Here is a 55732-nt window from a genome sequence, read left to right as displayed (position 1 = left end):
GTTTCGCCTATTCTTTCTAACAAATAACGGGCAACCCAGATCTGATCACCTGCTTCTTTAGCACCTTTGGCAAATATCTGAAACTCCCATTGGCCTGCAGCAACTTCGCCGTTGATACCTTCAACATTTAAGCCGGCTTCTAAACATGCGTCAAGGTGCTCTTCAACGATATCGCGACCGAAAGCGTTTTTTGCGCCAACTGAGCAATAGTACGGGCCTTGCGGCGCAGGGTAACCACCTTTAGGGAAACCAAGTGGTTTGTCAGTCTCAGGATCCCAAAGAAAATATTCCTGTTCAAAACCAAACCAAAAATCGTTGTCATCGTCTTGTATCAACGACCGGCCATTCGATTCGTGGGGCTTACCGGTAGAATCCAATACTTCGCACATTACAAGGTATGCGCTTTTTCTTTGCGGGTCGGGGCAAATGAAAACAGGTTTCAAAATACAATCCGAAGAACCGCCTGGTGCTTGTTCGGTTGAAGAACCGTCGAAACTCCAATCAGGGCATTCAGATAATTTACCACCGAAATCATCTACAATTTTTGTTTTGCTGCGAAGGCTTTGTGTTGGTTTATAGCCGTCAAGCCAAATGTACTCGAGTTTTGTTGCCATTGTTGTTTAATTGTTTTGTAAAGCTTGATTCAAATATGTGATTTTTATTAGAGATATTGCAAATATAAAAGCGAATTTATAAAAATTTCTCTTTTTTTTACAAAAATCTATGAAATTAATCTATTAAGTAGGGTGAAATAAAGAAATCACTTTGTTTTTTGCAAGAAACACATCGAAAATTTCGCAAAAAACGAAAAAAAGTACTGTATCCCAATATTTTCCTTGGGTTTAATTTTGAAAATCACCGCATTTATAAAATCCTCATCAAAATATAAAAAAACGCTGTGAGGAGCATTTTTCCGGAAGCTGATAATCAATAATATATAAAGCCGGGGCCTAACTTTTGCCGATGAAGAGTCTTAACCGTGTCCGCTTTTTTTCCGGAACGCAGCTTTTTGCTTTAATTTTGTTTGGATAAACCACATAATTTTATTCTCTTAGCGATAGATTATTTGTTTAAAACACCAACCTACACCCCCTTGCTTGTAATGAAGAGATTTGCTGCCAATTTTTTATCCATTGTATTGATACCGCTATTGGCACCAACATATCTGTTCGCTATCATTTTGTTTTATTTCCCCCATGTAACGGACATTGTAGGGATAGGCAGCAAACTGTTGGCCATACTATATATTGCTTTGGGCACTGTATTGGCCCCTTTTATCGTTGTTTTTATACTCTATAAAAAGAAAATCATCTCCTCCCTGTCGTTACACGAAAAAAAGGACCGCACCATTCCGCAAATATTCTCTTGCATTATTTATGGCGGGATATGTTTGTTTTTGGTGAATAAAGAAGGTTTCCATAACGCACTGGCCCTATCCATGATAGCGGTTACAGCTTCGGTTTTGGCATTGACTATTATTACGCCGTTCTGGAAAATCAGCACACATGCCTGTGGTGCATGGGGATTGTTTGCTATATTGTATGTGTTGCAATACAAGTTTTACGAATACAATTTTGTGATATTGTACTACGTTATCCTGGCATCAACCATCGGTGTTTGTTTGGCCCGGCTTTATTTAAAGGTGCACACGCCCATGCAGGTTTTGGCCGGCAGCGTTTTAGGCACTGTCATTGGCTTTTCTTTGTTCCACCTGTTCCTTTCGTAATTACCAGGTGGTGTATGGCTGCACCGACAAATAAGAATTGAAGTATTTTTTGATAGAGGTGACTTCCTCGCCTATCCAATCGGGCATATCGAAGGCTTCTGCTTCGTTTTTGAGTTCGATTTCTGCCACATAAAGCCCCTTGTTATCACCCAAAAACTCATCAACCTGCCATAATTTATCAGCAAAAACAATATTGTACCTGTTTTTTGTGATGATATGGCCGCAAAAGGTGGCCAGCATTTCGCGGGCATCGGTTAAAGGTACCTCATACTCGTACTCAAACCTTGATATACCTGTAGTTTTACTTTTTATGGTGATATAACCTTTCGTATCGGCTACCCTTACCCGCACTGTTTTTGACGGCTCTTTGTGGATATATCCTTGTACCAAATGCATCGGAATTGGCTTATCTACCTTTTCCCATTTTTTAAGGTCTACCAGATATTTCCTTTCAATCTCGACACCCATTGGAAACCAGGTTAAATGATAAATGTGCGGCCTTCAATGGCCAGTTCGGTATTCGGGAAAACGGAAGCTGCTTCTTCAAGCAATTCGTTAAGCGTTTTGTAACGTGCTGAAAAGTGGCCGATAATCAATTTTTTAACACCACAAATTTTTGCTACTTCGCCTGCCTGCAAGGCGGTGGTATGATAGGTTTCGTTGGCGCGGTCCAACATATCATTGGCAAAGGTTGCCTCGTGGTAAAGCAAATCCACGCCTGCTATTTGTTTGAAATAGCTTTCATTATAAATCGTGTCTGAACAATAGGCATAAGCTTTGGGCTCTTCGGAATTGGTGGTCAATTCGACGTTGGGATAGGTAGTGCCATCGGGCGCAAAATAGTCCACCCCCCTTTTTAATATGGGGTAATAACTTAACGGAACATCCAATGCTTCCGTTTTTTCTTTAATAATTTTGCGCAGGCGGCGTTTTTGCCTGAATAAAAAGCCGGTGCAAGGTATCCTATGGTCTAAAATAATGGTCTCGACGGTGATATCCTGGTTGTCCAGTATCACTTCGGGAGCCACGGTATTGGTTGGATGAAAATGAAGAGGAAAATGCAGCTCGGTTTGCGAATATTTGAGCTGAAGGTCGATAATCTCTTTTAAGTGCGGCGGGGCAAAGAGTGTTATCGGTTTTTTACGCCCGTTCAAGTGAAGCGAGGATAACAAGCCCAAAAGCCCGAGGTAATGGTCGCCGTGCAGGTGGCTAATAAAGATATAGTCGATACGGCTCGACTTGACATCGAAGCGTAGCATTTGCTGTTGCGTGCCTTCACCGCAATCAATCAGATATAAGCGCTCGTTGATATTGAGCGCCTGTGCTGTTGGATTTCTGTTATAAATTGGAGTTGCCGAACTACTGCCCAGGATCGTTACATCAAACCTCATGTTCGGTTAAATAGAAAGAATGTTATCTCACTTCCCTGTTGAGACCTTTTTCGATCTCTTCCATAAAGATCAGGTCGATTGCTTCTTCGGTTTTGTTTACTATCGACAATACATTGTCTAACTGCGATATGGTAATCAACCTCGCCACAGAATCGGTAAGGCCCGACAATATAAATGTACCCTCCGCGTTTTTACACAAACGGTGGCCCACCAATAAACTGCTCAGACCCGATGAGTCGGCAAATTTTATAGACGACAGGTCTAAAATGATATTACGCTGACCTTCGGTGTTCATTAAAATCAGCTCCGATTTCAATTGAGGCGTAATGGATGAGTTGAGCTTTGTCTCGTTCAACTTAACCAATACATATTTTTCGTGTTTATCTACACTAAATTTCATCGCTTCAGATTAAGATGATAAAGATATATATTTTTACCTGCAATAAAAATAGGGTTAAAATTTACTTAATGCAATAGTAATATTTTCTTCCACCCTTTTCAGCACATCCTTGCTTTCGGGTTTCACAAATTTTTCGCCGATGATTTGTTGATAAAGCTCGATATAGCGTTCGGAAATGGAGTTTACCTTTTCGTCGGTCATTTCGGGCACTTGCTGGCCGTCTTTACCCTGAAAACCGTTTTCTATCAGCCATTGGCGCACAAACTCTTTTGATAATTGCTTTTGTGCTTCGCCTTTTTGTTGACGCTCTTCGTAACCTTCTTTATAAAAGTACCGCGATGAGTCAGGTGTATGTATTTCGTCTATCAGGTATATCTCGCCATCAACCTTACCAAACTCATATTTGGTATCCACCAAAATCAAACCGCGTTTGGCAGCTATTTCAGTACCGCGTTTGTACAGGGCGCGGGTATAGGCTTCCAGCTTCACATAATCGGCTTCGGCCACAATGCCTTTGGCGAGTATATCTTCGCGTGAGATGTCTTCATCATGCCCTACAGCTGCTTTGGTTGTAGGTGTGATGATGGGTTCGGGTAGTTTGTCGTTTTCTTTTAAACCACTCGGCAACGTTACACCACAAACGGAGCGTTTGCCCAAAGCATACTCGCGGGCGGCGTGGCCGGCCAGATAGCCGCGTATCACCATCTCCACCTTAAAAGGTTCGCAAATGCGGCCTATGGTTACGTTAGGGTCGGGCACGGATAATACCCAGTTGGGTACAATATCAGCGGTAGCTTTTAAAAAGTTAGCGGCAATTTGGTTAAGCACCTGACCTTTATAAGGTATAGGTTTTGGCAAAACCACATCGAATGCCGAAATGCGGTCGGTAACTACCATGGCCAGGTATTTATTGGCAATGGTGTATACGTCCCTTACCTTGCCTTTATAAAAGGCGGTTTGGTTTGGGAAGTTGAAGTGTGTTTCTTTAATAGCGGTCATTGTATTGAGATGTGCGTATTGCGTATTGAGACAATAGCAAACGCATTATTTTAATGATAAAAAATCGCAATACGCAATACTAATTACGCAATACGTTACTATTGTATATCCCCGTAAGCGGCCAAAATTTTGCGTACCAGTTTGTGGCGTACCACATCTTCGCCGGTAAGGTAAATAATGTCGATGCCTTTGATGTCGGTCAGTATCCTTAAAGCGGTATGCAAACCAGATTGCTGCTTTTTGGGCAAATCTATCTGGGTAACGTCGCCGGTAACAATAAACTTTGCAGATGGGCCCATACGCGTTAAGAACATTTTGAGCTGCATATCGGTGGCGTTTTGGGCTTCGTCCAATATTACAAAGCAATTATCCAATGTACGGCCACGCATAAAAGCCAACGGTGCTATCTCAATGGTACGGTTCTCTAAATAAGTTTTTAGCTTATCGGCTGGGATCATATCGTCGAGCGCATCATAAAGCGGGCGCAGGTACGGATCTATTTTTTCCTTCAGGTCGCCGGGTAAAAAACCGAGGTTCTCCCCTGCTTCAACTGCGGGTCGGGTCAGGATGATACGCTTCACCTCCTTATTCTTCAGCGAACGTACGGCCAAAGCTACCGCGGTATAGGTTTTACCAGTACCCGCGGGCCCGATGGCAAACACAATATCGTTAGTGGCAATGGTATCTACCATGCGGCGTTGGTTGGCCGTGCGGGCTTTTACCATAATGCCGTTAGGGCCAAAAACGATGACCTCGCCTGTGGTCGATTTATCACCGTTCAATTCGGTTGAAGGTTCCTGGATGCTTGAACCGAGTATACGCGATACATCGTTACTGTTCAGGCTGTCGAACTTTTCGACATGCTGTATCAGTTTGTTCATTTTATCCTGAAAAAGGTTCAGCTCCGCATCATCGCCCAAAATCTTAATTTCGTTGCCACGCGCAACTATTTTAAGTTTGGGATATTGTTTTTTAATGACCTCGAAATGATCATTGTTAGCCCCCCAAAGTACCGCGGGGTTGATATGTTCAATCGTTAATTTTAGTTCGTTCAAGCTATGGATTTATTTAAGATGCGGATTTTGTGGATTAAATTTGAATATTTGCAGCTGGTTTTTCTTGATTACAAGATTAGTAAATATATTTTTAAAATTTAATGGCAATTATAACTTTAACTACTGATTTGGGCGATAAAGATATTTATCAGGCCGCCCTTAAAGGTAGTATTTTAAAGTTGGAACCAACGGTTACCATTGTTGATATTACCCATTCCGTTGCCGCGTTTAATGTACAACAAGCCGCATTCATTTTAAAAAATAGTTTTCATTATTTTCCTGACGATACAGTTCACCTTATTGGCATAGATACGGTGTACAGCGAACATACCCGATACCTGGCTGTAAGATATAAAAACCATTTTTTTGTGGGTGCCGATAACGGCATATTTTCGCTGATGTTTGACGCCGAAGCACAGGAAATTGTGGAAATCAACATTATGCAGGACCTTAAGTTTCTGCACTTCCCCATTGCCGATGTTTTTGTAAAAGCAGCCTGCCATTTGGCCAAAGGCGGCGCGCTTACCGGTATAGGTATCCCGGTAACGGCATTTGAAAAGAAAATGAACCTTGCCCCTGTTGTGGAGAAAAACACCATTAAAGGCAGTGTTATCTATATAGACTCGTTCCAAAACGTGATTACCAATATTACCAAGGAGTTTTTTAGCAGGGTGCAAAGTAACAGACGCTTTGTTTTGTACTTTAAACGCAATGAAACCATTACTCACCTGAGCTGGCATTATAACGAGGTGCCCGAAGGAGAAAAGCTGTGTTTGTTTGGCATTAGCGACCATTTGGAAATTGCCATAAACAAAGGGAACGCCAGCGGGTTATTAGGGTTGAACCTGGGCGATAGCGTAATCATCGATTTCCAGTAAAGCTTTATTGTAATGAAAAAATTATTGTTCTGCCTTTTTTTACTGGCACCTTTTGCGTGCCTGTTTGCGCAAAACCCAGATTCGGTGGCTTATCAGCTACAGCGGCAACGGATAAACAACATGCTGGCACAGCGCAGCGAAAAATTTAGTCAATACACCAAAAGTTTGGACGAACATACCGGCATATTTGGCTGGCAAACCAAAAAAGACATCAAGCACTCCGGCGAAATTTTGATGGATATTGTACGTACCGACGATTCTATCTTTAAAGAACTGAAAGTGCTGTTCGATTATAAAACCTTTCAGCAAAACCAGGTGCAGCAACATTCGCAGGAATCGGAAAACCTGATACCGGGTTATATGCTCACTATCAATAAACTGCGGGCACAAAACGAGTTGCTGCTCAAACAGCAAAAAGAAGAGGAAAACGCCTTTGAAAAACGTCAGGGATATTATCTTATCCTGATTATTACCTTGGCCCTGATCTCGATATTTCTGTTTTCTCGCAGAAAGAGACGAAAAAGATATTAGAAAATTTAAAGTAATTTGGCGTACGACACGTCTACTCGCCTGATAGCAAACTATCCCGGTACTCATTATTATGTCAATTTTTGTTTTTTATCAGCAAAGCAGAAAATGGAGATACCGTTAGGGTTATTTTTGCTATCTTTCATCAGCACATTAAACATACATGGCAAGAGGTAATTTAAACAGCGGAACGTTATCAAAAAAAGACCTTCCTAAAGCAAAACTCAGTAAAGAAAGTTTGCAGAAATTTGGTAAGTTATTAAGTTATGTAAAACCTTACAGGGCTAAATTTATAGCAGGTTTTTTCTTTTTGGTTATAGCAAGCCTAACACAACTGGCCTTTCCGGCTTTTTTAAAGGCCTTGCTTGATGCTACCCAGGGGCGTTATAACCAGGTCATACCCAAACAATTCAGAAGTTTGATGTACGTGGGCCTGGGCGCCATGTGTATTCAACTGATCGGCGCGATCGTATCTTTTTTCCGGGTAACTTTTTTTGTTCAGGTATCCGAAAAAACCGTTGCGGATATTCGCCGCGACACTTTTTTTAAACTCATTACCCTCGATATGAACTTTTTTTCCAACCGCAGGGTTGGCGAACTGAACAGCCGTATCAGTGCCGACCTTTCGCAGATACAGGATGCCATTACGAGCATCTTCGCCGAAATGATCAGGCAAACCATCATCATTATCGGTGGCCTTACCTTTTTGGTCATCATATCGCCCAGGCTGACCGCCGTGATGATATTGAGCATCCCTATTTTAATTATATCTGCAAAATATTTTGGGCGTTTCATCCGCAAACTGGCCCGCGAAACGCAGGATAAACTGGCAGAATCGAACACAGTAGTTGAAGAAACACTGCAAGGCATTGCCAATGTAAAAGCATTTGTAAACGAAGCCTTTGAGGCTAAACGGTATACCGATATTATTAAGGACGTGGTACGCTTATCCATTAAAGGTTCCATATTCCGGGGTTTGTTCTCCTCATTCATTACGTTTGTGATGTTTGGTGGTATTTTTTGTATGATATGGTATGGCGCTACCTTAATTGGCGACCCGACCAGCGGCTTTACCTTCCCGGCATTGTTTGGCTTTATATTGTACTCGGCGTTTGTATCGGCTGCCATGGGCAACCTGCCCGAACTTTATGCCAGCATGCAAAGGGCCATAGGCGCCAGCGAACGCGTATTGGAGATACTGGATGAAAAAGGCGAGAATATCTCCATCAACGAAACTGACAATGCCATTAAAGAAAAGATTGAAGGCAACCTGGAATTCAGGGATGTGCAATTTCATTATCCTTCACGACCGGAAATAGAAGTATTAAAGGGCGTATCGTTCGAGGCCAAAGCCGGACAAAAGGTGGCCATTGTTGGGCCAAGTGGTTCGGGGAAATCGACAACGGCGGCATTGATACTCCAGTTTTATCATCCGCAAAGCGGTGAGCTCTTGTTTGATGGTAAACCGGCCGCGGAATACCTTTTAACCGACATACGCAACCAGGTGGCCGTTGTGCCCCAAGATGTGATGCTGTTTGGCGGCAGCATACGCGACAATATAGCCTATGGCAAACTGAGCGCAAGCGAAGAAGAAATTATACAAGCAGCCAAACAAGCCAACGCTCACGATTTTGTAACGGGGTTCCCGGAAGCTTATGATACCATTGTTGGCGAACGCGGTGTAAAACTATCGGGCGGGCAAAGACAGCGTATCGCCATTGCCAGAGCATTGTTAAAAAACCCGGCTATATTGATATTGGACGAAGCCACCTCGTCGCTCGATTCGGAATCGGAACGTTTGGTGCAGGAGGCTTTGGAGGTGCTGATGAAAAACCGGACCTCCATTATCATAGCACACCGGCTATCCACCATCCGCGAGGCCGACCAGATCATTGTACTGGAAAAAGGCGAAATTATTGAACGGGGCAGTCATGATGAGTTGGTAAAAAACGAAGGCGGATTGTATAAGTATTTGAGCGGATTGCAGTATGTAACTGAAGGCCCGCTAACCTAATTTGAATTTGCATATCTGCAAATGAGAAAATGTGCAGATGATAAAACAGATTTGGTAAACCGGTCGAAATTTTGTATATTGTATGGATTGGGCGTTAAAGTTGAAATGCGTAAAAAGTATTTTAAAAACACCCATATTTACCCATAACTAAATTCGTCCCGATAGCTATCGGGATTCCACATTCGACATTCGAAATAAAACTACAAAACACCCATATTTACCCATAAGTAGACGACCATGAAACACTACTTTAAACAACTTTTCGAGTACGACCGATGGGCCAACCAGGTTTTACTTGATAAGTTTGAACACCAGTTTCCGCAAAACGAGCGTATTTACGAGGTATTTTCGCACATGATATCGGCGCAGCGTATTTGGCTCGACCGGGTGATGGGCTTACCGCAAAGTACGGCTGTTTGGGCAGAGTTGCTGCCGCACGAAATGCAAACTGATATGGTAAGCTGCAACCGCGACTGGCTTGGTTTTATTGATGACCTGCAGGAAACAGATTTTAATAACACCGTGCATTATACCAATTCGGCAGGCGATACCTTTGATACCAAACTGGTGGACATTATGACGCATGTCATCAATCATGGTACGCACCATCGTGGTGGCTTGATGGTGCAGATGAAGGAAGAGGGATTTGTCTTGTCACCATTAGATTTTATTGTATATGTGCGCAGATGATTTTTCAATGTGCTCCCGATAGCTATCGGGATGAGAAAATGTGCGGATATGCAAATGGCTTCATCGTATTCATATATTTGTACTCGTATGCTAATAAACAGACATTCGAACATATTTAAAATCTACTCGTTATGAAAAAAATTCTAACCATAGCTGTAATCGCTTTAACGTTGAGCGCCTGCAACGATAACAAAAAACAGGAAAAGGCATTACAGCAACAAATACTTGATTTTCACGACAAGGTGATGGGCGATGATGAAAAAGCTATGGTGAACAAGATGAAACTGGATACCCTGATACACAAAGCCGACAGCCTTAAAACAGACAAACAGCAACTAAGCCAACTGAGTACCCAACTGATAAAAGCCGACGACGCCATGAGCGACTGGATGAAGGGATTTTCGTTGGACTACACGGGCAAAAGCCACGACGAGATAATGACGTATCTGCAACAGCAACAGGTTAAAGTAAAACAGGTGGACTCGATGCTGGTTGATGCCACGACTGCATCGGCCGCTTATCTTGATAAAATAAAGAAAAAATGAAAAACGCCCTATATGCTATTTTCGCCATTGTTTTTTTGGCAAGTTGCAGTCATCCCGATAAAAAAATACTGCCTATTTACGGCGAACGCCAAACGGTAAGTAAAACCGTTGACGGTAAAACCGAGGTGGACACGATATACAAAACCATACCGCCTTTTACGTTTGTAAACCAATATGGCAAAACCATTACCGAAAAAGACCTTGACGGAAAAATTTACGTGGCCGATTTCTTTTTTACCAGCTGCCCCAATATATGCCCGATTATGCAGCGCAATATGCTGGCAGTTTATAACGAGTTTAAGGCCGATAGCGGGGTTAAAATATTATCGCACACTATCGACCCGCGGCACGATACCATACCCGTGCTGAAAGAGTACGCAGATAAGCTGGGCATTAGTGGTAACTCGTGGTGGTTGCTGTTAGGCCCAAAAGAAGCTACCTACACATTGGCCGAAAAACATTATTTAGTAGCCGTGAATGATAAAGGCGAAGGCGGCTACGTGCACCAGGGCTGGTTTGTGCTTATCGACAAACAAAAACGCATTCGCGGAGCGTATGATGGCACCGACGTGAACGCCGTAAAACAGCTGATAGCGGATATGCATACTTTGGAACAAGAGTAATCATTTTATGAAGGCGAAGTTCTTGTTTATTATTGCGCTGTTTATCACCATTGCAGCCATTGTTTCATCGTGCCAAAGCGAGAGCGACATGACATTTAACCGGTACTATACTTCGGGTTCATTGCTATACCAGACCAAGTGCCAAAACTGCCATGGTATGAATGGCGAAGGCCTTGGGCAATTGATACCCCCTTTCAGCGATTCGGTTTACCTGAAAAAAAACATCACGAAACTGCCCTGCTTTGTAAAAAACGGAGCCAGCGGGCCTGTTATCCTGGCGGGTAAAACATTTAACAGCAAAATGCCCGCTCAGGACAACCTGAGTGCTATTGAGGTAGCTGAGATATTGACCTATGTAACCAATTCGTTTGGTAATAAATTGGGATTGATAGATGCACCGAAAGTGAATGCGGATTGGTCTAATTGCAATTGAAGCGGAAACTACATCTTCCGTTTTACATCTTCCATCTTACATAAAAACTGTACCTTTGTGCTAAAGCAGACCGTCCTATCGCTGCCCGTCGATTGGCGGGTGGAGGAAAGTCCGGGCAACACAGAGCATCCTGCTTCCTAACGGGAAGGCGCCACCAGTTGGCGACGGCAAGTGCCACAGAAAATAAACCGCTCCCAATCCCGATAGCTATCGGGACGGGAGTAAGGGTGAAAACGCGAGGTAAGAGCTCACGGCCTTGTATGGCAACATGCATTGCGGTAAACCCCAGGAGTTGAAAAACCAAATAGGTCCCGAAAGCGGAGCTGCTCGCTCCCGTTTAGTGTCCTTTGGGATATTAGCGTTGGGATGGGTAGGTTGTTACATCCCGGTAGCGATGCCGGGGGCAGATTAATGATAGGAACCCTGCAAAGGGGAACAGAACCCGGCTTACAGGCCTGCTTACTGGAATTTAAATCCCTTCGCCAAAGCGAAGGGATTTTATTTTTTTAAAAACCAAAAACACTATTGGCCTTTTTGTGTTTAGTTTTCTATACATCATAGAATGTTTATATTGGCTGATGCGAAAGCATCGTTTTTATAACGACAACCTTATTACTTTATGGCAAAAATCCTGATTATTGATGATGAACGTGCGATACGCAATACCCTGCGCGAAATATTAGAGTACGAAGATTACACCGTTGAAGATATTGACAACGGAGTCGACGGTCTCGAACTCATCCAAAAGAACGATTACGACCTGGTTCTGTGCGATATCAAGATGAATAAGATGGACGGTATGGAAGTACTGTCGGAAGGCTTGAGCATTAAGCCCGATCTGCCATTCATTATGATATCGGGCCATGGGACGATTGAAACGGCGGTTGAAGCCAGCAAGAAAGGCGCTTTCGATTTTATATCCAAACCACCCGACCTGAACCGTTTGCTTATTACTGTGCGCAACGCTTTGGACCGCGGCTCATTGGTTACCGAAACCAAGGTTTTAAAGCGTAAAGTATCCAAAACACGCGAAATACTGGGCGAATCGCAAGCTATCGGGAAGATCAAAGAAACCATTGACCGTGTTGCCCCGACCGATGCCCGCGTATTGATTACCGGCGCCAATGGCAGTGGTAAAGAACTTGTGGCACGCTGGCTGCACGAAAAATCGCACCGCAACAATGCACCGCTCATCGAGGTAAACTGCGCTGCCATCCCTTCCGAATTGATAGAAAGCGAACTGTTCGGGCACGAAAAAGGTTCGTTCACATCGGCTATCAAACAACGCATCGGCAAGTTTGAGTCGGCAAGCGGCGGCACTTTGTTTTTGGACGAGATTGGTGATATGAGCCAATCGGCGCAAGCCAAAGTATTGCGGGCGCTGCAGGAAAACAAAATCAGTCGTGTGGGCGGCGAAAAGGAAATTGAGGTTGATGTACGCGTGATTGCAGCAACCAACAAAGACCTGCTGAAAGAAATAGAAGCAGGTAACTTCAGGATGGACCTTTACCACCGCTTGAGCGTGATATTGATACATGTACCGCCATTAACCGAACGCAAGGACGATATTAGTTTGCTTGCGCAAAGCTTTTTGGAAGAGATATGTAACGACTACGGCATGCCGGTAAAGCGGATTTCGGAACCAGCTTTAGAAGCCTTACGTGCTTTGCCATGGACAGGCAATATCCGCGAGCTGCGCAATATGATAGAACGCCTTATTATCCTGAGCGATAAAACCATTACCGATAATGATGTGCGAGCTTTCGCCAATCCATCATCGCCGGTGGCGGCAGTTGCTGCAGGTTCATCACAAACGGATTTCGACCAGTTTAAAAACTTCCAGGAATATAAGGATTATGCTGAGCGCGAGTATATCAAGTTCAAACTCGAAAAGAACAACTGGAACGTATCGAAAACGGCTGACGATATCGACATACAACGCAGCCACCTGTACAGTAAGATAGAGAAGTACGGTTTGAAACGGGGGGAATAAATCAATTCAGAAGTTAAAATTCAAAAGTCAAAAAGAGGGAGCCTGAGAGCTCCTTTTTGATGTAACAAAAACCCGATATTAGTATCTTAGTTTTAAACTAAAACTAAAAGCAAGTTTTCACATTTCACAAAAAAAACCAATCATGAAAAAGCTATTCTTAATGTTTACCATGCTGACGGTTGCCAGCACATCGGTTTTCGCACAAATGACCAAAGACCAGGTAGTGGGCGAATGGATCCGGGCCAAAGCTTACACCAAAGCGTATTTGGATGCTATGCCCGCCGATGGCTACGCTTTTAAAGCTACGCCCGAAGTGCGCACTTTCGCTGCTCAAATGCTGCACCTGGCCGATGCCAACTATTTCTTTTTGTCAACCGCAAGCGGCACGCCAAGCAGTTTCGGACAAAAATCGATTGAAAAGACTGTTGCGCAAACCAAAGAGGAAACCACCAAGGCCGTTATGGACAGCTATGATTATGCAATCAACGCTATAAAAGGCATGACTGCCGAGCAGATGCAGGATATGGTAACAGCCGAAGGGCAGAAAGTTACCAAGGGGCAGTTATTGGCAAAAGCATTTGAACACCAAACACACCATCGTGGACAAACAACAGTTTACCTGCGTTTAAAGGGGGTTACCCCACCGGGAGAGATGTTGTTTTAAGAGGCACATTATATCACTACAAACAAAGCGGTTTCTGCTGATATATTTTTCGAATAAATATCGTCGATAATTCAGGGCAGGAACCGCTTTTTTTCTTTTCAGACTTTTATTTCAACAAGGCATCCTTCTCCTTAGCAAATACATTATACACCAACCGGTCCAGCTTGGCGGGAATAAATTTGCTAAGTAAAACAGTGAGCTTGCCCTGCCCTGTCATGATGAGGGTACGTTTACGGGCGGCTACACCATCAACTATCCGTTTCGCAACTTCTTCGCTTGACATCAGCTTGCCCTCGTCCATATGCGTTTCGCCCTGCTGAGTACCATCTTTGGCCAAAGCCGTATTGCGGATGTTGGAGTTGGTAAAACCCGGACATGCGGTTAGCACATTTATTCCTGTTTTAAGGTTTTCAACCCGAAGGGAGTCCAAAAAACCGTTCATGGCAAATTTGGATGCGGAGTAACCTGTACGGCCCGGAAGGCCTTTGTAACCGGCAATAGATGATACCCCGACTACGGTGCCTTTGGTTTTCAGTAGTTCGGGCATTGCATATTTGGTACTATATACTGTTCCCCAAAAATTGACATCCATTATACGTTTCAGAACATCGACATCAACATCCTTAAACAAAGCCCGCATGGATATACCGGCATTGTTCACCAAAATGTCTATCCGTTTAAAGGTTTGTATGGCCTGCATGATCAATAATTTGCAGTCTTCTTGAATGGAAACATCGCATGCTACGGCTACTGCGCGGATGTTATATTTCTTTTCGAGTTCCTGGGCTATTTCGCATAGCGTTACGTATTGCCTTGCTCCTAATATCAGGTTTGCGCCGCGCGACGCAAATTCTTCGGCCATGGCTTTGCCTATTCCCGATGATGCCCCTGTGATGATAACTACCTTATCTTTAAAACTCATATTGCCGGTGTGTCTAATTGATGTACCCCGCTTAACCCTTGTTTTGAGGATTTAACGAAATACTTGGCGGCAAATATAAACATGGCGCCATAAAAATTAGATATATACTTCCAACTGAATTTATCAAGACTGAGCCCCTTTAAATGGACGACATATGTTGCGGGGAAATAGTAGTTTTTGTATCCCGCTAAACGCAGGCGGTACGACAGGTCGATGTCCTGACCGTATATAAAAAAACGTTCGTCGAACAAGCCAATGGTTTGGAAAGCGCTTTTCCGCAGCAGCATAAAAGCGGCGCTCAGCAAATCCACCTCGCAAACTTCAAAATCCTCGGTCCAGTCGGCATGGTAACGGTTCAATAGCCTTGATTTGGGGAAGTGCTTGTAAAAGCCTGTCAATTTAAAAAAACATGCCCAGTGAGCGGGAAGTCCGCGTTTTGATTCAGGCAAAAATTGACCGTCGGCGTTTGTCATTCGTACGCCCATACCGCCTGCTTGCGGGTGGCTATCCATAAAGGCCAGGGTTTTGTGCAGGGTATCCTCGCTGGTTAAAGTATCAGGGTTAATCAACAGGATATATTCGCCTTGAGCCACATCGATACCTTGATTGGCTGCTTTTGAAAAACCTTCGTTCCTTTGGTTCTCTATCAGATTAACATCCGGGAAACGGCTTTTGATGATGGGGGCCGAAAAATCGACAGAGGCGTTGTCTACAACAATAACTTCGTGCAATATTTCCTTCGTTGCAATTTGCAAGGTAGCCAATGCCCGTTTAATGCGGTCGCGACTGTTGTAATTAACAATGATGATGGAGAGCTTCATGTAGACTATTTTGCCATAGCGTTATTGTAAGGAACCCTGGTAGTAATGGACCGACCTAATGTGATCTCGTCCACGTACTCCAGTTCTCCTCCAAAAGCTATGCCACGAGCAATAGTCGATAGGATAATGTTAAAATCTTTTAAACGTTTGTGCAGGTAAAAAATAGTGGTATCGCCCTCCATAGTGGTGCTCAGGGCAAATATAACCTCCTTAACCTCATCATTTTTAAGGCGTTCTAACAATGAGTCCACCTCAAGGTCGGTAGGGCCTATACCGTCCATTGGAGAGATCAGTGCGCCCAGTACATGATACAGTCCGTTGTATTGGTTGGTATTTTCGATGGCCATTACATCACGGGTGTCCTCAACAACACATACCAAAGAGCGGTCGCGTTTGGGTGCCGAGCATATTTCGCATACGGGCAAATCAGATATATTATGGCAAATACCACAGAACTGGATTTCGTTGCGCAACTTGCTCACCGATGCACTAAAGCGCTCTACTTCATCCTTGTCTTGCTTTAGCAAGTGGAGCACCAGGCGCAAAGCAGTTTTTTGACCCACCCCAGGTAATTTAGAAAACTCGGCCACAGCAGCCTCCAGCAACTTTGATGAAAAGTTCATTTTGCGAAAATAATGATAGTTCATGGTTCATAGTTCATGGTTCATGGTTTTTTTTGTTCATAGTTGATAGTTCATGGTTCATAGCAATAAGAATTATAGTAAAATCACCCGTGGTCTTACTATGAACTATGAACTTAGAAACTTATTTCATATCATTGAACTAATCAATAATCAACATGGCATTCAGGTTTGAAGACTTACAGGTTTGGCAAAAAGCACTGGATTTAGGTGAACTTATCAATCAACTAACAAAAGGATTTCCTAAAGACGAGCTTTTCATACTTACCTCTCAGATAAAAAGAGCAGCTGACTCGGTTGTATTAAATATTGCAGAAGGGTCCACAGGTCAAACAAAAGCAGTATTTAAACAATTTCTCAGATACGCACTCGGGTCCGGTATAGAGGTGGTTAGCTGTTTGTTTATTGCTAAGAAAAGAGGCTATATTAAAGAAGATAAGTTTAAGGATTTGTATAACGAATACGAAGTTTTAGTTAAAATGATTACCAATTTGAGAAACTCATTAGATTAAACCCTTTTCGGCTATGATCTATGAACCATGAACTATGAACAAATTGTCGCCACTAATCCTACTCTCGTTCATCATCGGCTACTTTTTAGTGTTGATCGTCATTTCGTTCATAACCAGCCGAAAATCATCCGATAACGATACCTTTTTTGTAGCCAACCGCAACTCCAAATGGTATTTGGTGGCTTTCGGGATGATCGGGACGGCTTTAAGTGGGGTTACATTTATTTCTGTCCCCGGTAAAGTTGGCGCGGCAACCGGCGATCAGTTTGCTTACTTTCAATTTGTACTGGGCAACGCTGCAGGTTTTATCATTATCGCTTTGGTGCTATTGCCATTGTATTATCGCTTAAAGCTGACTTCCATTTACGGTTACATTGAACAAGCCTTAGGCAAGTGGAGTTACAAGACAGCCGCCGGTATATTTCTGATCAGCCGTGTGATTGGTTCGGCGTTCAGGTTGTATTTGGTGGTGATCGTATTGCAAAAGTTTATTTTTGACAGCTACCATGTGCCTTTTGGCGTAACGGTGCTCATCTGCCTGTCGCTAATATGGCTATACACCTACAAAGGCGGCCTTAAAACCATTATTATTACCGACAGCCTGCAAACCCTGTTTCTGGTATCATCGGTGTTTCTATCTATTTATTTCATTTGCCGCAGCTTAAACTACAATGTATTTGAGGCTGCCGACGCGATAAAGAACAGCAGTTACTCCAAAATTTTTTTCTGGACGGATTTCATCGGTAACAAGTTCCATTTTGGTAAACAGTTTTTGGGTGGCTTGTTTATCACCATCGCCGTGGTGGGTTTGGATCAGGACCTGATGCAAAAAAACCTGAGCTGCAAAAACATCGGCGAAGCGCAGAAGAACATGTTCAGCTTTACCACTGTTTTCGTCATCATCAACATCTTTTTTTTAAGTGTGGGCGCATTGCTGTACATCTATGCGCAGCATAATGGCATAACCGTAGCCAAAACAGATTACCTCTATCCTACCATTGCTTTGAATTATTTAGGGTTGCTACCGGCCATCGTATTTATGCTCGGATTGACTGCAGCGACCTTTGCCACAACCGATTCCGCATTGACGGCACTAACTACTTCTTTTTGTGTAGATTTTCTAAACTTCGGCAAAAGCCAAAACATCAATAGCAAAAAAATGGTAAGCGCAAGGCATATGGTACATATCGCCTTTTCGGGATTGATGTTTTTAACCATTATCATCTTTAACCAAATCAATAACGACGCAATCGTGACTGCCATATTCAAGGTAGCATCATACACTTATGGCCCATTACTAGGTTTATACTCATTTGGTTTGTTTGTAAGCAAAAGGCAGGTTGCCGACAAGCTGGTGCCTTTTATCTGTTTGATATCCCCCGCAGTATGTTATTACCTGAGCGCGAACTCAAAAACGCTGTTGGGTGGCTATGTGTTTGATAACGAACTCATTATTGTAAACGGCTTGATTACCTTTGTTGGTTTGTGTGTAACGAGTAAAAAGAAGTTCATGGCTCATAGTTAATAGCAAGAAATTGCCCAATGAATTTTTTTACTATGAACCATGATCTATGAACTATGAACAAAAAATACCATGAACAAAACACTATCTTTACACCCTTTGATAAAAAATTATGACTGGTGAAGAAAAAATAAGACATGCCTTTGAAAACAAAAACTGGCAGGAAATTAAGGTAACCGATAGCTGGCAGATCTTCAAGATCATGGCTGAGTTTGTTGATGGCTTTGAAAAAATGGCCAAAATAGGCCCCTGCGTTTCAATATTCGGCTCTGCACGTACCAAACGCGACAACAAATACTATAAAATGTCGGAAGAGACCGCACGCTTGTTAACCGAGCGTGGTTACGGTGTGATATCGGGCGGTGGTCCGGGCATTATGGAGGCAGCCAACAAAGGCGCATACGAAGCCGGAGGTAAATCGGTTGGTTTGAATATCGAACTGCCTTTTGAGCAGTTCCACAACCCTTACATCGACCGCGACAAAATGATGGAGTTTGATTACTTTTTTGTACGGAAGGTAATGTTCATGAAATACTCGCAGGGTTTTATCGTCCTCCCCGGAGGTTTCGGTACCATGGATGAATCATTTGAAGCAATAACCTTGATTCAAACCGGCAAGATAGCCCGTTTCCCCATCGTTTTTGTAGGTGTTGAATATTGGGGAGGCTTGTTTAAATGGGTAGAAGAAACCATGTTAAATACCGAACACAACATTAATCCGGATGATTTGAACTTGTACCGTCTGGTTGATACGCCTGAAGAGGCCGTTGAACATATCTTCAGGTTCTACAATAAGTATGTGTTGAAACCAAATTTTTAAGGCACACGTTCGCTTAAAAACCTCAAAAAAGCTACAACCGGTTAGCTGCGTTGTTTTTTAAAAGATAATATTAAATCAAGAGCAACTTTGCCATAAAAGTTTTATTTTGCGGATATGGAAACATTGGCCAAACAAAAGCCGCAAGCGGCAATATGGTTCATATTTATCACCCTGCTTATTGATGTAATAGGCTTTGGTATCATCATACCCGTATTCCCCGACCTGATCATGCATTTACTGCATAGTGATATCAGGGATGCTGCCAGTTATGGCAAATACCTTACCGTAGCTTATGCTTTAATGCAGTTTGTATTTGCCCCCGTTATTGGTAACCTGAGCGACAAATATGGACGCCGCCCGGTGTTGTTGGCTTCATTATTCGGTTTTGGTATCGACTATCTGTTTCTGGCCTTCGCGCCTACCATCGGTTGGCTTTTTATTGGACGCATCATTGCAGGTATTACCGGAGCGAGTTTTACCACGGCTACCGCTTATATTGCCGACATCAGCACCAACGAAACACGTGCAAAAAACTTCGGTATGGTAGGTGCGGCGTTTGGCCTGGGCTTTTTTATCGGACCATTTTTAGGGGGCGTGTTGGGCGAAATCGGGTTGCGTGTGCCATTTTATGCTGCAGCAGGTTTAGCGCTGCTTAATGCTGCCTATGGCTATTTTATCCTGCCCGAATCATTGTCGCTTGATAAACGCCGCCCGTTCGAACTGAAACGCGCCAACCCTGTAGGTTCGTTATTGCAATTGGCAAAATTCCCCTCTGTTTTAGGTTTGGTGGCATCTTTCTTTTTCATTTACATGGCCGCGCAATCGGTACAGGGCGTATGGAACTATGTTAACATCTATCGCTTTAACTGGAGCAAGCAAATGATAGGTTACTCCTTAGCCTGTATCGGCCTATTGGTCGGCCTGATACAAGGCTTACTAAGCAGGGTGGTGATACCTAAATTAGGCAACGAACGCAGCGTGGTTACCGGCTTGCTGCTGTACATGGTCGGGCTTGTATTATTTTCAATCGCTGGGCAAAGCTGGATGATGTTTGTTTTTTCGATACCTTATTGCCTTGGCGGGATAGCCGGGCCTGCCTTGCAAAGCATCATTACCTCATCTGTACCCGCCAACCAACAGGGCGAACTGCAGGGTGGCCTGACCAGTTTGATCAGTGTTACCACAATTCTGGGGCCTATGACAATGATCCCTTTGTTTGTTTTCTTTACTTCGAAAGCCGCACCCATACAATTTGCCGGGGCACCTTTTATGGCCGGCGCGGTTTGTATGCTGATCAGCGCTTTATTAGCGGTAAGGAACTTTAAGAAAGAGGCTAAACAGGCCGAAGTAGTATAAGCATCCCCGCCTGTGCTGTAAGGTGTGCAGAACTTTCCCGACAAATCATTCATGGAAGATTACTTTATCGGTAATTTCGCAGCGCAATTTTTGATGAATGAAACACCTCTACACTAAATACAAACCCCATTACCGCGATAACCTGAGTTTAGCCGTCCCGGTGATGATATCGCAACTGGGGCATATGCTGGTGCAGGTATCGGACAGTGCTATTGTTGGCCACTGGGCCGGTACGGTGCCCCTCGCGGCGGTAGCTTTGGCCAACGGCGTTTTCTTTATCATTTTGGTGACAGGCCTGGGCATATCGTATGGTATTACCCCCCTCATCGCTCAGGAGAACAGCCGCGAAAACTTTGGCGAGTGCGGCCGCCTGCTCATCAACAGCCTGCTCATTAATGTGGTTACCGGGGTGCTGCTGTTCCTGTTGGTTTATTTGGGTTCGGCCTATATGCTGGGGCACTTGGGGCAGTCGCCATTGGTGGTAGCGCAGGCCAAATTGTTTTTGCCGCTGCTGGCCATATCCATTGTACCGCTCATGGTGTTCAACACCTTTAAGCAATTTGCCGAAGGGCTTGGTTTTACCAAACAGGCCATGAGTATTTCCATCTGGGGGAACATCCTCAACATTTGCTTAGGCATCACCTTTGTGAAGGGCTTGTTTGGCATTTTGCCGATGGGCATCCGCGGGGTGGGTTACAGTACGCTGATTGACCGCTGCGTAATGGCTGTCGTAATGACACTTTATGTTTTACGCTCGGAACGCTTCAGGAAATACCTGCACAACTTCGCCATAAAAAACATAGACCGCCTGCGCAGTTGGAATCTGTTAAAGATAGGCGCGCCGGTTGCCATGCAATATACTTTTGAAGTGAGCGCCTTTGCGGGGGCAAACTTTATCATCGGTACGATTGGGCCAGAGCCACAGGCAGCGCACCAAATCGCGCTCACGCTGGCATCGTGTACCTACATGATGTCGTCGGGCGTATCGGCAGCGGCGGCCATCAAATCGGGCAACCATTTTGGGATCAAAAACTTTAAACTGCTGCGCACCTCGGCCATATCAAGTTACCATATTGTGCTGGTGCTGATGTGTATTACGGCGCTCATGTTCACCTTTTGCAACCACCTGCTGCCCTATATATTCACCACCGATAAAGCCGTATTGGCCATTGCCGCTCAACTGCTTATCCTGGCAGCGTTCTTCCAGTTGTTTGATGGAACACAGGTTGTAGGCCTCGGCGTACTACGGGGCATGGGCGATGTGCAGGTGCCTACCTTTATTACCTTTTTGGCCTATTGGGTGGTTGGCATCCCGGTAGGTTACTGGTTTGGGATACACGAGCAATTAGGCGCAGTTGGGGTATGGTACGGCTTGGTTTTGGGATTGGTGGTGGCGTCGGTGTTGTTGTTTTTTAGGTTTCATGTGCTGAGTTTGAGAAATAGTCCGGAAGACAGGAAGTCCGAAAGTCCGGAAGTGATAGTTTAGTCCGAAAACCAGTAAACTTCTTTTATCTTTCTTTCGGACTTCCCGACTTTTCGGACTTTCGGACTAAAAATACAGATCTATCGCTACCCTAAACGTATTCACATGCGCTTCCACAATGTCTTTAACCTGCGGCGAGTAGCCGCCGCCCATACTCACTTGTACGGGGATGTTGTGGGCAAGGCATTGCTCGAACACAAAACGGTCGCGGGCTTTGCAGGCTTCTTTGCTCAACTTTAATTTGCCCAATTTATCGGTGGCTAAAACATCAACCCCGGCCTGGTAAAATATAAAATCCGGGTTTAATTTTTCAATGAGTTTGGTTAGTGTGGCTGTTAAAATATCGAGGTATCCCTCATCGCCCAAACCATCAGGCAGGGGAATATCTAGGCTTGATTGTTCCTTGCGTGCGGGAAAATTATTGGCCCCATGCATCGAGAAAGTGAACACCCTGTCCTCATGCTCAAATATTTGCGCGGTGCCATTGCCCTGGTGCACATCTAAATCAACAATTAAAATAAGGGAGGCTAATTGTTTTGATAACAAATAGTTAGCTGCTATGGCCTGGTCGTTGAGCAGGCAAAAACCCTCGCCCCAATTGGTACCCGCATGGTGCGTACCGCCCGCGGCGTTAAAGGCTATTTTGTTTTCGAAAGCGTAAAGGGCACCATCAATAGTGCCTTTTGCGATGCGTCTTGAACGCTCCACCAGGCGGGCCGATAAGGGGAAGCCGATACGGCGAATTTCTTTGGGCGGCAGGGTCAAGTCGCGGAGCTGGTGCCAGTAGGCTTCATCATGGGTGAGCAGGATAATATCTTCATCTACCGCTTCAGGATGGAACAGGTTTTGGCTGGTAATCAGGCCTTCATGCAGCAACTGCTCAGGTATCAGTTCGTACTTGAGCATGGGGAAACGATGGCCTTCGGGCAGCGGATGGGCAAAGATGGGGTCGTAGGCTATTTTGAGCATCTTTTACTTCTTTTTGGCAAAGGGGCTGCCTTTCACAAAAAACCGGTATGGCAACAGGGCATCATCCCCGGCATAGTCCACCCCGATGCGGGGCGCGGCCATGATTTCCTCATCCGTAAACGAAAGCCCCCTGTCTTCAATCCATACGACACCCCCTGTGAGGCTATTAGCGTTCATCTGGCGCGTTATCCCCAGCGCTTTGGCATAAGACCCCGGCCCGCATGTTATCGACGGTTTAAAAGCCTTTAAATTGCGTCGCGCCATCATCACGTCGATACCTTCGGTCGGTACGATGGCACGGATGAGTATGGCATGAGGCTCGCCTTCGACAGAAGTAACCACATTGAACATCTCGTGGATGCCGTAGCACAGGTATACATAGGCAATACCGCCCTGCCCGAACATGGTTTGCGTACGGGGCGTTTGCTTGCCCCCAAAGGCATGCGAGGCTTTATCTACAACACCATTATATGCCTCTGATTCAAGAATATATCCTCCGCTAATTACACCATCAATACAGGTAAACAAATACTTGCCAAGCAAGTTGCGGGCAATGCCGAGCACATCGTTGTGGGTATAAAAATCCTCAGTTAGTTTCATTTGCTCAATATTTCTTTCAGCATCGCACTGATCTCTTTGGCTCGGTTAAATACCATCATATGGTCGCCGCCATCAACTATAATTGGATTCTTTATCTTTTTGTAATCGAATACTTTATCGGCTGTGCCGATGATATGCGATACGCTTTGAGGCACGATAGTATTATGCCATTTTAAACTGGCTCCTATCGACCATTTTAAAAACGTAGGCGAGGTGTTCTTGAGCATCAGGTAAAACAAATGCCCTTCCGGACCACCGGCCAGTTTGCCCATTATCGGTTTGAACAAAAAGCCCATATTGAGAATGGTTTGCCCGCTCAGCCATTTGTAGATGCCGATGCCCCGGAAGAAGGAATAGTATCCAGGTGCCTCATCCACGGTTTTGATACTGGATATAAGGATGGCGTGTTTCAAATCCACTTGCTTTGCTATTTCCACCGTGATCATCCCGCCAAGGGAAACACCAATAACGTTATCATTTGCCTGTATGCCAAATTGTTGTATTACTTTACCTGCATAGTCGCTTAAAGTATCGTCTGGTCCGGGTTCGAACCAGTGGACGGGTATCACTTCATAATCCGACAGGTCGAGATGTATAAAAAGACGCTCATCGGCACCCATGCCCGATATGAGGAAAACCCTGAGCTTTACCATTTGATGAGCTTTACGATCTCTTCAAGGTATTGTGCGTCGGTAGCATCAAACTGATCCAGGGCTTCGCTATCCACATCCAACACGCCAGCCACCAGGCCGTTATGCAAGAGCGGAACCACGATCTCGGAGCGCGACAGCGAACTGCAGGCGATATGACCGGGAAAGGTATCCACATCCGGAACGACCAGTGTTTTGGCTTCGGCCCAGGCCGTACCACAAACTCCCCTGCCCTTTGCGATGCGGGTGCAGGCCACCGGTCCCTGGAAAGAGCCAAGCACCAGTTCATCGCCCTTTACCAAATAAAAGCCCACCCAAAACCAACCGAACTGCTCTTTGAGCGCGGCGGCGATATTGGCGAGGTTGGCTACCAGGTCGGGCTCACCCTCGAGCAATGCCTGTATTTGCGGAATGAGGGATGTGTATTGCTCCGCTTTGCTCGCGGAGCGGATAATGGTTAAGTCTTCGGCCATAGGTACAAAGATAGTTGCGGGCTTGTTATTAGAAAGTAAAAATTGGTGAGCAAACAGGTGAGATGCCGAAATAAATTCGGCATGACGGTACGAATATCACATTTAATCTTTTATTTCGCTTTGATATGATCGTCAGCCTCACCATCGTCCGTTACCGCAAGGCCATGATACCTTTTGCTCTGGTTGCCATGGCCATACACCGCTGGCCTATGCTGTGGCGGCAGGGCTGCTCGTTTTGGAAGTTGTTGGGCTGCGGGCATAACGGCACGTTCGACCTGCAGCCCGACTGGCAGCAATGGGGACTATTGGCCGTTTGGGACGAACGCGAGGACTTCGACGCGTTTTACCGTGGCTCGTTTGTGAGCAAATGGTGGACGCTGTACGCCCGCGAAAGCTGGACGGTGTTATTGGAGCCTTTGCAAAGCCATGGCAAATGGGATGGCAAGGAACCCTTTGGCAAACCGAACATTGTTAACCATAGCGGACCGGTAGCGGTACTGACCCGGGCCACCATACACCTGAACCGGCTGAAGAATTTTTGGAGCCATGTGGACGAGGTGGCCGACATCATGACTTCGGCGCAGGGCTATATCACTTCGGTGGGGATAGGCGAAGCGCCGGTTTACCGGCAGGCTACCTTTTCGGTTTGGGTGAGCGCCGAAGCCGTAAAGAACTTTGCCTACAACACCCCGCAACATGCCGAAGTGATCAAAAAAACACGGCACGAAAACTGGTACCGCGAAGAGCTTTTCGCGCGCTTTAAACTGCTTGAAACCTGGGGTACTTTGAACGGGAAAAACCCGTTGGAAGGCCTCATCAAATAAACTCCTTTTTACCCATGAGAACAGTAGCCGAATTACCCCACCCCGAATTTAAAATCACCATCATGAGCATGAACCAAAAGTTCATCATCAAACTGGAACAAGGTCCGTTGGAGCAAATTTACAAGGTGCCCGAGATGGACCTGACCGACGGGGTGAACAGTGTTTTTGAACTGCTCGACGAGACCTTCCTGGCGACCGTTGCCACCCGCTTTGCCGAAATGCGCAAGGATTTTAAGGAAAGCTTTTACAGGTACAATTACTGATTTAGTAATTTGTTGTAAGTTGTTAAATATCAATTGGTTAAATATTATATCTATTTGAAACAGAATTTTATTTGGCGAGAATTGGCCTTTTTGCCGTTTATTTAAAATTCAGTTGATAATTTAGTTTATCTGAATTTTATAATTACTTGTATATTAATAGTTTATATTTTTATACAAAATTAAATTTTGCGGGGTAAAATCGACTTAAAACACTGTATTTGGGCCGCTAAAACACAAAAAGCGATTTTTAAATGTACGTTTTTTTGTTGGGAAGTATGCAAACTTTTTGGAGGTTTTTGGGCACGCGAAGGCGCGAAGACGGGAAGGTTTTTAAGGTAATTTTAAATTTAACTGTCCCCTACCCGCATGCAAAACACCAGGTCATGCCGAATTTATTTCGGCACCTCACATGCTAAGTAATGAACAAATGTAACTCGCATATCTTTATGATGGGGTGCTGAAACAAGTTCAGCATGACCTTTAATTTTTATGCTTTTTTGGATTGCTAAACCGCCATCAAATCGCAATACCAAAAGCCCGAAATGGTGGTTGAAGGTGACGACGAATTGCAGGTATCATCGGCAGTTTTAGGGGCGGCGTATTTTTTGAAAACCTTCTCCCCTGTTTGGTATAAAATAGGCGATGAAAAGATGGGGCCTTTGAAGGCGAAGGTATGGAACTCGCCGTTCTCGCCGCAAACATCTACTTCTGGTGGAAGCGCATTTATGAGTTCGGGGCTAATCTCTTTGCCGACAAATTCGCCGAGCCATGCCTGGGTACAGGCGATGACGGTGCCGAAGCCAAGTGCCAAAAACTCATTGATGAGCTCGTGGCTGTCGCGTTTCCATAGCGGGTATATGCCGGTCATGCCGGCTTCGGCCAGGCGGTTGTCCCGATACAGTTTTAAGTCCTCTAAGAAGATATCGCCAAAGATGGCGTGGGTTATACCCTCGGCCCTGAACTTATCCATATGGAAGCGCATCGCTTCATCATATTCCTTCATCCCCGGCATTTCGGGCAGACGTATTTGATACAATGGTATGCCGATGCGCTCAGCCTGTAGCAGTAATAACTCCTCACGCACGCCGTGCATCGATATGCGGTTGGCGGCATCGTTCACCGTGGTAACGAGGTATTTGATGTCGATATCCGGGTCGCGCAGGCAATGGTACAGTGCTAAGGCGCTATCCTTGCCCCCACTCCAGTTGAAGATGCATTTTCTTCCCATTTATTGAATGATTGATTGGTTTACGATACTGGCTTATCTGCTTCAAAATCTTTCGCACAATTGAAACAATGCCATGTTTTGCGCGCCAACATTGGCATTACTCCGGAAGTTGAAATAAATGTGGCAAAAACAGAAAGCATGGTGGAAAACCATCCATAACGTCGTTCGGTGGCATTACCGTAACGAACATTGTTTGAACTGCAATAAGGACAAGTGATGCCCACAGTACGTTCATCAACGAATGTTCCTTCTATTAATTCAACCGAAGCAGATTCATCCTGGCCTAATATCGCATCGCACTTTTCAATATCACATTCAAATACCCTGAGTTTTATCCCACCAATGGCTGTATTATAAAAGGGGTTAATGGTGGCCATATTTTCATCCGAAATGAAGCATTGTATACCGCTATCCTGCAACCGCGAAAGCTCGATATGCGCCAGCATAGGGTCGTAATAGGTACGGTAAGTTACTATGGGTTCTTCTTTAGGCATTGATATACTTTGATTTCACCGATTGTTTTGCATTGGCTTCGATACGCTTTAATTCCCCCTTTAGGGGGTTAGGGGGCTGGCTTAAAAATCCTTCCCGCAATTAAAACAATGCCATTCTTTTTCTTTTTCGAAAGGCAGGGCATTGGCTACAGTAGATACGATTCGGGTGAGCCAATTGGCATCATCGGGTACGGATTGACTGTTGCGCACGTTATTTGAACCGCAGTACGGGCAAACCATTACCGCGTCTTCTTTTGGCAGTTCGTCAACCGTAAGGTCGGCATCTTCGGCTAAAATGGCTTTGGCTTTCTCCAGGTCGCGCTCAAATATCTGCAGTTTGATGGTGCTGAGCGTATTGCCAAAAACAGGATAAATGCTCATGGCGCTGTCATCTACAAAACAGTGTATATCGTTTTCTTCCAGTCTGCCGCGCTCTATTTGCGCGAGCACCGGGTCGTTATAAGTACGGAAAGTAATGATTGGCTCTTCTTTTTCTTTGGACATGTTAGTTTAGTCTATCTTTTTTATCGACCCTGCTCCTGACTGGTTATTATCGACATTTGCCGGGTTGCCACGGTATTGGATATCGCTGGTGCCGCTGGTGTTCACCTTCAGATTGGTTAATACATTGATTTTATAGCTGCCCGCGCCACTACTTTCGATATCGTATTTACCGACAACAAAATCGAGCGCGTCGACCTGTGCCGAGCCACTTATGGCTACTTTATGTGTTGTGGCCTGGCCGGTAAGGGTAAGGTCTATCATGCCGCTGCCGGTAGTGGTTACATTGGCCGCCTCCAGGTTTAGGGTGAGTTTTGTGGTGCCCGAAAAATCAAATTCGATATCTTTTGTGGTAATTTTTCCATCGGATGAAATATCCAGCATTCCCGAAGTACCGAGGTACGAAAGATCCTTCACAGTGATGTTCAATACCGTTTCGCCCGAAGGGCAAATATTACCTTCGGTTTTAACGGTGAGCTTATTGCCACTCACATCGCTTTCAATATCGCCCATCAGGTTATCGTCGCCGGTTATTTTTAGCGAAACTGTCGGGCCTTGCGTAAGGATAACTTTGTAACTTCCACCTTCCAAACTCAACTGAGAGAAATTATTGATCGTACGGGTTTCGGATTTAACGTTGCCCGAACCTTTTTTGCAAGCCATATTACATGATGACAAGCTGATTGATACAGCAATTGCCGCCGACAGGAATAAATAAAGGTGTGTTTTTTTCATGGGATGATGACTTGAGTTAAGTGAACGGGTTAACGATTGTTAGTTTTTCTTCTATAAGCTGACCATTATTCATGTCTTCAGAGTATAGCTTAGTGCAACCTGTTTCTAAAGCTGCGGATATGATCAAGGAGTCGTAAAATGAATATCGATAACGTTTTGCAATACTACAAGCCTGAAGAATGGTTGTTTGTGTGTTAATATGAAGATTGTAGTTCTTGCAACATTCTATTAGGGTTGTTATGGCAGAATCAAAATCCACATTAAATTATCTGGTTAGGGTATTGGTTAATTCTTGTAAAACCTGACTGCTGATAAATGAATTATTATTTAAAACCAAATCTCGGGCAACTCGCTGTTTTTCCAATTCAGTTTTTGAATAAGCATACACCAGGATATTTGTGTCCAAGAATACCCTATCGTTCATTCGCTTCGTCACGGTTAAATTTAAAACCGATTGTATCGATAGCTATAGCGTCAAACGTGGCCTTTTTTTTAGTCAGGACTTCTGTCAATCCTTCATCTTTAGAAAACGCTATTACCTCAAGTTCTTTACCAACATAGTTTTCAGGTATGTCAAAAGAAACCACGCGTTTATCAGTTCTAACAATCGTTCTTATCATAACATTTATAGTTACTTAATAAGATAAAGATAAACATTTTATTAATTCATCACAAATAGTAATGCTCCCCATCGGTTTTGATTTTACCGGCATCGAGCAACAGCCTAATGATGGCGATGCGCTCTTTTTCGGTGCCGGCATGTACAGAGCGGACAAGGGCATCTAAACTAAGGTGGGCGGTACTTAGTGCCATCACGATTTCGTCGGTTATCAAATCATTGATGCCCGATTCGTCAAGTTTTCTTTTTTCGTCGAGGCATACATCGCAAATACCACATTTATGGGCGTTGGGTTCATCAAAATAGGATAACAACATCCTGCTTCGACAGTTACGCGCCTCTGCATAGTAAAAAACGGCATCCATTTTTTGTTTAAATACCTGTTTGCGCTGCTCAATATAACGCTGATCGATATGAAGGTCTTTGATGTTTTGGCGGGGAGTTAAAAAGGTTACCTGGGGCTGGTCGGTTTGGCCCATGTAGTACAGCACTTCCATTTGTTGTAATTGGTTGAGCCCGGCTATCACTTGTTGAACACTGGTATCCATCCGCTTGGCCAGGTCGAACTCGCGCAGGCCTACGTAGTTTTCGAAGGCTCCGGCATACGAGCGCAGCAGGGTTTTTATAAATGTATCCCAACCGGGGTTTTGTATCTGGAAGTTGTATAGTTCTTCCTTCATCACACGGAACCTGAACCGCGATGGCAAAAACACGCTTTCGGTAAAAACCACGTACTCACTGCGCTCTAAAAACTTGAGGGCATTGAGCGTTTTAACAGCATCTAACTGAAATTTCGAGCAGAAACCGCCGATGTCCAAATCAAAATTGACTCCCCCACCTGCGCCGTAGGCTAATTGGTAATAATTGCCCAATTGGTGGTATACGTTCTTGATCTCGTCGATGGTCGGGAAACTCAATTCGAATTTTTTGGCGAGTTTGTGCCTATCGCCCTGGTTGTATAGCAGCACAGCATATGCTTTTTGCCCATCGCGCCCGGCGCGGCCGGCCTCCTGATAATAGGCTTCGAGGCTTTCGGGCAGGTCTTTGTGGATGACAAAGCGCACGTCGGGCTTATCGATACCCATCCCGAATGCATTGGTGGCCACAATAATACGGGTTCGGTTATTTTTCCAGTTCAACTGTTTTTGCGAACGCAGTGCCGCTTCAACACCGGCGTGGTAATAGTCGGCAGTATAGCCGTGTTGGTTCAATAGCTGGGCTATCTCGACAGTTTCCTTGCGGCTGCGCACATATACTATACCGCTGCCTTTTACCCCGGCTATCACGTCGAGCATTTTTTGCTGCTTGTTTTCCTGGTTTTGCACTACATAGGCCAGGTTTTTGCGCTCGAAGCTTTGTTGAAAGACGTTGTTTTCTTTGAAGCCAAGCTTTTGCTGGATATCTTCGCGAACCTCGGCGGTGGCCGTAGCGGTTAAGGCCAGTACGGGAACATCAGGGTGCAGTTGGCGCAGATCAGCGAGGTGCAGGTAAGGCGGCCGGAAATCATAACCCCATTGCGATATGCAATGCGCTTCATCCACCGCGATGAGGTTCACATCCATATAACGGATGCGCTCCTGCACCAGCTCGGAAAGCAGGCGCTCGGGCGAGAGGTAGAGGAATTTTACACCGTCATAAATACAGCTATCCAAAGCCAGTTCGACCTCGCGTTTGCTCATGCCCGAAACGATGGACACCGCTTTGATTCCTTTTTGCGTCAGGTTTTCAACCTGGTCTTTCATTAAAGCGATGAGGGGAGAAATAACGATGCACACCCCGGGTTTAGCCAACGCAGGTACCTGGAAACAAACTGATTTACCGCCACCTGTAGGCAACAGGGCCAGAGTATCACGACCAAGCAGTACCGACTCAATGATCTCCTGTTGGAAAGGCCTGAAATGCGTGTGCTGCCAATAATGCTTTAATATTTCCTGTATGGTCATCAACAATAAATGACACCGAATATATAAAAAAAGCCCGGCAGGGTTACCGCCGGGCTTCGTTTATATTTGCAAAAAAATCAATTATTGTGTTGGCCTATTCCGAATTTATACAACAGTCTGAAGCTCATAAACTGTTTAATGATAACGTCGCCGTAGTTGTCTTTTTGGTTCCAGCCTTCGTAACGCACGCCAAAATCAATGGCCTTGGTATCGAAAATAGGAAAGCTTATACCTACGCCCGGCGAGTATATCAATTCAGTTTCGTATTTGTTAGTTAAACTTACCGACGCGCCCGCTTCGAGCTCGCCGTATAGAAAGTCGTTTACATAAAGTTTACCCCCAACCTTGGCCGTTACATAATTATAAGCCGGTTGCGTATAACTATCCGGGCGGCCAAATATATACCGCACAGTTTGATCGGTTAAAAACTTGGCGTAGCCCAAGGAGGCTGTTAAATTGAGGTTATCCTGTATAATAGGGTATTCAAATTTTGAGAGCACTTGTATTTCATAGTCATAAGGCGTATAGGCCTTGCTGTAAAAACCAAAACCACCTTCGGCACCAAAACTCAGTGTTTCGCCTGTTGGTGTGCCCGATGAGCTGAGCTGCGCCGATGCCGGCAGAACAAAAAAAGCAGATAATATAAATGCGGATAAATACAAAAACTTCATATCAATAATTAAAATTTAAAACAATCAGGGAAACCAATATACAAAAACAATGCCCGTTGTACGCAAATAACCGCTGTAGGGTTAGCCTTAAGCTTAATTAATAATTGATACCCAGGGAATTATTAAACTTTGAGGCGATGCCGAAGTAATTTCAACAATCAAGCGCTTCTTTTTTTACGCCAACTAATATAGAGCTAATCAGGGCAAGCGGTTGCGAACAGTTATCAACATATGCACATCGCAGCAACTTGTTGGCATTCAATAACATTTGTATATTGCCACAAATTTAAACCATTATGGAACCACAAAATTTCAGCAATCACCACAGGTATGTTAAGGGCTATCATTTTTTGTTAAGTACGTTGTTATTCATTGGCCTCATTTGGTCGATAGTTAGTTTTTACAGGCATTTGCATTTTGCGGGCCTCGTTAGCGCAGGGCTTATTGTATTATTATTTGTTTGCGTTACATTGTGCTGGCTTTTCCTGCGCACTTTCCCGCTTAAGGCACAGGATAGGGCAATACGTGCCGAAGAAAGCCTGCGTTACTTTATTTTAACCGGCAAAGCGATAGACAAGCGCATAACCATGGGCCAAATTATTGCCCTGCGGTTTGCCCCTGACGAAGAATTTTTGTTACTGGTTGATAAAGCTGCTGCCGAAGGGTTATCGCCGAAAGCGATAAAGGAAAGCATTAAAAACTGGCGGGCCGATCACCACAGAATGTAAGACAAAAAACTGTTTCATACATATAGCGGCGGGCAAAACCTGTCGCTATTTTTGTTTGCAATATGCCGAAAAGAAGTTCTTTTTGTGGAATAAATACCCCTTTTCCTATTCAGAAATTCCTCAAAAAACTAAAATAATATGCAACTAAATCCGTGTGTTACGGGCTATTTAACCTCAATACAGCTCATAGCACCCCTTTTGGGGAAAATATGCCCATAATTTACGTTTTGGCACGGTTATGGAAATCCCCACCGAGGATAACATTGTTTATACGGATTTCAAAAATATAGGTTACATGAAAATACAAATACTTTTAATTTTATTTTTTGCCGGACTTTTGGCCTGCTTTGCTGCCTGCAAAAAAGTGGATGCTTTGGAAAAGGTTGCCGATAGTGTGATACCCGATACTACCACTTATACCCTTAAGAAAGGTACGGTTACCATCAAAACCCCAGACACCACTTATGTATTTACCGCTCCGGGCGATGAGATACATTTTTCGGGAGATAGTTCTTATTACAATATCAATTGCTACCGCGACCAGTATACCAGCTTTTCTATCACCTCGTCGACAGGGCCTAAATTGCATGGTACGTCAAATATATACGAAATTCATTTGTATGGTTTGTACCAAAATGTAAGTCAGATATACAGCAATACCTATAACAGCGGCCCAATTGGTACCATGGGGCTGACTGATTATTTGACCAATAGCTCGATAGCGACGGGTACGTTTAATGCCAATATTGCCAAGGTTGCCAACGGCAGTCAGGCCAATCAACAGTACTATAATATTTCGGGGAGTTTCGATTTGAAACTGAACCAATAGCCATATAATTTATACGGAATTATCACGATAAAAAAAGACCATCGACCAGAAATCGATGGTTTTTTTTGTGTAGATTTGATAAGATAAATTTTCAGCGTTATTATGAAAATGCGCTTTTCGCATATAAAAATACTCCCTAAAACTATTAAAAACACGGTTTCATAATAAATTGAAAATAATGAAACAATTATATCCTCTATTTATTTTGTTTGCGGCTATTAGCCTGGTGGCTTGCCATAAAGGCGGGAACGACCCATCGGCAACCGACCCGAATGCCAACTTGTTGATGGTACCAGATACCGGTGTTTACTATGTAAAGAGCGGGACGGTATCCGTTACCACACCCGATACTACTTTTACTTATGATGCCTCGAAAGATTTTGTCGTTATCTATCCCAAAGCTAACGCCTACCTCATTGGATGCAGCAACATCAAAAACCAGGTATTGATTTTACAAAGTTTAGGCAAACCCATCATAAGCTCTCCTGACAGCCTTTTATACGCACAAGTGATTGGCGGACCGAACAGCGCCGCTTATTATTATATCAATTCGACCTTTACCAATGTAGGTGCTATAAACCTAACCGCCTACAATACAAACGGTGAAGCTGCAGCCGGTACCTTTACGCTCAACCTGAGCCAGGCCGCTACCGGTACCTTTACTTTTTTGAATACCAATGTTTACAAGGTTACCGGAAGCTTTGATTTGAAGCTTAGCCCGAAGTAAAAACCGAGGTTGATTTTTTTTTAAAAATTCGAAAAAAAATTTCAACACTGATTTTTTGGCATAGGCCCTTTCTCTAATCGGGAAAATTTTGCAGATAATGGAAGGTTTGCCTTGTTTTCGCCGGCAAAAAGCTGTATATTGTAGGGTAGTTAAACCGCAATTTGCAAAATGATTAAGGGAAGTAAAAAGCTTTGAAAAATGTCTTACTTCCCCCCCCCCCTGCTGATGATTGACTGAATGATTGATTTATTGATTTAATTTAAAACACCCATAAACACCCATGAGATCGAAAAAATATTGAACACCGAACATCCAATATTGAATGATGAAGTTGTCTTCGATATTCGACATTCAAAATTCATTATTCGATATTCACGGATACCCATAAATACCCATGTCTTTTATAAATTAGCTGCCTTAAACTGACATCATGAAAAAACTGCTCCTGCCCCTGCTACTGCTACTCTCCATTACCACCCATGCTCAAAAATGGAACGTGGATGCCGTACCGGCACAGTCTAAAAAGATAAGCTTTACCACGGATGAGGGCACCTGGATGGATCTGGATGTTAGCCCTGATGGTAAGACGATTGTGTTTGACCTGTTGGGCGATATTTATACGATGCCTATAACAGGTGGCAAAGCGACCTTGATAGCAGGCGGACGTAGCTGGGATGTGCAGCCAAGGTTTAGTCCAGATGGGCACCTGATCAGTTATACCAGCGACCGGGATGGTGGCGATAATATATGGGTGATGTATATTGATGGGACGAACAAGCACCCCATTACCAAAGAAAACTTCAGGCTGTTGAACAATGCGAGCTGGACGCCCGACGGGCAGTACCTTGTTGCGCGCAAGCATTTTACGGCAGGGCGCAGTTTAGGCGCGGGCGAAATGTGGCTGTATAACAAGAACGGCGGCGATGGTGTGCAGCTTACCAAAAGAAAAAATGACCAGCAGGATGCTGGCGAACCCGTAGCATCGCCTGATGGCAAATACATTTACTGGAGCGAGGATGTTACGGCCGGTCCCGATTTTCAATATAACAAAGACCCTAACGGCGGTATTTATGTTATTAAACGTTTAAACCGCGAAAGCGGACAGATAGAAACCGTTGCCGGTGGCGCAGGGGGAGCATGCAGACCGCAACTATCGCCCGACGGTAAATTACTGGCTTTTGTAAAACGGGTGCGACTAAAATCGGTATTGTACCTTAAAAACTTAGATACAGAAGAAGAGTGGCCGGTGTATGATGGCCTATCAAAAGACCAACAGGAAACCTGGGCCATATTTGGCGTTTACCCCAATTTTGCCTGGACACCTGACAGCAAGAATATCATCTTTTACGCTAAAGGCAAAATATGGAACCTTGAGGTAGCTACACTGAACACAGCACAGATACCTTTTGAAGTAACCGCCCAACAAACCATTACCGATGCGCTGCATTACCAGCAAAAAGTATATCAGCCGGAGTTTACGGCGAAGATGATACGGGAATTGACCACCTCGCCCGATGGCAAACGGGTGGCGTTTAATGCAGCGGGGCATATCTATATCAAAGCCATGCCCGATAGCGTGCCGCGCCGTATGGATTCGGTTGCCGATTTGGAGTACGAGCCGCAGTTTAGTCCGGATGGCAACACCTTGGTGTATGTTGACTGGACCGACGAGTTAAAAGGCTCCATCAATACATTCAATCTAAAAACACATACCGTAACCCGCCTTACGTTTGACAAAGGATTTTACTATTCGCCAAAATTTTCGAACAAGGGCGACAAAATCATCTACCGCAAGGGTGTTGGCAACGAAGTACTGGGCTATTTTTATGGCCGCGACCCGGGCATTTACACCATCCCGGCAACGGGAGGCACACCGCAACTGGTGCTGAACAATGGCATCAGGCCGGAGTTTTCGGCAGATGACTCGAAAATATATTACCAAAGCAACGAAGGCGACAAAAAAGCTTTTAAAGTGATGGATTTGAACGGCGGGCACCAAAAAACGCTGTATACATCTACTTATGCCACGCAATTCGCGCCAAGCCCTGATGGTAAATGGATGGCCTTTACGGAGTTGTTTAACTGCTATTTGACGCCGATGGTGAATACGGGGAGTCCGCAAGATTTATCCGCAAACAACAAAGCCCTACCCTTAAATAAGCTTACCCGCGACGCGGGAACGTACATCCATTGGGCGAAAGACAGCCAGCATTTAATGTGGACGCTGGGGCCAAAATATTTTGTGAGGGATATCCGCAGTGCATTCCCCTTTGTGAACGGCGGTACGGATAAAACACCGGCAATAGATACCGCGGGCACCGAAATAGGGCTAAAACTGAAAACCGATGTACCCGACGGCAAAATTGCGTTTAAAAACGTGCGCATCATTACTATGAAGGGCGACGAGGTGATAGAGAACGGCACCATCGTAATTGACCAAAACAAGATTACTGCGATTGGCAAAGTCGATGGAGTAAATATACCTGCTGATGCCAAGGTGTATGACCTGGCCGGCAAAACCATTATGCCGGGCATTATCGACGTGCACGCGCATTTGCACCCCAGCCCTGATGGTGTTTCGCCACAGCAGGACTGGAACTATTTTGCCGACCTTTCCTTCGGCGTCACCACCGTACACGACCCATCGACCAGTACCGAGATGGTATTTAGCCAGGCCGAAATGGTGAAGTCGGGCACGATGACAGGTCCGCGTATTTATTCAACCGGGACGATATTGTACGGCGCTGATGGAGATTTTAAGGCCGTTATCAATAGTTTGGACGATGCATTATCGAACCTTCGCCGATTAAAAGATGTAGGCGCGTTTTCGGTGAAAAGCTATAACCAACCACGCCGCGAACAGCGCCAGCAAATTATTGAGGCTGCCCGTGAATTGCAAATGGAAGTAGTACCCGAAGGCGGCTCGACTTTTTTTACCAATATGAACATGATTGTTGACGGGCATACCGGCATTGAACATAACATACCTGTGCTGCCTGTTTATAAGGATGTGAAAACGCTATGGAATGAAAGCAAAAGCGGCTACACTCCCACCCTGATTGTTTGCTATGGAGGCCAGTTTGGAGAGAACTATTGGTACGACCGTACAGAAGTTTGGAAAGACCAGCATTTGTTGAATTTTACTCCAAGAAGTATTATTGATGAACGGTCGCGCAGGCGTACCACATCCGAATATGGGGACTATAACCATATCGAGGTATCGAAAGCTGTAAAAGCTATTGCCGATGGCGGCACGAAAGTAAACTTAGGCGCGCACGGACAATTACAGGGGTTGGGCGCGCATTGGGAGCTGTGGATGCTGGTACAGGGGGGCATGACACCTTTGCAGGCTATAAGGTGCGCTACTATGAACGGGGCTAATTATTTGGGTATGGAGAAAGAGATAGGTTCGTTAGAGGTTGGTAAACTTGCGGATATGATTGTGCTGAACCAAAACCCATTGGAGGACATCCGCAACAGCGATAAAATAAAATACGTGATGCTGAACGGCCGTTTGTACGACTCGGACTCGATGAACGAAATTGGCAACCATGAAAAACCACGACTGCGTTTTTGGTGGCAGATAAACAAAAGCGATACAGCTATGCTACCGTTAGAGAATACGGAGACTTATTTATTCAGTTCGGAGGACGGGAATTAAACAAAAATAGCCGGTCAAATAAATGAACAGCTACAATTTGGGGTATAAATTAAATTAATTAAGAAGGCGTGGTTATAAATTTCAGGCTGTTACAGTAAGGTCGGCAAGCTTTTTAGCTTTTTGAGTTCTATAGTAGAATATGATGCGTGTAACAATTATTGCAATGATCATGTTTTAAGCCCCGTTTTATGGTTAATCAAAAGTTAAATAACAAGATAGATTAGGTAGACGGTAACAATTATTATTACAAATGTACTGACTACTTCGTCAGTATGCAAGCGATTTTTAAAATATTTTTTTTTGCGGATTAAACCTTTTCAGTTTTTTATAGTATATGGCGTTTAAAGGTTGTTACGACGATTAAAGAACAAATGTTTCGACAAAGGAAAGTTTTATAAATTTTGAGCAATAACAAAGCCTGATGCCCATGCCCACTGAAAGTTATAGCCCCCCAACCAGCCGGTAACATCCACACACTCGCCACCAAAAAACAACCCAGGCACTTTTTTAGCTTCAAGGGTCTTTGATGACAGTTCGTCGGTAGATACGCCGCCGCGCATTACTTCGGCTTTATCATAACCTTTATCGCCTGCTGGTTTCACCCTAAAATGGTGGATGAGTTGGTCGATAGCCTCCATCTCCTGCCTTGTTAGCGAGGCCAGGTTCTTTTCAACCGGGAGATATTTGCTCAATGCATCGGCAAATTTGCGGGTGTACAAGTTGGCCAACAATCCCGCCAAGGGACGCTTGCCGTTGGTTTGGCGCTCCTGCTCAATCAATTGGGTAATATTTTGGTGAGGGAGCATATCCAGTTCTATCCATTGGCCGGGTCGCCAGTAGGAGGATATTTGCAGGATAGCCGGCCCACTCAATCCCCAGTGGGTAAACAGGATATTCTCTTCGAAACTTATCTCCTCGTTGGAAACCCGGCAGAAGATGCTATTGCCCGATAAAGCTTCGTACCATTCCTGGTCTTTACCGGTGATGGTGAGCGGTACCAGGGCGGGCGCGGTTTCGGTAAGCTTTAAGCCCATGTTGCGGGCGGTACGCAGGCCAAAATCGGTAGCGCCCATTTTGGGGATGGGCAAGCCTCCTGAAGCGATGACGACCTTTGGCGCGAAGATTTGTTCTTCCCTCCCATTGCGTTCGAAGGTTACACTAAAGCCATTGTCGGTTTTAGTGATGGCTTTGACTTCGGTATCGCACCAAAGTTCCTGCCCCAAGTCGGCGCAAAGCGCGGTAAAAACATTGACGATATCCTTCGCGTTATTGGTTGTGGGGAACAACTGCCCGAGTGTTTTTTCCTGTCCTTCGATGCCATAGGTTTCGAAAAAGATGATGGTATCTTCTACCGTCCACTGCGAAAAGGCCGACTTGCAAAAATGCGGGTTGGCGGATATGAACTGCTGGTCGGTGGCATACGTATTGGTGTAGTTGCAGCGCCCGCCGCCGCTAATCAATATCTTGGCGCCGGGTTGAGTGTTCTTTTCGAGGATGAGCGTTCTTTTACCTAAAAAGCCCGCCTGTACGGCACACATCAGTCCGCAAGCGCCGCCGCCTACAATTATTGCGTCAAAGTGGGTTTGTTTTTTTAAATTTGTAGCCATGGGCGATGTTGTGCAAATATCAGAATTTGGAAAGATAATACTCTTTTTAATTATCGGCATTATCATGATGGCCGTAGCCTTTTTTGTGAACCACATGTTGGCACCCAATAACCCGACGCCCGAGAAGCTGACTTCGTATGAATGCGGCGAAGAACCCGAAGGAAATGCATGGTTGCAGTTCAACGCTAAGTTCTACGTCATAGCTTTGATATTCTTGCTGTTTGATGTGGAGATGGTGTTTATTTTTCCATGGGCAACGGTCTTTGGCAGCCACCAACTGATAGCGGCAGATGCGCGATGGGGATGGTTTAGTTTAACGGAGATGTTTGTTTTTGTGGGGATACTGATATTAGGATTAGCTTATGTTTGGGTGAAAGGCGACCTGAATTGGGTAAGGCCGCATCCCATAAAACCAATTGTTGATACCAAAATACCTGTAGATTTGTACAAAAAAATCAACTTCGAACAAAGTGGATATCGTGTAATAGCATTTACGATGGAAACGGCAAAACCTGAACCGGTGGCCGCTGCAACAGAAACTGCTACCGCACCTGCCACTGCTACTAAACGTCCGATGTTTAAACCTACTTTTAAAAAGCCCACGAATGAATCCTGAAACGATGAACCAAGGTGGAGATGTGATGGTTACCAAACTGGACGACCTGATGAACTGGGCGCGATTATCATCGCTGTGGCCGCTCAGTTTTGGTATTGCCTGCTGCGCGATTGAAATGATGGGGGCATTTGCATCTACGTACGATATGGACCGTTTTGGCGTATTCCCGAGACCATCGGCAAGGCAGGCGGATGTGATCATCATCGCCGGGACGGTTACCTTTAAAATGGCCGAACGCATCAAGCGCCTTTACGAACAAATGCCCGAGCCTAAGTATGTGATATCAATGGGCTCCTGCTCTAACTGTGGCGGACCTTATTGGCAGCATGGCTACCATGTTGTAAAGGGGGTAGACCGTATCATACCCGTGGATATTTATGTACAAGGATGCCCCCCAAGGCCCGAGGCTTTGATTGGTGGTATATTGGAGCTGCAGAAGAAGATAGCGGGAAGCCCCCTAACCCCCTGAAGGGGGAACTGAATGCAAGATGGAAGAAGTGAATAATAAAGATACGGGTAAATTGTGGAGTAACCTTTCTCAAGAAGAAAAGGAAGACATTCTATTGTCTTATCAGGAATCTGAGGATGAAGATAATTTGATCGTAGCTTCCGAAATGTTCGGGAAGCTTAAATTATAATAGCCCCTCACCTCTTATACCCGTCCATCACCCCGCCTTGAAAAGGCGACCATAAGCCCTGCTCTACCCCGGCGGCTTTTAGCGCGCCACAAGTCCATACGTTGCAGGTTTTCAAGAAGCTATAGTGGCCGTTGGCTTCATAAAAATTGTCGTTATCGCCATAACCTTTGCCGGGGAACAAGCCCGGTTTACCATTGTGCAGTGTTATGGTAGCTTGTATATAGGCAATCAATTGTTTGTATTGTTCGGTGTTGATACAGATCCGTTGGCAAACTTTGGGCACAACCTGCGGAGCATGTTTATCATAATACACATGGATTGCCGAGCTATCCAAAAAGAACAAGGCGTTAAAAGCGGTCGAGAATTTGAGGTCGCTCCAGTTTGGCGTGTTCAGGTAAAAGGCTTTATCGCCCCAGCCTACTTCAATGTATTGAAAGGTACTGTCGACAGCCTTGAACGTAGTAGGTGGAAACTCGGTGCGCCAATCGATAAACCTTGTTTTAACCGGCATGGCGATATCGGTGTGCACCCCGTTTGAGCAAATATAGATGGTAATGCCGTTTGGGTCTTCGGTAAAGTCAGTATTCACTTTTATGTTTGGTAACAAAAATGCGAGCAGGAAATACAGAGCAAATATGCCAACAATGGTCAGCACAATATATTTTATCCGGCGAATTAACTTTTTAAACACGGCTCCATTATTTGTAACACAAGTTTAACAGAATATCCCGCATAAAAAAACCCAAATTCCGCTTTCGCGAAAATTGGGCTCAATATAGGTAGGTGATGTAATTTATTTGCCGTAGTCGAGCACGTTATCAATACCATGTATCACGCCATGTGGATCCATAATATCGTAGTTTAAAAAGTATGCCTGGTTGCCCTTGGCATCGGTTAATAGCAATTGGTTGTCCTTTGTGCGTGCCAATGTAAGTTTTTCGCCCAAAATATTGGTAAAGGTGGTTTTACCTTTGCCTAAGCCCAGTTTCTTGATGATGTCCGCTTTAGCGAACTTACCTTTAACAATATGTGCCTTTAGCACCAATGCCAATTTTGCCGGATCGTTGGTCAAACTGTCCAATTTGCCCGGCGACATGTTCCTGAAGATGATATTATGGGGGGCAAACACGGTATAGGTGCCCAAAGCAGCCAATGTGGCATCCATGTTGGCCGAACGTACCAGACTGGCAAATTTATAATAGGTCGATTCATCGCCAATGCCGCTTAAAGCGGTACTTGCAGGCGGTGGGGCCTGTGCTAACACACGGCTGGTAAGCACAGTTACCGAACTTACCGTCAACATTAAAATAAACAATAACTTTTTCATAGGTTTTAACAGTTTGAAAATACAATAACAGGTTTTTTACAAAAATTGCAATAAACTAATAGATTTGTTATACAACGTCGAAAATAGGCAGAAGTTTTAAAGCCTTGTATGTGTAATATAAATTTTACCTGAATAATATCTTATCAGGCCACGGTTACCGACATATTTCATACTAATTTAACATGCGAGCTTTGCCCCTTAACTGAATTAGTTTTACTTTAGCATCGTATGAAAGCAATCAAAAAACTCAGTTTAATAGCCTTGTTCTTTTACCTGCCGTTACAGTCGATGGCGTGGGGGCAATTAGGGCACCGTATTGTAGCGCAAATAGCCGACAGTTATTTAACCCCAAAAGCCAGGGTAGAACTTCAAAAAATATTGGGCAATGAGTCGCTGGCCATGGCAAGCACCTGGGCCGATTTTATCAAATCGGACCCGGCATATAGCTACTTATCTCCGTGGCACTACCTTGACTTCGCGCCAAACCAAAACCATGAGCAGGTAATGGCCTATTTAAAAACAGATACCGTTGCCGACGCCTATACCAAGCTTAACTTTATGATAGGCGAGCTTAAGAAAAAAGATTTGCCGCAAGACAAGAAACTGATGTATGTACGTTTGGTTATCCATATTGTGGGCGATATACATCAGCCATTCCACGCGGGTCGCGCCGAAGACCAGGGCGGTAATAAGATACAGGTAATGTGGGCCGGGCAACAAACCAACCTGCATAGCCTATGGGATAGCAAACTGATAGACGACCAGCAATTCAGTTATACCGAATATGCTAACAATCTGAACCATACCACCGCCGAACAACGCGCCGAACTGGATAAAGGCGGCATTGGCGAGTGGATATATCAGTCGAACCAGATAGCCGAGCAATTGTACAACGAACTAAAAGATCCTAACCCAAAATTAAGCTACCGTTATACTTTCGACCATATTCACATTGTTAACGAACAATTATTGAAAGGCGGCGTAAGACTTGCCTATGTATTAAACGGCATATTTGGCGCTTAAAATAAGCTATGGTAGTGGGTGAAGAACCACATTCACTACCATTCCTTATCTTAAAATGTTAAAAACTATTTCAAACTTCCATCATAATGTTCCGTTATTTTGGAGGATATAATTGACTTGAATTTAACATAACACTGTGAAAGTTTTAAAAATTACCGCGCTTAGCCTGTCGCTCGTTTTAGGAAGCATTGTTACCGGCCGCTCATCCTCCAAAAACGTTTTAACCCTGCCCGACCCGGCAACCATCATCGCGAAAAAGCAGGTACCTATATTATGCTATCACCAAATACGGGATTGGACGGCCAAGGACAGTAAAAACGCCAAAGATTACATCTGCCCTATCGCGGCTTTTAAAGCAGATATGAAAATGCTGGCCGACAGTGGTTACCATACCATTTTGCCTGACCAGTTATATGCCTATTTAACCGCCGGCGGAACATTACCGACAAAACCCATTATGTTGACGTTTGATGATACCGACGAAGACCAGTTTACCATAGCCCGGCCTGAGTTGAAAAAATATGGCTTTAAAGCTGTGTATTTTGTGATGACGGTTTCATTGGGCCGGCCGAGGTATATGACCAAAGAACAGGTAAAACAATTGAGCGACGAAGGCAATATCATCGGCAGCCATACCTGGGACCACCACATGGTTTCTAAATACACACACAACGACATTATGAAACTGGCCAACGGCAAGACCAAAACTGTTGACGATTGGGCGGTACAAATTGACAAGCCTACCAAACAACTGGAAGACATCACCGGTAAAAAAATAGACTACTTTGCCTACCCTTTCGGGATATGGAACAAAGCAGCCTTGCCTGAAATTAAAAAACGTGGTTTTAAAGCAGCATTCCAGTTGGCCGATAAGCGCGACCCTAACGACCCGCTGATGACCATACGCCGTATTATTGCCAGTGGTTATTGGAGCCCGAAAACGTTGAGCACCAGTATCAGGCAGAGCTTTAAGTAAAAGGAATTACACTGATTGGGGATTGATTTCACCGATTTGGGTTCTATTTCAAATACTCGCTATTTGAAATGCAGCGCCCAGTACTTGATACCAAATATTACTACTATCAGTAGTATGAGGATAACATAGCTCCATACATTGGCGAAGTTAAAGGTCCAGCCCATGCCAAACCGTTTGGGCACAAAAAGGCTTTTATCGCTCTTATCGTAATAAAATATACCCAATTTGTAGGGGCTTGGTTTTTCTTCCGGCTCTTCCATGTTTAAATATCATCCCCTTCCTCAAGTAATAATTTCTCGGCATCACGTTCTTTGTCCCTGCCTATGAGTTTTAAAAGCGTTGGCAAAACAATCAGCAACAAGGGCAGCGCGAATATCAACCCGCCAATTACTGCGATAGCCAATGGTTGGTGCAACTGTGCGCCGGTGCCTATGCCTAATGCCAAGGGCAGCAGGGCGATGATGGCGCCGGTGGCTGTCATCAGTTTGGGGCGTAAACGGGCGGCAATGGCGTGTACAATGCTTTGTTCGCTGGTCCATTCGTACCTGCCGGTGTCGTATTGGTGATAGGTAAATATCGCGTTCTCGGCAATGATACCGATGATCATAATGATGCCGGTATAGCTACCCACGTTTAATGGCGTATGGGTTACCAACAAAGCCAAAAAGCAGCCTGCCGCACCCAACACTGCCAAAAAGATGATGACAAAAGCAGCTAAGAAATTGCGGAACAGCGCCAACAATACAATAAATACCAATATGCTGGCCAATATCAAAATAGTAAGCAATTCTTTAAATGCCTGTTGTTGTTCGGCGTAATCGCCGCCATATTCAATGTGGTATCCGGGCGGAAGGCTTAGTTTACCCAATTTACTTTGTATCTCTTTCAGCGTACTGCCCAAATCGCGGTTATCCAAACGGGCGCTGATCACACCGATCATTTTTTGGTTCTCGCGAACAATCTCGGCCACGCCGGGTTCAACGCTCACTTTGGCCAGCGAAGTAAGCGCTTTTGTTTGCCCGCCGGGCAAAAACACACTGGCCGACTGAAACTGTTGCAATGATGTTTGCGAGGCATTAGGATAAATCATGCGGATGTTTACCGATTGCTCCTTGTCGATAATGGTGCTGATCACATCGCCGTCTAATTGTGCTTGTAGCTGGAACTGGAAGTCGGATGGGTTCATGCCCAACTGGGCCAGACGTGTTACATCGGGGCTTACATTGATCTCTGGTCCTGCAATGGTGATCCCGTTGAATACATCGGCTGTCCCTTTTACTTTCGAAAGGATGTCAGCTCCTTGTTGCGACAAGTTTTGCAATACCATTTGATTGTCGCCATATATCTTTATTTCGATGGGTTGCACCGAGGTCATTAGGTCGCCCAGCATATCCTGTATTACCTGCCCCAAATCGATGGTGAGTTGCGGTAACACGGCGCTTATCTTACCACGTATATCGTCCGAAACGGCGTCTGTGGATTTATCGCGTTTCTTTTTTAGCTGGATCAGGTAGTCGCCTTTATTGGGTTCAGTTACAAAAAAGCCCATTTCGGTACCCAAGCGGCGCGAAAACGATTCTACTTCGGGTGTATTTTTCAATATACCATCCACCTGCTTCATCATGCGGTCGGTTTCTTCCAGGGTAGTTCCGGGCGGGCTCTTGATGTCGAGCACGATAGAACCCTCATCCATCGATGGTAAAAAGCCTGAATCCAGCTTGCCCGGGATGATGACAATCATGGCAATGCATCCCACAATAAACAGCACGCTGATGGCAGGCACTTTGAGGAAGAATTTTATCCAACCGTCGTGTACTTTATGCGGTTTATGTTGCTTGTTTTTGAGCGGGATGAAAATGAACAGCATGGGCAACAGCAGCCAGGTTACAAAGAACGACATGCTGAGCGTAATGATCATGGTAAAAGCCAATACCTTAAAATAAGCCCCCGCTACCCCGCTCATTAAAATAAACGGAATAAATATAACGATGGTGCTTAACGATGAACCCAGCATAGACGGGAACAGGTACTTGATGGCTTTACGTACAGTATGGTGCATGCCCTCGTTGGGATGATCTTCGTGGCTGCGGAATATTTGCTCGACGACGATTACCGCATCATCTATCATCAAACCAATGGCGGCGGCAATGGCACCCAAAGTCATGATATTGATGGTATAGCCTGCAAGCAATAAAACCGTTAAGGATAAAGCCAGTGTGGTTGGTATGGTGATGAGGATAATCAAACTGGCCCTGAACGAACGCAGGAACACAATGACTACCAAAATTGCCAGTACGAGGCCTATCCAGAGTACGTCTTCAATACTTTTAACACTATCTGTAACAAAATCAGCTTGTTTGTAGTATGGGCGTATATGGACATCCTTAGGTAATATCTTGCTGAGTTCTTCTACTTTTTCGTTGATGCCGTCATTCACTTCGATAAGGTTGGCATCTGGCTGCTTGATTACGGCTATGAGCGGCACATCCTTACCATTGGCGTTGATGCGTACGTATTCCTTTTGCTCGGTGATTTTCACATCGGCCAAATCCTTCAACAGTATGGTGCGGTGCGGACTGTTCAATACCACCAGGTTTTGCAACTTGTCTACATTATCGATCGCGTTATTGGTTAGGTTGAGGTATAAACGGCCATGGTCGTTGATGTAACCGTTAGATGCTAATATATTGGCCTGTGTAATAGCTGTATTGATTTGCGCTGGAACAACGCCCAATGCTGTCAGTTTAGAGGGTTGTAATATTACCTGGTATTCTTTGGTCTTGCCGCCAATAACCGCGATATCAGCCACACCTGGCACTGCCGCCAAAAATGGCCTTACCTGGAACTGGGCTATCTTTTTGAGTTCGATAGCGGTACGTTTGTCGCCTTCGAGGGAGAAACCCATTACCGGTAAGATAGACGGGTTCATTTTTTTAACCGTGATAGCCGTATTGGGTAGCAGGTCGCCTTTGATGGCGTCGGTCAATGCCTGCACCTGGGCCATGGCCTTATCAATATCGGTATCCCAATTTAAAAAGATGTTGATCTCGACGCTGCCACGCGCTGTAGTAGTCCGGATATAACTCAACCCCTCGGTACGCTTAATGGCATTTTCGAGTGGGATGGTTACCGTGGTCATCATTTTATCCACCGGTTGCTGGCCCGCATCGGCAATAAGCTTTATTTTGGGGAAAGTAATATCGGGAAACAAGCCCGTTTTGAGCTGCCTGAAACTGTATACCCCTCCCATAATCACCAATATTAGCAAACCGAGCAATGGTTTTTTATAGTGGTGATGGAACGACAAAACCTGGAGCACTTTTTTGCCCGGCGGAGTAGGTTTATTTGTTGGGCTATCCATTTTTAATCCTTATCGCCTTTACCGGCTATTTTTACTTTCGATGAATCGGCCAAACCATAAGCGCCATCCAGTATCACTTTGTCATTCACGCTCAGGCCTTTGGTTTGTATTTCCTGTAACGAGTCGGCCGATATTTTGCCTGCTTGTACATCCACTTTGTAAGCGCGACCATCTTTCCCTAACTTAAATACCCAGAAATGTTCTTGCGTTTCATCTGTTTGTACAGCTTTAACCGGTACAGCTAAGCCTTGCTGCGGGCCCGATAGTTGTATCAGCACTTTTAAATTGGCGCCCTCGGGCAAATTGCTTGAACCTACCGGAACGATAAATGATTGCGTTTGCGCCAATGGATCGGCTGTAGGAAGTCCGGCTTGCAGGCGGCCGTCCATTTTGCGGCCATCGGGTGTGATGATGGTAACCGATGTGCCCGCCTTTACCCTATCGAGGTACTCTACAGGTACGTTTACCAGCAGCACTAATGATGATTGTTGCGTAAGCGTAGCCAAAATATCGCCCTCGGCAACGTAATCGCCGTTTTGGTAGTTAACCGCGGTGATGATGCCTGTGGTGCCCGATGTAATGGCTATGGGGTTGCGGAATTGTTTGAGGATATCGGTTTTATCCAAACCCTTTAAGGCTTCCTGCTCTTTGCTGGTGATGGTGCAATAGATTTGGCCGGCTTTTACCACATCGCCCATTTTCCAGCCCCGATGGTGCACATATCCCGCAAGGCCCGCGCGGATAACCGCTTTTTGCTGGTACTGGGTTGTTCCCGTAAAGGTGATGCTATTGCTGAAACTATGTGTTACGGGGTTGCCCACGGTAACATTGGGGATGCTGGCTACGGCCGCGTCGTCGGCAGCGGCGGGTGGCGCACTCGAGCATGCCGACTGTAAAATCAGCAGCGCACTTAATCCAAATATGAGGTACCTGTTTTTATACATTTTACCAGTTATAATAGTTGTATTGATCAATTAGCAGCAAAAGCTGTGATTTTGCTACCGTTAAACTCTGTTTTGCCGCGGCGTAATCCTGCAGCGATTTTACGTATTCGATGATGGACAGCTGGCCGCTTTGCAGCTTTTCGGCATCCAGTTTTAGCAAGAGTTCCTGCTTGTCTATCAGGCCCTGTAGTTGGGTATTGCTTTGATTGAATAAGTCAATCTGTTTATGGACGCTTTCGAGGTAATTTTTTTGCTGAACGGTAAAATTATCGCGGGCATAAATGATGTTTTGCTGAGCTACTTTGTTTTGGCTCTCCACTATTTTGCGCTGGTGGCCATCATAAATGGGAATATTTAAGTGAAGCGATACATCGAAACCAACATTATGCGGAATGTTTGTAAAATCGGAAGCCAGCATACCGCCGTTGCCGCCGAGGGTTAAGGTTGGCAGGTATTTGGTATTGAAAGCGTTTTGTTGCAATACAAGATTGAGGCTATCGAGCTTAAATTTTTGTTTGAAATAGAAGGTATTAGGGTTGACAGCTATACTAAGCGCCGGTTCCTGCAATTTGGCCAGACCGGTATCGCTTACAATCGACAGGTTTTTGAGCGTGCCGTAGGCACTCACTTCGGCAATGCGGGCGGTGCTCAGGTCGTTTTGGCGGGTATTCAGTTCTATCTCTAACAGCAAGTAGTCGCTTTGTTGTAACAGGCCGCGTTTTACAAGGGCCTCAACGGTTGGGCGGCGTTCGTTTATTTCGTGGATGATGCTGTTCAGGTATTCTTCCTGCTGTTGGGCCTGGTAAACCAAAATGTATTGGTCGGTAATGGCCCGGCGCAGGTCGTGCTCCAATTGGCCCTTGGCATAGCTGTTGGCATTTGCCAGGCCCGTATTCTGATCCTGCAGGGCGCTGATGGTTTTTTTGTTGAAGAGGTTGAGCGTGGCCTGCATCTGGGTGGCGTAGGTGCCGCCATTGGTTAAACCTATATCATAACCGAAGGCATTATCCGATGGATTGGGCGTGATGCTGATAACATGCCCGTTACTGCCAAAGTATGGTACGAACAAATAATCGGAAGTAAAGGCGACCTGCGGTTTTCTGTTTTGCGCGTCGATCAATTGCGATTGCAGGGTATATAGCTGCTGGTTGTTGACGTTGGTGCGGATGTTAGGGTCGCTTTTAAGGGCATGGTCGATAAAGTAATCGAGCGTGGCTTGCTGCCCCAATACGGGCGTAAAAGCAAAACATATAAAATTGATAACAAGGCTAACAGGTAAGGCAAATCTCATTTAGTATCATCAAACGTTGCTAACAAAACTACTATTAAAATTTGGAGAAAAACTGAACGTAACAGCTTTATTAAGGCTAAATATAGCTTAATTGTTGGTGATGATTAAACAAACCTGAATAATAGCTAATTTTACGGTGCGCGCAAAGGCGCGAGGACGCAAAGTTTTTATCATGTTAGACACCCAAACCCTATACACCGATGCCGTTAACCTGCTGATACAACTGATAGGTACCCCCTCGCTCAGTAAACAGGAAGAGGGCACCGCTAAACTCATCGAGGACTTTTTATGGGGTCATGGGGTCAAAACGCACCGTAGTGACAATAATGTTTGGGCTTACAATCAGCATTTCGATGCGGCAAAGCCGACTATTTTGCTCAATTCGCACCATGATACGGTGAAACCTAATGCCGGTTATACCCGCGACCCGTTCGATGCCAAAATTGAAGACGGCAAGTTGTACGGACTGGGCAGCAATGATGCCGGGGGCTGTCTGGTTTCGTTGATCGCGACCTTCCTTTATTTTTACGACCGCAAAGACCTAAAATATAACCTGTGCCTTGCCGCCACCGCCGAAGAGGAAATAACGGGGATGAATGGCTTAGAAAGCGTACTGCCCGAATTGGGCAAACTCGACTTCGCCATTGTAGGCGAACCTACGCTGATGAATTTGGCCATTGCCGAACGTGGTTTGATGGTGCTGGATTGTACCGCACATGGCAAAGCCGGCCATGCCGCCCGAGAGGAAGGCGAGAACGCCATTTACAAGGCCCTGCCGGATATTGAATGGTTCCGTACCTACCAATTTCCGAAGGTATCGGAGTTGTTTGGGTTGGTGAAGCTATCGGTAACGGTCATCAACGCCGGTACGCAGCATAACGTAGTGCCCGAAAGCTGCACCTTTACAGTAGATGTGCGGGTAACGGATGCTTACCGTAACGAGGAAGTTTTGGAAATCATCAAACAACATGTGAACTGCGATGTAAAGGCACGTTCAACAAGGCTCCGATCATCATCCATACCGAAGGACCACCCTATTGTACAGGCGGGCATAGCGCTGGGCAAAACCACCTACGGCTCGCCAACCACGTCGGACCAGTGCGTGTTGGATATCCCCTCGCTAAAAGTTGGCCCCGGCGATTCGGCGCGCTCGCATATGGCGGATGAGTTTGTGTTTGTAGAGGAGATCAGGGATGGCATTGAGGGGTATGTGGGGATGTTGGAGAGGGTGTTGAATGATTGATTTGTGTGCCAGCAAGTCAGCTGATGCCATTTAAAGGACCTATTTGTATGATTAATGATTATCTTTAATTTCTTTTTATAGCTATAATTCCTTAAATAATGACAACAACAGTGTTAGCAATCGTTATCAGTGCAACTTTGGCAATACTTATACCAGTAATCATTTATGTGAATAAAAGATATTTTGTCGGAGGATTTTTGACAATCAAAATTGATTTCAAAACCGGCACTTCTTCTCCGGCCGGGGTGCTAATACCTTATATTGATGAAGATGGTTTTGGAATAAGAAATAGGTCAATAGTAAGGCATCATTTGACTTGGACTTACAAATTGACAATTACTAACAATTCCGACCATACGGCCTATTTTCCAAGACTTTACTATAAAAACGACCAATTTCCAGATATAACAATAGAAAAACTTGAAGAGTTGAAACCAATAGGAAGCAAAGAGTCTGTAACTATGAATATTAAATTCTTCGAGAATAGTGATACATTGCCAACACAAAGAAAACAAACAGATAAACCGCCTACAGATTTTACAACACTACGATTGTTATTGGAATATTATAATGGATACGATTCAAAATTCTATACTTTGTATGACAACGCAGACAAATCAAATAAACCTTCCAAATTGAGGCCAAATTTTTAAGGTTACGCCCGTACAGCCTTCGCCAGTAGGCGTTAATTTACCTTCCAGAGAACCATTTAATAAGTATTTCTTAAATCAATATAAAAAACGATTTTTGTCATATAGCTTTTTAACCTCGCAAAAATTTACTCCATTTAACAATGTCTGGTTTGAATGAAAAGATTGCCGAAGCAAATAAACATTTTGAAGCTGCAAATACTTACAAGGATGTTGCCATTCGAAATGATAATAATCTTTCAGTATTTAAGCAAGCCGCTGACAGTTACTTCATAGCTGCAGGTCTGTTGAATGAAATATTTAATGATTCGCGAGAGCTTTCTGAAAAGGTTCGCGCTAAAGCCTTGCATCATTATTATTTGTATGAATATTTCATTTGCCTTTTTCCGTTAGATTTTAAAGTCGGGAACTTTGAAAAAGCATCAAAATTGGCACAAAAAGCGGAAGATAATATATCAGCCGCGCTTAAAGCGGTCGACATTAATCTTCAGAAAATCGATAAAACGTCAAAAGACTTTTTGACAAACATGAGAAAAAATTGGCAACCTTTGACTTATTCCGCCCGTCTGAATAAACTTGAGTGTTTTGCCAAAAAAGCAGTAATTTCAAATAATCTGATTGATGCCTACGACCATTATAGCCAAATGGTAAACATTCAGGAGCAAGTCTACCGTTATGAGGAAGCCGAAGGATTTGATCAAAAATTCATACGCATTGCAAAGGGAAACTTTATAGCTATGAATGCAAATGTAAGCCAGGTGATGGGCGGTTTAATTAAACAAAAGATTTTTGACGGAACCTTCAGCTTTGATATGACAGTTGACCTAATTGGACAGTTTTTAAAGTCAATAGAATTATCGACGTCGGCATTCGATGCCAACCCTGAATGGGATGTTTATCGAGTTGGCGCTGAAGAAATAAAAAGATATATTTATGAAATATTACAACAAAATAAAACGAATTGGTTCAATTATATCACCGAGTTTGACAATAACATAATTATCCAAAATCTTATGCGCAAAATTGATAACAAAGAATATAATAGGCAGCTTGCGAAAACAGAGATAGAAGCAGATAAGCTAAAGAAATTTTTAATCACGGGCTTTTTTTGGATTGGTATGTTTTGCGTGATTGTTTATGCTTTGCTTGCTGTAGCACAAGCAGATATTTCTTGGTATCGATTTTGCGCAGTTTTTTTCGGTATACCGGTAGTCTTTACTATTGTAGGGGCATTCGCTTTGAAAAGTACCGATGGCTTGAAAGAAGAAAATTTCATGAAACTTATCCAATTAGTTTTGAAAATTAACTTTCAGGGTTTGAAAGTGTTATCCGGCAAAAAGGAAGATATGGATTCTCCATCAATTTAGATGTCTACTTAGCTGGTCTAATTTCAGCCAATAATGATCCCGCTCCTGCAATCGACGGATTTCTTACATCAATTTATATATAAACTCTTCTATCTCCTCCCCGCGTGCGTTGGCGAACCCTTTGTCGGTGCCGATCTTTTTAAAACCGCATTTTTCCAGTACCCGCTGCGAGCCAAAATTGTCGAATGCCGTCCGCCCGAACAGTGGCCTGGCATGTTCAATGGAAAGGATTTTTTGGAGTGCTTGGGTGGCGATACCTTTGCCCCAAAAGTTTCGGTCTATCCAATAAGTAATTTCGGCATCGCTGTGCATTACAAATTTGGCAATGCTGCCCACTATGTTGCCATTTACAAATATCGTTTGGTTATTTACGGTCGGGTTGCTGAGCAGGGGTGTCATTTTTGCGAGGTAGGCGGCCTTGTCTGTGGGGTCTTTCGGCATAAAAGCGGCTAAGTAGCGGCCTTCTTCGTCGCATTGAAAGCGGAAGAGATGCTCCAGGTGGGCTATTTCGGTTGGTTTTAATATTGGTTCGGCTTTGCTCATCGTTATTTACGTAACTTTAAACAAATTAAATCAATAACCATGTCGAAAGCAAAATTTAACCCCGGCGATATTGTGGTGCATGTGCTGGAACCCCGCAATAAAATCGTGATCTTATCGCAAAGCAAAGTGCACGACGACCTTTATACCTGCCGTTGCTATAATAAACTAACGGGCTTATATGTTACGCAGGATTTTTGGGGCATTGAGCTTTTGTTGGCCGCGGGGGAATATGCGGGGGAATAGTAGTTAAAAATTGGTACCTTTAACCACCAAATTCCTTTATAAACCTTTTTTAAAGCACCTTCAAAATGAAAAATACGCGAGTAGCCGCCTTGAGTTTGGTTATTGTAGTGGCCATATACGGATGTGGCAAATCGCAATCGAGTGATCAGGGAACCAATACGCCACCGGCAAGTACCTATCAGGACCCGGCGCAATATGGCACTCCATACGCGGGTGTGCCTGCGACCAAAGACATTGTGATGTACGAGGTGAACATGAAAACATACACCCCGGCAGGTTTTCAGGCTGTTACCACCAGGCTCGACTCGATAAAAGCCTTGGGCGTAAATGTGGTGTGGCTGATGCCCACCTACCCAATCGGCGTGTTGAAAGCGGTTGGCTCGCCCTATGCCGTTCAGGACTATAATGGGGTAAACGCAAGCTTCGGTACGCTGGACGATCTGCGCGCTTTAGTAGCGAAGGCCCATACCTTGAGCATGTCGGTTATATTTGATTGGGTGGCCGACCATACCTCGTGGGATAATGCCTGGATAAGCAATAAGGCTTGGTACCAGCAAGATGCTTCAGGCAATATAATTATCCCACCGGGTACCAATTATACCGATGTGGCAGCTTTAAATTATACCAATACCGATATGCGCACCGCCATGATCAGGGCTATGAAATATTGGATATTTAATGCCAATATTGATGGCTACCGGTGCGATTTTGCCGATAACATACCCGCCGATTTTTGGACGCAGGCTTTGGATACCTTAAGCAACATAAAAACACATAAACTGATCTATTTGGCAGAGGGAACGAAAGGCAGCGAAATAACAGCAGGATTTCAACTCGGATATGCATTTAGCTATTACAGTACGATTAAAGGCTTGTTTGGGGGCACACAAGTGCCGGGCGACCTGTTCAACACCAACACATCCGAGCTGGCCTCACTGCCATCGCCGGGCATAAAGCTAAGATACATCACCAACCATGATGATGCTTCATCGGACGGCAGCACCATCACAGAATATGGCTCGAAACAAGGCGCATTGGCGGCATTTGTAGCGGCCGCGTATATGGGTGGGGTTCCGTTGATCTACGACAGCCAGGAGGTGGGTTATCCCAACGCCATCAACTTTTTTAACAACGTGGCGGTTGATTACACCGCCAACCCTGATATGGTGGCCGCCTATAAAAAGATATTGGCTTTCAGGGCCGCGCACGAGGCGGTGAAAACCGGCGCCTTAACCCCTTATACCGACAATAACGTTGTGGTGTTCGAAAAGACGTCGGGTACGGACGATGTGTTGATCTTGATCAATATCCGCAACAGCGTACAAACCTATAACGTGCCGGCCGCCCTGCAAAACTCGACATGGAAAAACGGGTTGGCTACAGCAAATGTTACATTGGGCAGCCAATATGTTTTACAACCGTATAGCTACCTGGTATTGAGCAAATAGCAGGATTATTTAAGGTTGCCGACGTTTTGGTAGTGTCAATAATGCGACACCACTTTTCCCGTGCCTTTTCGTTATATTTGTATATCAGGAAAATGAACGAAGTAAAAATGGTAACAGTGAAAAAAGTTCTTACTTTTTCCCCCTTTGGAAAGTCATTGGTCATCCCGATAGCTATCGGGAAATCATTGGAATGGCGGGTGAGAGAAAGAGGGTAATTGAATATTTGAAAAGTTCTTACTTTTTCCCCCTTACAGGAGAGAGTCAAGAATCACGAGCCGAGAATCAAGAGTCAAATATGGTCGAAAAAGTTCTTACTTTTTCCCCCCTGTGGTTGGATGATTCAAACATCGAATATTTTTCCTAATTTTAGTGTAAGGTATGCTGACCGATATCGACTAAGGGATAAAATCATTTATTTAAAACGATATGAAAACTTATAAGATACTGACAATCATTGGCTTATTAAGCCTAACAGCATTAACATTCAGCGCGTTCAGGACTCCGCGCAAAGCCAAGGCCGCTCC

General features: G+C 44.6%; 59 protein-coding genes and 1 other RNA gene. 32 read left to right on the top strand and 28 right to left on the bottom strand.

Translation table 11 applies throughout. The annotated features are described in order from the left end of the window. On the bottom strand, window positions 1-614 hold a 614-nt coding region (locus tag QZX97_RS08140; RefSeq protein ID WP_295664561.1), incomplete at its 3' end, for a glutamine synthetase beta-grasp domain-containing protein. Window positions 615-1102: 488 nt separating this feature from the next. Here QZX97_RS08140 and QZX97_RS08135 point away from each other — a divergent pair. Continuing rightward, window positions 1103-1726, top strand: coding sequence for a phosphatase PAP2 family protein (locus QZX97_RS08135; protein ID WP_295648663.1), 624 nt, complete (start codon window positions 1103-1105; stop codon window positions 1724-1726). On the opposite strand, the gene QZX97_RS08130 is transcribed toward QZX97_RS08135, so the two are convergent. The 5 genes from QZX97_RS08130 to QZX97_RS08110 form a co-directional block, all read right to left on the bottom strand. After that, complete coding sequence (locus QZX97_RS08130; RefSeq protein ID WP_295648659.1) at window positions 1727-2194, bottom strand: CYTH domain-containing protein; 468 nt, start codon at window positions 2192-2194, stop codon at window positions 1727-1729. It abuts the gene before it with no gap. 11 nt (window positions 2195-2205) lie between these two features. Then, window positions 2206-3117, bottom strand: a complete 912-nt coding sequence (locus QZX97_RS08125; protein ID WP_295648657.1) for a ribonuclease Z — start codon at window positions 3115-3117, stop codon at window positions 2206-2208. A gap of 22 nt (window positions 3118-3139) precedes the next feature. Further along, window positions 3140-3517, bottom strand: a complete 378-nt coding sequence (locus tag QZX97_RS08120; protein ID WP_295648655.1) for an STAS domain-containing protein — start codon at window positions 3515-3517, stop codon at window positions 3140-3142. Window positions 3518-3571: 54 nt separating this feature from the next. Further along, complete coding sequence (locus tag QZX97_RS08115) at window positions 3572-4516, bottom strand: phosphoribosylaminoimidazolesuccinocarboxamide synthase (RefSeq protein ID WP_295648654.1); 945 nt, start codon at window positions 4514-4516, stop codon at window positions 3572-3574. Between the two features lie 98 nt (window positions 4517-4614). Then, window positions 4615-5571 carry a PhoH family protein gene (locus QZX97_RS08110; protein WP_295648651.1) on the bottom strand — a complete coding sequence of 319 codons (957 nt, stop codon included), beginning with the start codon at window positions 5569-5571 and terminating at the stop codon, window positions 4615-4617. A 101-nt stretch (window positions 5572-5672) separates the two neighbouring features. On the opposite strand from QZX97_RS08110, the gene QZX97_RS08105 reads away from it, so the two are divergent. The 10 genes from QZX97_RS08105 to QZX97_RS08060 all read left to right on the top strand — a co-directional run bounded on the left by QZX97_RS08105 (window position 5673) and on the right by QZX97_RS08060 (window position 13939). Beyond that, complete coding sequence (locus tag QZX97_RS08105) at window positions 5673-6449, top strand: SAM-dependent chlorinase/fluorinase (protein ID WP_295648648.1); 777 nt, start codon at window positions 5673-5675, stop codon at window positions 6447-6449. A 12-nt stretch (window positions 6450-6461) separates the two neighbouring features. Continuing rightward, entirely contained in the window at window positions 6462-6980 is a 519-nt protein-coding gene (locus tag QZX97_RS08100; protein ID WP_295648646.1) for a hypothetical protein, read from the top strand. 160 nt (window positions 6981-7140) lie between these two features. Further along, window positions 7141-8991, top strand: a complete 1851-nt coding sequence (locus QZX97_RS08095) for an ABC transporter transmembrane domain-containing protein (protein WP_295648643.1) — start codon at window positions 7141-7143, stop codon at window positions 8989-8991. 237 nt (window positions 8992-9228) lie between these two features. Then, window positions 9229-9681 carry a DinB family protein gene (locus tag QZX97_RS08090; protein WP_295648640.1) on the top strand — a complete coding sequence of 151 codons (453 nt, stop codon included), beginning with the start codon at window positions 9229-9231 and terminating at the stop codon, window positions 9679-9681. 131 nt (window positions 9682-9812) lie between these two features. Next, window positions 9813-10226, top strand: a complete 414-nt coding sequence (locus QZX97_RS08085; protein WP_295648624.1) for a lipoprotein — start codon at window positions 9813-9815, stop codon at window positions 10224-10226. Next, the gene (locus tag QZX97_RS08080; protein WP_295648623.1) at window positions 10223-10849 is read left to right on the top strand and encodes an SCO family protein; all 627 of its coding nucleotides are present in this window, start codon (window positions 10223-10225) and stop codon (window positions 10847-10849) included. Before QZX97_RS08085 ends, QZX97_RS08080 begins: the two co-directional genes overlap by 4 nt. A gap of 7 nt (window positions 10850-10856) precedes the next feature. Further along, window positions 10857-11282 carry a cytochrome c gene (locus QZX97_RS08075; protein WP_295648621.1) on the top strand — a complete coding sequence of 142 codons (426 nt, stop codon included), beginning with the start codon at window positions 10857-10859 and terminating at the stop codon, window positions 11280-11282. Between the two features lie 62 nt (window positions 11283-11344). After that, window positions 11345-11748, top strand: an RNA gene (gene rnpB, locus QZX97_RS08070) — RNase P RNA component class A. A 153-nt stretch (window positions 11749-11901) separates the two neighbouring features. Further along, on the top strand, window positions 11902-13275 hold the full coding sequence (locus QZX97_RS08065; protein ID WP_295648619.1) for a sigma-54 dependent transcriptional regulator: 1374 nt from the start codon (window positions 11902-11904) through the stop codon (window positions 13273-13275). A 142-nt stretch (window positions 13276-13417) separates the two neighbouring features. Next, window positions 13418-13939 (top strand): DinB family protein, encoded by a 522-nt coding sequence (locus tag QZX97_RS08060; protein ID WP_295648617.1) that lies wholly within the window; start codon window positions 13418-13420, stop codon window positions 13937-13939. A gap of 106 nt (window positions 13940-14045) precedes the next feature. On the opposite strand, the gene QZX97_RS08055 is transcribed toward QZX97_RS08060, so the two are convergent. Genes QZX97_RS08055 through recR form a run of 3 tightly spaced genes read right to left on the bottom strand, consistent with a single transcriptional unit; the run spans window position 14046 to window position 16305 of the window. Next, window positions 14046-14861 (bottom strand): SDR family oxidoreductase, encoded by an 816-nt coding sequence (locus tag QZX97_RS08055; RefSeq protein WP_295648615.1) that lies wholly within the window; start codon window positions 14859-14861, stop codon window positions 14046-14048. After that, the gene (locus QZX97_RS08050; RefSeq protein ID WP_295648613.1) at window positions 14858-15682 is read right to left on the bottom strand and encodes a glycosyltransferase family 2 protein; all 825 of its coding nucleotides are present in this window, start codon (window positions 15680-15682) and stop codon (window positions 14858-14860) included. The genes QZX97_RS08055 and QZX97_RS08050 overlap by 4 nt, the downstream gene beginning before the upstream one ends. A gap of 5 nt (window positions 15683-15687) precedes the next feature. Next, window positions 15688-16305: a recombination mediator RecR gene (gene recR / locus QZX97_RS08045; RefSeq protein WP_295648611.1), complete on the bottom strand. Its 618-nt coding sequence runs from the start codon at window positions 16303-16305 to the stop codon at window positions 15688-15690. A gap of 176 nt (window positions 16306-16481) precedes the next feature. Here recR and QZX97_RS08040 point away from each other — a divergent pair, with 176 nt between their 5' ends. The 5 genes from QZX97_RS08040 to QZX97_RS08020 all read left to right on the top strand — a co-directional run bounded on the left by QZX97_RS08040 (window position 16482) and on the right by QZX97_RS08020 (window position 22019). Beyond that, window positions 16482-16835: a four helix bundle protein gene (locus QZX97_RS08040; RefSeq protein WP_295648609.1), complete on the top strand. Its 354-nt coding sequence runs from the start codon at window positions 16482-16484 to the stop codon at window positions 16833-16835. A 43-nt stretch (window positions 16836-16878) separates the two neighbouring features. Beyond that, window positions 16879-18360 (top strand): sodium:solute symporter, encoded by a 1482-nt coding sequence (locus tag QZX97_RS08035; RefSeq protein ID WP_295648607.1) that lies wholly within the window; start codon window positions 16879-16881, stop codon window positions 18358-18360. Between the two features lie 109 nt (window positions 18361-18469). Beyond that, window positions 18470-19177 carry a TIGR00730 family Rossman fold protein gene (locus QZX97_RS08030; RefSeq protein ID WP_295648606.1) on the top strand — a complete coding sequence of 236 codons (708 nt, stop codon included), beginning with the start codon at window positions 18470-18472 and terminating at the stop codon, window positions 19175-19177. Window positions 19178-19291: 114 nt separating this feature from the next. Beyond that, entirely contained in the window at window positions 19292-20533 is a 1242-nt protein-coding gene (locus QZX97_RS08025; RefSeq protein ID WP_295648605.1) for a TCR/Tet family MFS transporter, read from the top strand. A 97-nt stretch (window positions 20534-20630) separates the two neighbouring features. Continuing rightward, window positions 20631-22019, top strand: a complete 1389-nt coding sequence (locus tag QZX97_RS08020) for an MATE family efflux transporter (protein WP_295648603.1) — start codon at window positions 20631-20633, stop codon at window positions 22017-22019. A 63-nt stretch (window positions 22020-22082) separates the two neighbouring features. On the opposite strand, the gene QZX97_RS08015 is transcribed toward QZX97_RS08020, so the two are convergent. From QZX97_RS08015 to QZX97_RS08000, 4 genes are read right to left on the bottom strand one after another with little or no spacing between them, the layout of a single operon-like run. Beyond that, window positions 22083-22985, bottom strand: coding sequence for a histone deacetylase (locus QZX97_RS08015; protein ID WP_295648601.1), 903 nt, complete (start codon window positions 22983-22985; stop codon window positions 22083-22085). Window positions 22986-22988: 3 nt separating this feature from the next. Further along, on the bottom strand, window positions 22989-23585 hold the full coding sequence (locus QZX97_RS08010) for a DNA-3-methyladenine glycosylase (RefSeq protein WP_295664560.1): 597 nt from the start codon (window positions 23583-23585) through the stop codon (window positions 22989-22991). Next, the gene (locus QZX97_RS08005) at window positions 23582-24238 is read right to left on the bottom strand and encodes an alpha/beta hydrolase (RefSeq protein WP_295664559.1); all 657 of its coding nucleotides are present in this window, start codon (window positions 24236-24238) and stop codon (window positions 23582-23584) included. Before QZX97_RS08005 ends, QZX97_RS08010 begins: the two co-directional genes overlap by 4 nt. Then, window positions 24232-24708, bottom strand: a complete 477-nt coding sequence (locus tag QZX97_RS08000; RefSeq protein ID WP_295648589.1) for a GAF domain-containing protein — start codon at window positions 24706-24708, stop codon at window positions 24232-24234. The genes QZX97_RS08005 and QZX97_RS08000 overlap by 7 nt, the downstream gene beginning before the upstream one ends. A gap of 125 nt (window positions 24709-24833) precedes the next feature. Here QZX97_RS08000 and QZX97_RS07995 point away from each other — a divergent pair, with 125 nt between their 5' ends. Together QZX97_RS07995 and QZX97_RS07990 are read left to right on the top strand one after the other, a co-directional pair. Further along, on the top strand, window positions 24834-25532 hold the full coding sequence (locus QZX97_RS07995) for a DUF3291 domain-containing protein (protein WP_295648586.1): 699 nt from the start codon (window positions 24834-24836) through the stop codon (window positions 25530-25532). 14 nt (window positions 25533-25546) lie between these two features. Beyond that, a complete protein-coding gene (locus tag QZX97_RS07990) occupies window positions 25547-25795 on the top strand; it encodes a hypothetical protein (RefSeq protein WP_295648584.1) in 249 nt (82 codons plus the stop codon). A 505-nt stretch (window positions 25796-26300) separates the two neighbouring features. Here QZX97_RS07990 and QZX97_RS07985 read toward each other — a convergent pair. The 7 genes from QZX97_RS07985 to QZX97_RS07955 all read right to left on the bottom strand — a co-directional run bounded on the left by QZX97_RS07985 (window position 26301) and on the right by QZX97_RS07955 (window position 31986). Further along, the gene (locus QZX97_RS07985; RefSeq protein ID WP_295648582.1) at window positions 26301-27023 is read right to left on the bottom strand and encodes an adenine nucleotide alpha hydrolase; all 723 of its coding nucleotides are present in this window, start codon (window positions 27021-27023) and stop codon (window positions 26301-26303) included. A gap of 20 nt (window positions 27024-27043) precedes the next feature. After that, window positions 27044-27517: a DUF2007 domain-containing protein gene (locus QZX97_RS07980; RefSeq protein ID WP_295648581.1), complete on the bottom strand. Its 474-nt coding sequence runs from the start codon at window positions 27515-27517 to the stop codon at window positions 27044-27046. An 81-nt stretch (window positions 27518-27598) separates the two neighbouring features. Then, window positions 27599-28021 (bottom strand): DUF2007 domain-containing protein, encoded by a 423-nt coding sequence (locus QZX97_RS07975; RefSeq protein WP_295648579.1) that lies wholly within the window; start codon window positions 28019-28021, stop codon window positions 27599-27601. A gap of 6 nt (window positions 28022-28027) precedes the next feature. Beyond that, window positions 28028-28753 carry a head GIN domain-containing protein gene (locus tag QZX97_RS07970; protein ID WP_295648577.1) on the bottom strand — a complete coding sequence of 242 codons (726 nt, stop codon included), beginning with the start codon at window positions 28751-28753 and terminating at the stop codon, window positions 28028-28030. A gap of 413 nt (window positions 28754-29166) precedes the next feature. Continuing rightward, the gene (locus QZX97_RS07965; protein ID WP_295648575.1) at window positions 29167-29373 is read right to left on the bottom strand and encodes a hypothetical protein; all 207 of its coding nucleotides are present in this window, start codon (window positions 29371-29373) and stop codon (window positions 29167-29169) included. A gap of 49 nt (window positions 29374-29422) precedes the next feature. Continuing rightward, window positions 29423-31315: an ATP-dependent DNA helicase RecQ gene (locus tag QZX97_RS07960; RefSeq protein WP_295664558.1), complete on the bottom strand. Its 1893-nt coding sequence runs from the start codon at window positions 31313-31315 to the stop codon at window positions 29423-29425. 77 nt (window positions 31316-31392) lie between these two features. Next, window positions 31393-31986 (bottom strand): hypothetical protein, encoded by a 594-nt coding sequence (locus tag QZX97_RS07955; RefSeq protein WP_295648569.1) that lies wholly within the window; start codon window positions 31984-31986, stop codon window positions 31393-31395. Between the two features lie 296 nt (window positions 31987-32282). Here QZX97_RS07955 and QZX97_RS07950 point away from each other — a divergent pair, with 296 nt between their 5' ends. The 4 genes from QZX97_RS07950 to QZX97_RS07935 all read left to right on the top strand — a co-directional run bounded on the left by QZX97_RS07950 (window position 32283) and on the right by QZX97_RS07935 (window position 37931). Beyond that, window positions 32283-32714: a DUF6526 family protein gene (locus QZX97_RS07950; RefSeq protein ID WP_295648566.1), complete on the top strand. Its 432-nt coding sequence runs from the start codon at window positions 32283-32285 to the stop codon at window positions 32712-32714. A 238-nt stretch (window positions 32715-32952) separates the two neighbouring features. Further along, window positions 32953-33543: a hypothetical protein gene (locus tag QZX97_RS07945; protein ID WP_295648563.1), complete on the top strand. Its 591-nt coding sequence runs from the start codon at window positions 32953-32955 to the stop codon at window positions 33541-33543. Window positions 33544-33721: 178 nt separating this feature from the next. Continuing rightward, the gene (locus QZX97_RS07940) at window positions 33722-34270 is read left to right on the top strand and encodes a hypothetical protein (RefSeq protein WP_295648561.1); all 549 of its coding nucleotides are present in this window, start codon (window positions 33722-33724) and stop codon (window positions 34268-34270) included. Window positions 34271-34700: 430 nt separating this feature from the next. Further along, window positions 34701-37931, top strand: a complete 3231-nt coding sequence (locus tag QZX97_RS07935) for an amidohydrolase family protein (RefSeq protein WP_295648558.1) — start codon at window positions 34701-34703, stop codon at window positions 37929-37931. 392 nt (window positions 37932-38323) lie between these two features. On the opposite strand, the gene QZX97_RS07930 is transcribed toward QZX97_RS07935, so the two are convergent. Next, window positions 38324-39538: an NAD(P)/FAD-dependent oxidoreductase gene (locus QZX97_RS07930; protein ID WP_295648555.1), complete on the bottom strand. Its 1215-nt coding sequence runs from the start codon at window positions 39536-39538 to the stop codon at window positions 38324-38326. Here QZX97_RS07930 and QZX97_RS07925 point away from each other — a divergent pair. From QZX97_RS07925 to QZX97_RS07915, 3 genes are read left to right on the top strand one after another with little or no spacing between them, the layout of a single operon-like run. Next, the gene (locus QZX97_RS07925; protein WP_295648552.1) at window positions 39537-40154 is read left to right on the top strand and encodes an NADH-quinone oxidoreductase subunit A; all 618 of its coding nucleotides are present in this window, start codon (window positions 39537-39539) and stop codon (window positions 40152-40154) included. The two genes, QZX97_RS07930 and QZX97_RS07925, sit on opposite strands and share 2 nt — an antisense overlap. Then, window positions 40144-40623 (top strand): NADH-quinone oxidoreductase subunit B, encoded by a 480-nt coding sequence (locus QZX97_RS07920; RefSeq protein ID WP_295648549.1) that lies wholly within the window; start codon window positions 40144-40146, stop codon window positions 40621-40623. The genes QZX97_RS07925 and QZX97_RS07920 overlap by 11 nt, the downstream gene beginning before the upstream one ends. A gap of 19 nt (window positions 40624-40642) precedes the next feature. After that, window positions 40643-40792, top strand: a complete 150-nt coding sequence (locus QZX97_RS07915) for a hypothetical protein (protein WP_295648546.1) — start codon at window positions 40643-40645, stop codon at window positions 40790-40792. 7 nt (window positions 40793-40799) lie between these two features. Here the strand turns inward: QZX97_RS07915 and QZX97_RS07910 are convergent, their stop codons facing one another. Both QZX97_RS07910 and QZX97_RS07905 read right to left on the bottom strand, forming a co-directional pair. Continuing rightward, the gene (locus tag QZX97_RS07910) at window positions 40800-41483 is read right to left on the bottom strand and encodes a TIGR02117 family protein (protein WP_295648543.1); all 684 of its coding nucleotides are present in this window, start codon (window positions 41481-41483) and stop codon (window positions 40800-40802) included. Between the two features lie 102 nt (window positions 41484-41585). Continuing rightward, window positions 41586-42119, bottom strand: a complete 534-nt coding sequence (locus QZX97_RS07905) for a fasciclin domain-containing protein (RefSeq protein ID WP_295648540.1) — start codon at window positions 42117-42119, stop codon at window positions 41586-41588. A gap of 228 nt (window positions 42120-42347) precedes the next feature. Here QZX97_RS07905 and QZX97_RS07900 point away from each other — a divergent pair, with 228 nt between their 5' ends. Both QZX97_RS07900 and QZX97_RS07895 read left to right on the top strand, forming a co-directional pair. Next, complete coding sequence (locus QZX97_RS07900; protein WP_295648537.1) at window positions 42348-43142, top strand: S1/P1 nuclease; 795 nt, start codon at window positions 42348-42350, stop codon at window positions 43140-43142. A 136-nt stretch (window positions 43143-43278) separates the two neighbouring features. Next, complete coding sequence (locus QZX97_RS07895) at window positions 43279-44118, top strand: polysaccharide deacetylase family protein (RefSeq protein ID WP_295664557.1); 840 nt, start codon at window positions 43279-43281, stop codon at window positions 44116-44118. 59 nt (window positions 44119-44177) lie between these two features. Here the strand turns inward: QZX97_RS07895 and QZX97_RS07890 are convergent, their stop codons facing one another. The 4 genes from QZX97_RS07890 to QZX97_RS07875 are packed head-to-tail and all read right to left on the bottom strand — an operon-like array spanning window position 44178 to window position 49714. Next, window positions 44178-44378 (bottom strand): DUF5808 domain-containing protein, encoded by a 201-nt coding sequence (locus QZX97_RS07890; RefSeq protein WP_295664556.1) that lies wholly within the window; start codon window positions 44376-44378, stop codon window positions 44178-44180. A gap of 2 nt (window positions 44379-44380) precedes the next feature. Further along, window positions 44381-47479, bottom strand: coding sequence for an efflux RND transporter permease subunit (locus QZX97_RS07885; protein WP_295651731.1), 3099 nt, complete (start codon window positions 47477-47479; stop codon window positions 44381-44383). Window positions 47480-47481: 2 nt separating this feature from the next. Further along, a complete protein-coding gene (locus QZX97_RS07880) occupies window positions 47482-48423 on the bottom strand; it encodes an efflux RND transporter periplasmic adaptor subunit (RefSeq protein ID WP_295651733.1) in 942 nt (313 codons plus the stop codon). Window position 48424: 1 nt separating this feature from the next. Then, window positions 48425-49714 (bottom strand): TolC family protein, encoded by a 1290-nt coding sequence (locus tag QZX97_RS07875; protein ID WP_295654921.1) that lies wholly within the window; start codon window positions 49712-49714, stop codon window positions 48425-48427. 172 nt (window positions 49715-49886) lie between these two features. On the opposite strand from QZX97_RS07875, the gene QZX97_RS07870 reads away from it, so the two are divergent. The 3 genes from QZX97_RS07870 (at window position 49887) to QZX97_RS07860 (ending at window position 52974) form a co-directional block, all read left to right on the top strand. Beyond that, complete coding sequence (locus tag QZX97_RS07870; protein ID WP_295654920.1) at window positions 49887-50957, top strand: M20 family metallo-hydrolase; 1071 nt, start codon at window positions 49887-49889, stop codon at window positions 50955-50957. Window positions 50958-51055: 98 nt separating this feature from the next. Then, complete coding sequence (locus tag QZX97_RS07865; protein ID WP_295654918.1) at window positions 51056-51610, top strand: hypothetical protein; 555 nt, start codon at window positions 51056-51058, stop codon at window positions 51608-51610. Window positions 51611-51750: 140 nt separating this feature from the next. Then, on the top strand, window positions 51751-52974 hold the full coding sequence (locus QZX97_RS07860; protein WP_295664555.1) for a hypothetical protein: 1224 nt from the start codon (window positions 51751-51753) through the stop codon (window positions 52972-52974). Window positions 52975-53037: 63 nt separating this feature from the next. On the opposite strand, the gene QZX97_RS07855 is transcribed toward QZX97_RS07860, so the two are convergent. Beyond that, a complete protein-coding gene (locus tag QZX97_RS07855) occupies window positions 53038-53517 on the bottom strand; it encodes a GNAT family N-acetyltransferase (protein WP_295654914.1) in 480 nt (159 codons plus the stop codon). A 39-nt stretch (window positions 53518-53556) separates the two neighbouring features. On the opposite strand from QZX97_RS07855, the gene QZX97_RS07850 reads away from it, so the two are divergent. Beyond that, window positions 53557-53760 (top strand): hypothetical protein, encoded by a 204-nt coding sequence (locus QZX97_RS07850; protein ID WP_295654912.1) that lies wholly within the window; start codon window positions 53557-53559, stop codon window positions 53758-53760. Between the two features lie 65 nt (window positions 53761-53825). Then, a complete protein-coding gene (locus QZX97_RS07845; RefSeq protein ID WP_295654910.1) occupies window positions 53826-55208 on the top strand; it encodes an alpha-amylase family glycosyl hydrolase in 1383 nt (460 codons plus the stop codon). The last annotated feature ends 524 nt before the right edge of the window (window positions 55209-55732 follow it).

Source organism: uncultured Mucilaginibacter sp., assembly GCF_903893715.1.
Classification (GTDB): Bacteria; Bacteroidota; Bacteroidia; order Sphingobacteriales; family Sphingobacteriaceae; genus Mucilaginibacter.
Note: the sequence above shows the minus strand (reverse complement) of the source record. Positions and strands in the feature narration are given on the sequence as shown.

Coding starts and splice junctions, on each gene's coding strand:
- QZX97_RS08135 (WP_295648663.1), top strand. CDS start 1,103: ATGAAGAGATTTGCTGCCAATTTTTTATCCATTGTATTGATACCGCTA.
- QZX97_RS08130 (WP_295648659.1), bottom strand. CDS start 2,194: ATGGGTGTCGAGATTGAAAGGAAATATCTGGTAGACCTTAAAAAATGG.
- QZX97_RS08125 (WP_295648657.1), bottom strand. CDS start 3,117: ATGAGGTTTGATGTAACGATCCTGGGCAGTAGTTCGGCAACTCCAATT.
- QZX97_RS08120 (WP_295648655.1), bottom strand. CDS start 3,517: ATGAAATTTAGTGTAGATAAACACGAAAAATATGTATTGGTTAAGTTG.
- QZX97_RS08115 (WP_295648654.1), bottom strand. CDS start 4,516: ATGACCGCTATTAAAGAAACACACTTCAACTTCCCAAACCAAACCGCC.
- QZX97_RS08105 (WP_295648648.1), top strand. CDS start 5,673: ATGGCAATTATAACTTTAACTACTGATTTGGGCGATAAAGATATTTAT.
- QZX97_RS08100 (WP_295648646.1), top strand. CDS start 6,462: ATGAAAAAATTATTGTTCTGCCTTTTTTTACTGGCACCTTTTGCGTGC.
- QZX97_RS08095 (WP_295648643.1), top strand. CDS start 7,141: ATGGCAAGAGGTAATTTAAACAGCGGAACGTTATCAAAAAAAGACCTT.
- QZX97_RS08090 (WP_295648640.1), top strand. CDS start 9,229: ATGAAACACTACTTTAAACAACTTTTCGAGTACGACCGATGGGCCAAC.
- QZX97_RS08085 (WP_295648624.1), top strand. CDS start 9,813: ATGAAAAAAATTCTAACCATAGCTGTAATCGCTTTAACGTTGAGCGCC.
- QZX97_RS08080 (WP_295648623.1), top strand. CDS start 10,223: ATGAAAAACGCCCTATATGCTATTTTCGCCATTGTTTTTTTGGCAAGT.
- QZX97_RS08075 (WP_295648621.1), top strand. CDS start 10,857: ATGAAGGCGAAGTTCTTGTTTATTATTGCGCTGTTTATCACCATTGCA.
- QZX97_RS08065 (WP_295648619.1), top strand. CDS start 11,902: ATGGCAAAAATCCTGATTATTGATGATGAACGTGCGATACGCAATACC.
- QZX97_RS08060 (WP_295648617.1), top strand. CDS start 13,418: ATGAAAAAGCTATTCTTAATGTTTACCATGCTGACGGTTGCCAGCACA.
- QZX97_RS08055 (WP_295648615.1), bottom strand. CDS start 14,861: ATGAGTTTTAAAGATAAGGTAGTTATCATCACAGGGGCATCATCGGGA.
- QZX97_RS08050 (WP_295648613.1), bottom strand. CDS start 15,682: ATGAAGCTCTCCATCATCATTGTTAATTACAACAGTCGCGACCGCATT.
- recR (WP_295648611.1), bottom strand. CDS start 16,305: ATGAACTTTTCATCAAAGTTGCTGGAGGCTGCTGTGGCCGAGTTTTCT.
- QZX97_RS08040 (WP_295648609.1), top strand. CDS start 16,482: ATGGCATTCAGGTTTGAAGACTTACAGGTTTGGCAAAAAGCACTGGAT.
- QZX97_RS08030 (WP_295648606.1), top strand. CDS start 18,470: ATGACTGGTGAAGAAAAAATAAGACATGCCTTTGAAAACAAAAACTGG.
- QZX97_RS08025 (WP_295648605.1), top strand. CDS start 19,292: ATGGAAACATTGGCCAAACAAAAGCCGCAAGCGGCAATATGGTTCATA.
- QZX97_RS08020 (WP_295648603.1), top strand. CDS start 20,631: ATGAAACACCTCTACACTAAATACAAACCCCATTACCGCGATAACCTG.
- QZX97_RS08015 (WP_295648601.1), bottom strand. CDS start 22,985: ATGCTCAAAATAGCCTACGACCCCATCTTTGCCCATCCGCTGCCCGAA.
- QZX97_RS08010 (WP_295664560.1), bottom strand. CDS start 23,585: ATGAAACTAACTGAGGATTTTTATACCCACAACGATGTGCTCGGCATT.
- QZX97_RS08005 (WP_295664559.1), bottom strand. CDS start 24,238: ATGGTAAAGCTCAGGGTTTTCCTCATATCGGGCATGGGTGCCGATGAG.
- QZX97_RS08000 (WP_295648589.1), bottom strand. CDS start 24,708: ATGGCCGAAGACTTAACCATTATCCGCTCCGCGAGCAAAGCGGAGCAA.
- QZX97_RS07995 (WP_295648586.1), top strand. CDS start 24,834: ATGATCGTCAGCCTCACCATCGTCCGTTACCGCAAGGCCATGATACCT.
- QZX97_RS07990 (WP_295648584.1), top strand. CDS start 25,547: ATGAGAACAGTAGCCGAATTACCCCACCCCGAATTTAAAATCACCATC.
- QZX97_RS07985 (WP_295648582.1), bottom strand. CDS start 27,023: ATGGGAAGAAAATGCATCTTCAACTGGAGTGGGGGCAAGGATAGCGCC.
- QZX97_RS07980 (WP_295648581.1), bottom strand. CDS start 27,517: ATGCCTAAAGAAGAACCCATAGTAACTTACCGTACCTATTACGACCCT.
- QZX97_RS07975 (WP_295648579.1), bottom strand. CDS start 28,021: ATGTCCAAAGAAAAAGAAGAGCCAATCATTACTTTCCGTACTTATAAC.
- QZX97_RS07970 (WP_295648577.1), bottom strand. CDS start 28,753: ATGAAAAAAACACACCTTTATTTATTCCTGTCGGCGGCAATTGCTGTA.
- QZX97_RS07965 (WP_295648575.1), bottom strand. CDS start 29,373: ATGATAAGAACGATTGTTAGAACTGATAAACGCGTGGTTTCTTTTGAC.
- QZX97_RS07960 (WP_295664558.1), bottom strand. CDS start 31,315: ATGACCATACAGGAAATATTAAAGCATTATTGGCAGCACACGCATTTC.
- QZX97_RS07955 (WP_295648569.1), bottom strand. CDS start 31,986: ATGAAGTTTTTGTATTTATCCGCATTTATATTATCTGCTTTTTTTGTT.
- QZX97_RS07950 (WP_295648566.1), top strand. CDS start 32,283: ATGGAACCACAAAATTTCAGCAATCACCACAGGTATGTTAAGGGCTAT.
- QZX97_RS07945 (WP_295648563.1), top strand. CDS start 32,953: ATGGAAATCCCCACCGAGGATAACATTGTTTATACGGATTTCAAAAAT.
- QZX97_RS07940 (WP_295648561.1), top strand. CDS start 33,722: ATGAAACAATTATATCCTCTATTTATTTTGTTTGCGGCTATTAGCCTG.
- QZX97_RS07935 (WP_295648558.1), top strand. CDS start 34,701: ATGAAAAAACTGCTCCTGCCCCTGCTACTGCTACTCTCCATTACCACC.
- QZX97_RS07925 (WP_295648552.1), top strand. CDS start 39,537: ATGGGCGATGTTGTGCAAATATCAGAATTTGGAAAGATAATACTCTTT.
- QZX97_RS07930 (WP_295648555.1), bottom strand. CDS start 39,538: ATGGCTACAAATTTAAAAAAACAAACCCACTTTGACGCAATAATTGTA.
- QZX97_RS07920 (WP_295648549.1), top strand. CDS start 40,144: ATGAATCCTGAAACGATGAACCAAGGTGGAGATGTGATGGTTACCAAA.
- QZX97_RS07915 (WP_295648546.1), top strand. CDS start 40,643: ATGGAAGAAGTGAATAATAAAGATACGGGTAAATTGTGGAGTAACCTT.
- QZX97_RS07905 (WP_295648540.1), bottom strand. CDS start 42,119: ATGAAAAAGTTATTGTTTATTTTAATGTTGACGGTAAGTTCGGTAACT.
- QZX97_RS07900 (WP_295648537.1), top strand. CDS start 42,348: ATGAAAGCAATCAAAAAACTCAGTTTAATAGCCTTGTTCTTTTACCTG.
- QZX97_RS07890 (WP_295664556.1), bottom strand. CDS start 44,378: ATGGAAGAGCCGGAAGAAAAACCAAGCCCCTACAAATTGGGTATATTT.
- QZX97_RS07885 (WP_295651731.1), bottom strand. CDS start 47,479: ATGGATAGCCCAACAAATAAACCTACTCCGCCGGGCAAAAAAGTGCTC.
- QZX97_RS07880 (WP_295651733.1), bottom strand. CDS start 48,423: ATGTATAAAAACAGGTACCTCATATTTGGATTAAGTGCGCTGCTGATT.
- QZX97_RS07875 (WP_295654921.1), bottom strand. CDS start 49,714: ATGAGATTTGCCTTACCTGTTAGCCTTGTTATCAATTTTATATGTTTT.
- QZX97_RS07870 (WP_295654920.1), top strand. CDS start 49,887: ATGTTAGACACCCAAACCCTATACACCGATGCCGTTAACCTGCTGATA.
- QZX97_RS07865 (WP_295654918.1), top strand. CDS start 51,056: ATGACAACAACAGTGTTAGCAATCGTTATCAGTGCAACTTTGGCAATA.
- QZX97_RS07860 (WP_295664555.1), top strand. CDS start 51,751: ATGTCTGGTTTGAATGAAAAGATTGCCGAAGCAAATAAACATTTTGAA.
- QZX97_RS07855 (WP_295654914.1), bottom strand. CDS start 53,517: ATGAGCAAAGCCGAACCAATATTAAAACCAACCGAAATAGCCCACCTG.
- QZX97_RS07850 (WP_295654912.1), top strand. CDS start 53,557: ATGTCGAAAGCAAAATTTAACCCCGGCGATATTGTGGTGCATGTGCTG.
- QZX97_RS07845 (WP_295654910.1), top strand. CDS start 53,826: ATGAAAAATACGCGAGTAGCCGCCTTGAGTTTGGTTATTGTAGTGGCC.